Raw genomic sequence first — 56467 nt, 5'->3', positions numbered from 1 at the left:
CCGTCTCGAAGCGGTGCTTGGCGCGCGCCGATTCGGCGCGAAAGAGGCGGTAGTGGCGGTTGAAGCCGTCCATCATGGCCTTGGCGATGCCATAGGCCTGCGGGGAGTCGAGACGCTGCGGAAACATGGCGTGCGTGGTGGGAAGTGCTGACCTGCAAGCATAGCGGCTTGCCCCGCAAGGCTTGCGTACCCAGCCTGTGCCGCAGCCGCATGCGCGGCGCTGCTGCGGCGGCGCGCGTTCAGGTGCGCCGCTTGGCGGCCACGCGCGTGACGGCGGCGCGGTAGCTCGTATCCAGCCCTTGGGGGCCATCGACGGTCATGTGCAGGTTGTGGATCAGGCCGTCCTTGAGGCCATAGCACCAGCCGTGCAACGTGACTTTCTGGCCGCGCGCCCAGGCGTCGAGCAGCACCGTGGTCTGCGCGAGGTGCAGCACCTGGGTGATCGCGTTGAGCTCGCACAGCGCGTCGTAGCGCCACTCGGCGGGGAGCATTTCGAGCATGTCGCGGTGGCGGTCGCGCACGTCCTGCACGTGGCGCAGCCAGTTGTCGGCCAGTCCCACGCGCGTGCTGTCGAGCGCCGCGCGCACGCCGCCGCAGCCGTAGTGCCCCACCACCATGAGGTGCTCCACGCGCAGCTGATCGACCGCGTACTGCACGGTCGAGAGGCAGTTCAGGTCGGTGTGCACCACCACGTTGGCGACGTTGCGGTGCACGAACACCTCGCCTGGCTCCAGCCCCGCGATCTGGTTCGCGGGCACGCGGCTGTCGGAGCAGCCTATCCACATGAACCTGGGCTGCTGCTGCGCGAGCAGGCGCGTGAAAAAGCCCGGCCGCTCGTGCTCCATGCGCGCCGCCCAGGCGCGGTTGTTGGCGAAAAGCTCTTCGATCGAGGCAGTGGTCATGAAGGGTTCCGTCGTGGTGGCAAAGCCCGCGAAGTTAGCAGGTTTCGAAAGAGACCCGTCTGACGCCAAGAAGGCGCGTCAGAAATTTGGCATGGCCCAAATGCGCAGCGCTGCCAGAACCTCGGGGCACGCACCGCGCAGCATTACACCGAGGCCCATTCTTCCTGCTGGTAGCGCTCCAGGCCCGTTTGTGCGAAGCGCCAGAGGTGCAGCCAGCCGTTGTCCACGAGTTGCCGGACCACCGTGTGCTTGTGGATCACCGCCGCGATGGTGGTGCGCGGCGCGTCGATGATCACTGTCAGTCGCAAAGGCTCGTGTCTGTAGTCCTTGCCGTCGTGTATGGACTGGTGCGCAAGGCCGATTCGCAGATCGCCGCCGTTGCCCTCGAAAACCCCGAGATGACCACCCACTACGTTATGCAGCAGCTTGTTCCCGCTGCCCATCCGCAGGGGATCACAGGTGGAAGCATGGTATTGCCAGTTGATCCAATGCGTCACCAGCATGGGTGCCGTCATCAATTGCTCCAAGATGCTGCCGTCTGCGTCCTGGCTGGCATCGTATTCGTGCAAAAAGCAGCGCCCGCCCAATACCACGCCACGGCTGCGCCACCGCGGTGCGATCACAAACGCGGCGTTCCCTGCAAGCCCCCATTCGGGCCGTGTCTGCGCGCCGTCGTTGGCCCGGCGGCGCAGTTGCCGCAGTAAAGCTTCGTAGCCTTGCCGCGGATTCAACTCAAGCGCAGGCGCGCGTTCGCGGCGCACCTGATCGCATGCCTGGGCAAACGCCGTTTGCAGCCGTTGCCACCGTGCCGCCGCAATCGGCGGCAATAGGTCTAGATCGAACCATTCGACTTCATCCGTCGTGGTGTTGTGCAATGCCGCGACGAACACGGTAGCCGCAGGGATATTCAGCCCGTGCGATTGCAGCCCCTGCCGGACTTCAGCATCGTTGAGCATCTGCGCCAGAATGCGCGCGTTAACCTCTCCGCTCTGACCGCAGCAGGCGCCGCAGTCCAATGCTGCCGCATGGGCATTGTTGACAGACTGGCTGCCGTGCCCGACGAGGAGTACCAGCGCCGCCCAGTGCTGCGTCAAGCCCATCGCACGCAATACCCGGGCCGCGGTTGCGACTTTCGCATCGAGGTCCAACCCGAGCAACTGGGGGCGGCAAACCGGACGGTAACGTCCGGGCAGACCGTGGAGATCGTCTCTGGGGCGTTGTCGAGTGCTCGGCAGCAGCCAATTCCCAAGTTTGCCGAGATAGCCCAACCCCACCGCCTCCACGGACAAAAAAGCCGCGCCCGGCCATCGACTGGCCGCAAGCCACTGGTCTTCCAGCGCCAGTCGCGTTTGCCTGGAACGGGCGGCTGCGCTCTGTAGCGCTTCTTGTGCGGGGCCACCGGGCGCATCCGCGCTCACGATGCAGTCCGTCACCTCCATACTCGGTTCGAGCAGACCTGGCAGTTGTGGGCGACGGGCTTCGGTACCCAAAGGGGTATATGCCACGGGCAAGCCAAAAAAGCCCGCAAAGCCGAAAGTTTGAATCCCAGGCCAGACGGCTTCCAAGGTCCGGCGCAGGGGTTCGCTGCGAACATCGATGCAGAAAACCGCTTGAACTTCTACTTCTGAAGGTGGCACGCCACGCACACTCGCCCAGGCCAGACGCTGCGCCAGTTTTTGCTGATAGCCATGCTCCAGGGCCAGTTGCCAGACCTCATCGATCAGCAAGGCGCGCTCCGCCTCCTGCAATACGGCCGGAGCCTGGCGCCATGCCTGCTGCAAAGCCGTAAATGCGCCTTGGGTTGCGTCATCGTCTTTGCACTCCAGAAGCAATACGCCCCAGGCCAGACGGATCGCCAGCAACTCGCGCAAGTGCGCATCCTTGCGGCCAGCCAAACCTGCCTGCCACCCGAGGTAGGCGCACCACGAGGCCCAACCGTTGACGGTCAGCAACACCGCTTCCAAGTAGTCAGCCCACACGGCGGGCGGCAGCCCCAAACGCTCTATCACCCAACGTTCGGCATCTTGCGCCACAGCCGGCAACGCATTGATCGCTTGCACTAGGTGCGGCAAGCCCATGAGCAGACCGATGCCATGGTCGTGCCGCATGTTGTCGCGCCAAAAGGCATACAGACCCTGTTCGCGCTCGGGCTGCCAGTTGGCCAGATGCCGGTCAAAATAGGCTGCGCAAGTCTGGCTCACCTGGTGCGTGATGGCTTGCCTCCAGGACAGCCGCATGTGGCGATGAGGGTCGTTGTCGAGCACATCGATCAACAGCGGCAGCTGCGCCGGCAGGCCCTGCGACTGCAGGGCATAGACACATTGCTCGACCGTGAGGCCTTCGCTCTGCGCTGCGGGAAGTCGCTGCAGCGTCTCATTCAGATCGTGGGGTGAAATGCGGCCGCTGCGCCAAGCGTGCAGTTGGTAGTGCCGCGGGGGAAAAACGTGTATTCCACCGAGCACGGCCATACGCGCTGCGACCCGGCGCAACGGCATGCCTATGCGTCCCCAGTGCGGATTGACCGCTATGGCGCGATCCAGCGGCCATGCCGGGGCAATCCTCCGACAGGCGTCATCGCACGCCCGCTCGATTTCGGCATTCCGCGCCTCCCGCTCAGAGACGGTGCACGTTGCATGGGCCGCCTTTGGCTGCGCATGTATGGTCAAGGTATCGCTCATGAATTTCTCCCAGGTGCGAACAAATCAACCGGTTGTGCGCCGGCATCCTTCGCCGGCGTCCAGCGCGTAGGCCATACCAGCAAGGTCAAGCGGGTGTAGGTTTCGTCCAGATAAAAGCCCGCATAGCTCCAGCGGCGCCAAGCTGCGAGCCAGCGCGGCCGCCTTTGCAGCAGCGCCTGCATCACGTAGAGCGTCGCCATCCCCACCAGCGCGATCCTGCCCAGCAAAGGGTCTGGAAAATCGTGCAGGCCTAAAGGCAGGGAATGCGCGAGCATGGCCGCTGCGGCCAGCCCCACGATGGCCACAAGTCCGAACCACAAGTGCGCGCTGCGCTCGAACCCGTTGGCGGGCAACCAAAGCAACGGCGCCCAAGCCAGCCCCAGCACCCAACTCCACCACCACGGCCAACTGGCAGAGCCCGTCAAATACCGTACCGACAAGACCATCGCTGTGGACAGCAGCGGAGCCAACACCAAACTTGCGCCACTCCATGCCAAGGTTGGGCGCATGTCTTGCCAACGTGTTTCGCGCACGACCGAGGATGCCGACAGGAAAGCGTGCGCCTTGTAGAGCGAATGGCCGATCAAATGCAGCGCCGCCAATGTGTACAGACCCAGCGCACATTCGACCAGCATGAAGCCCATCTGCGCAACGGTGGACCAGGCCAGACGCACCTTGATGCTGATGCGCGTGAGCATCACCATGCCTGCGAGCAGGGCCGTTGCCAGACCGACCGCCAGCAGCACTGCACGCGCTGCGCTGGCTTGCTGCAACAACGGCGCGAAGCGGATCAGCACAAAGCCACCCAGATTGACCACACCGGCATGCAGTAATGCAGAGACGGGTGTGGGGGCCTCCATCACCTGAATCAACCAGCCATGCACCGGCAACGAGGCGGTACGCAACATCACTGCCAGCGCCAGTAACACGGCGCTGGTTTGCAAGGACAAGGAGTGCCCATGCAGCTGCACATGCGTCCACAGTGCCGAGAGAGAACCGCTGCCGACCTGCGCCCAGGCGAGCGCGGCCGCGCCTAGGAGCAGGACGTCAGCGATCCGATCGGCAAAACGCTTTTTGTGCGCAGCGAGCAGGGCGAAAGGTCGGTCCCTGTAAAAACACAAAAGCTGCTCCAGGGCGGCACCAACCATCGCCCACACCCCGATGAGCAACAACCAGTGATCGGCCACGAGGAGCAATTGCACACTGGCCAACACCGCACTCAACGCACCCATGTAATGGCGCTGATTGCCTTCCCCCTGCAAATAGCGTGAAGAAAAGGCGCCAATCACCGTCCCCAAAAGCTGCACCAACAACGCCAGCAACAGGCCCAGGGGGGTCGCATGCAGCACACCCACCCAGTGCATCGGCGGGCCCGCCTCGATCAGGGCCACGCCGGCGGCGGCCAGCCCCATCAACGACAAAACTTGAAACACCCGCCACAAGCGCGGCGCAGACCACGCACCCACACGCGTCAAGGCAGCCATGACGGCCATCGAAGCCATGGGCACGAGAGCAAAAGCATGATGAGAAATTTCAGGAACCGGCACTTGTACGTCCTCAAAAATCGATGAGGAGCGATGTTCCCAGCGTTCAAAAATTATGTAAATTACATTGATTCATACCTTTTGATACTCAAAAAAGAACAATGGAACTCGGGCAACTCAACTTTCATCACCTTTATTACTTTTGGCGCGTCGCCAAGCTCGAACACCTGACCCGAGCTGCCGAGGAACTGCACACTTCGCAATCCGCGGTTTCAACCCAGATTCGCTTGCTCGAGGAACGGCTGGGAGAACCTCTTTTCGCGCGGGTGGGGCGTCGCTTGACCCTGACGGACGCCGGTCGGCTGGTGCTGGCGTATGCCGACGGCATCTTCGGTCTTGGGCAGGAAATGCTCGGACGTCTGCAAGGTCGTTCGGCGGGAGTCGCGCGCCTGAGGGTGGGCAGCGTGGCGACGATGTCGCGCAATTACCAGGAAAACTGGTTACGACCCGTGTTGGCAAACCCGAGCGTGATGCTCACACTGGAGTCCGGCTTGCTCGAAAACCTGCTGCAGCGGTTGCTGCATCATCAACTCGACGTGGTTTTGGCCAATGAAACCGTGCCCTCGGAGCCCGACCGTCTGCTGCACTGCCGCTTCCTGGGCAGCCAGGCGATTTCGCTGGTGGGGCCCGCCGATCGGTGGGCGCCGCAGAGTCTGCGCATTCCCCAAGACCTCGATGGCCTGGACATCGCTCTGCCGGGCCCGCGCCATGCGTTGCGCGGGCAATTCGATGCGCTATGCACCGCGGCAGCAGTAAGCCCCAAACTACGCGCAGAAGTGGACGACATGGCGATGCTGCGGCTGATCGCCCGCGACAGCGGCTGGTTGACCGTACTGCCGGAAGTGGTCGTACAAGACGAGTTGCGTGCCAGGCAACTGGTCGTCGTGGGTCATTCGGACGCGCTGCAAGAGCGCTTTTACGCCATCACCACGCCGCAAAAGCACCGCATCGACGTGCTTGAAGACCTATTGGCGCGCGCCACGACCACGCCCTGATGGGCGCGCGCTGCATTGTGTGCCGCGCGGCAGCGCGGTAATGGCTGGCGCGCCTCACCCCCCGATATGAGGGCCAACAACTGCCCGGATGTGGATTCCGGGCAGATTGAACACTGCCCGCCGCGGTTTTGGGATCAGCAGGTTTCGGCAAACAGCTCGCGCCCGATCAGCATGCGGCGGATTTCGCTCGTGCCCGCGCCGATCTCGTAGAGCTTGGCATCGCGCCACAGGCGGCCGAGCGGGTAGTCGTTGATGTAGCCGTTACCGCCGAAGATCTGCACGCCCTCGCCGGCCATCCAGGTGGCTTTTTCGGCGCACCAGAGGATCACGCTCGCGCAGTCCTTGCGCACCTGGCGCACGTGGTCTGTGCCCAGCAGGTCGAGGTTCTTGGCCACGGTGTAGGCGAACGAGCGCGCGGCCTGCAGCACGGTGTACATGTCGGCCACCTTGCCCTGGATGAGCTGGAATTCGCCGATGCTCTGGCCGAACTGCTTGCGCTCGTGGATGTAGGGGATCACGTTGTCCATCACCGCCTGCATGATGCCGAGCGGGCCGCCCGTGAGCACGGCGCGCTCGTAGTCCAGGCCGCTCATGAGCACCTTGGCGCCGTTGTTCACGCCGCCGAGCACGTTGGCCGCGGGCACTTCGACGTTTTCGAACACGAGCTCGCCCGTGTGGCTGCCGCGCATGCCGAGCTTGTCGAGCTTTTGCGCCACGGAAAAGCCCTTCATGCCCTTTTCGATCAGGAATGCCGTGACGCCGCGCGGCCCGAGTTCGGGCGCGGTCTTGGCATAGACCACGAGCGTGTCGGCGTCGGGGCCGTTGGTGATCCACATCTTGCTGCCGTTGAGCAGGTAGTAGCCGCCCTTGTCTTCGGCGCGCAGCTTCATGCCCATGACGTCCGAGCCCGCGCCGGGCTCGCTCATGGCGAGCGCACCCACGTGCTCGCCCGAGACCAGCTTGGGCAGGTATTTCTGCTTTTGCTCCGCGGTGCCGTTGCGGTGGATCTGGTTCACGCACAGGTTGCTGTGCGCGCCATAGCTCAGGCCTACCGAGGCGCTCGCGCGCGAGATTTCCTCCATGGCCACCATGTGCGCGAGGTAGCCCATCTGCGTGCCGCCGTATTCCTCGGCCACGGTGATGCCGAGCACACCCAGCGCGCCGAGCTTGGGCCACAAGTCCATGGGGAACTGGTCGCTGCGGTCGATCTGCGCGGCGCGCGGCGCGATCTCGGCCTGCGCAAAGCTGCGCACGGCGTGGCGCAGCGCGTCGATGTCTGCGCCGAGCTGGAAGTCGAGGCCGGGGAGGTGGGTGGTGCTCATGGCAAAAGTCCTTGCAAAAATCAAAGGCAAAAAGGGAAACGAGGGATGAGGATCAGTCGCGCACGCCTTCGCGCCCGATCAGCGCCATCAGCGTGCAGCTCATGGTGGCAAAGAGCTTTTCGTGCCCGTTCGCGCTGGCATACGCGCGGCCTTCGCAGACGGTGATGGTGCGGCCGGGCTTGAGCACGCGCCCCTGCATGCGAAAGCGCTCGCCGCGCGCGGGCGCGAGCAGGTTGATCTTGAATTCGACGGTGAGCACGGCGGCTTCTTCGGGCATCAGCGTGTAGCCCGCGTAGCCGCAAGCCGAGTCGAGCGCCGCCGACACCATGCCCGCATGGATGAAGCCGTGCTGCTGCGTGAGCCCCTCGGCCCAGTCGAACTCCATGTCCACCGCGCCCGGCGCGATGTGCGTGAGGCGCGCGCCCAGCGTGCGCATCGCGCCCTGGCGCGCGAAGTTGCTGCGCACGCGCTCGACGAAGTGGGGAATTTGCGGTTGGAACTCGGGGGTGCTCATGGGGGGTCTCCTTGGGGTCAGGGTTTGCTCTTGTTTTGATACCGATTTTTATGTAGTCGAATGTGCTTCCAGCGCTCAATAATCAAGCGCTGGCAGCTCCTGTTTCGATGGCAAATTTTGCGAACTTTCGAGTGGGTTCAGGCGCCGAGCTTGAGCAGCTCGTCGCCCTCGGCCACCTGGTCGCCGGGGGCGTAGAGCAGCTCCTGCACCACGCCGTCCATGGGTGCGGCGATGGTGTGCTCCATCTTCATGGCTTCCATCACCGCGAGCGGCTGGCCCTTGCGCACGCGCTCGCCGGGCTGCACTGCAAACGACACCACCTTGCCCGGCATGGGCGCGCTCAGGCGCCCGCCTTCGCTCGCGTCCTCGCCGGCGTGCGCGAGCAAATCGAGCGCGGTGATCTGCGTTGCGCCGCGTGCGCTGAAGATGTGCGCGACTTCGCCGCGCAGATACACGTTCACGCGCACGCGCTCGCCCGCGAACTGCAGCTCCAGCGTGCCGGACGCATTCTCGAAGGGCGCAAATGCCAGCGTACCGGCCGCGACTTCGGGCAGCTCGGCGGCGGGGTTGCCGCCCCCGCCTGCAGCATCCGCGTCCGCGTCGCTGCCCACCTGCGCACCCTGCACGCGCAGGTGCAAGGCGCCATCGTGCAGATAGCGCAGCTGCGCGCGTGCGGGTCTGCCGCCGAACTCGAACGCAAAGCGCCGCTCGTAAAGCCCGTGCGTGCACCAGCCGTCGCGGCGGCTGAAGGGGTCGGCGTCTTCATGCGCACGCTCGCTGTGCAAGGTGTTTGCCACGGCCGCGGCCACGGCCAGCGGCAGGCCCAGCGGCTCTTGCCCGAACAGCGCGGCGCGCTCGCGCTCGATCAGCGCGGTGTCGAGCTGCGCCTTGGCAAACGCCGTGCTGCGCACCACACGGCGCAAAAACTGCACGTTCGTCGTCAGACCCACGATGTGCGTCTGCGCAAGCGCCGCATCGAGCCGTGCCAGCGCCTGCGCGCGCGTTTCGCCGTGCACGATGAGCTTGGCGACCATGGAGTCGTAAAACGGGCTGATCGCGTCGCCCTCGCGCACGCCCGCGTCCACGCGCACGCCGGCCGCGGGGCCGCGCGCGGGCGCCGGCTCGAACTGCGTGCACGCAGGCAGGCGCAGCACCTGCAGCGCGCCCGTGGCGGGCAGGAAGTCGTTGTCGGGGTTTTCGGCGCAGATGCGCGCCTCGATCGCGTGGCCCTGGATGCGCAGGTCTTCCTGGCGGCAGGGCAGCGGCTCGCCCGCGGCCACGCGCAGCTGCCACTCGACCAAATCTTGCCCCGTGATGGCCTCGGTCACCGGGTGCTCGACCTGCAGGCGCGTGTTCATTTCCATGAAGTAGAACTGCATCTGCTCGGGGTGCGCGTAGCCGCCGGGCTGCTCGACGATGAACTCCACCGTGCCCGCGCCCACGTACTGCACGGCGCGCGCCGCGGCCACGGCAGCCAGGCCCATGCGCGCGCGCAGCTCGGGCGTCATGCCGGGTGCGGGCGCTTCTTCGAGCACCTTCTGGTGGCGGCGCTGCACCGAGCAGTCGCGCTCGAACAGATAGACATAGTTGCCCAGCGTGTCGCCAAACACCTGGATTTCGATGTGGCGCGGGCGCTGCACGTATTTTTCGATCAGCACCGCGTCGTCGCCGAAGCTGCTGCGCGCCTCGCGCTGGCACGAGGCGAGCGCCGCGGCAAAGTCCTCGGCCTTTTGCACCACGCGCATGCCCTTGCCGCCTCCGCCCGCGCTCGCCTTGATGAGCACGGGGTAGCCGATGCGCTCGGCCTCGGCGCGCAGCAGCGCCGGGTCCTGGTCGGCGCCGTGGTAGCCGGGCACGAGCGGCACGCCGGCCTTTTCCATGAGCTGCTTGGAGCCGGCCTTGAGCCCCATGGCCTTGATCGCCGCAGGCGAGGGGCCGATGAACACCAGCCCCGCATCGGCGCAGGCCTGCGCGAAGGCCTCGTTCTCGCTCAAAAAGCCGTAGCCCGGGTGGATGGCCTGCGCGCCCGTGGCCTTGGCCGCCTCGATGATGCGCTCCCAGCGCAGGTAGCTGTCTTTGGGTGCGCTGGCGCCGATGTGCACGGCTTCATCGCACACAGCCACGTGCCGCGCGCGCGCGTCGGCGTCCGAATACACGGCGACGGTCTTCACGCCCATGCGGCGCGCCGTGGCGGCGACGCGGCAAGCGATCTCTCCGCGGTTGGCGATCAGGATTTTTTCAAACATGGTGTCACTTCCAAAATAGTTCTCAAAGCTTCAGTGCCGCCACACGCGCAGGCCGCGCAAGGTTTCGAGCACATCGAAGTCGCCGTCGCGGTGCAGCAGCAAATGGCCGTGGGTGATGCAGTAGCTTGCGAGCAGCACGTCGATGGGGCTGCGGATGGTGTGGCCCAGGGCGCGCAAGGCGCGGTAGTGCGTCGCAGCCTCGAGCGCGTTGTCCAGGCCGCCGAGACTCACCTGCGGCAAGGCCGTCAGCAGCGACTGGGCTTCGCGCATGAGCTTGCCCGGGCGAAATCCACGCATCACCTCGTAGATCACCAGGTCGGCACTGCCCAGCGTAAAAGCCCTGTCCGAAAGCAGGCGCACGAGCTGGCGCGTGGCCGGATTCTGGGCGCCCATGAAAAAGTCGATCCAGACGCTCGAATCGACCAGGATCACGTGGCACCGCCTTGCTTCTGCTCGTCTTTTTTCACATCCGACTGGCTGTCGGCAGAGGTCGAGCTCCAAGGCCCTGGCGGCTCCTGCACGCTGTGGCCTGGTGCGCCTTCGAGCGTTCCGAGTGCCCCAGCGGCCTCGAGTTCTTTGCGGTATTGCGCCCAGCCCTCATCGGAGTCGTCCCAATGCAACTGCCCGCGCAAAGCCAGCAAACCCTCATACACCTTGCGCCGCGCGATCAGGCGCAGCCCTTCTTCCACGGCCTCACGCTTGGTCTTGAAGCCGCCCGCCTCCATGGCACGCGCCATGAGTTCGTCGTCGATGTCGATGTTGGTGCGCATGGTTATCGCTCCTGTGTGTATAAATTATTCAAATCATACACATCACATGCGAAACACGCCAAACTTCGTTTCACCAATCGGCGCATTGCGCGTCGCGGCGAGCCCCAGGGCGAGCACGCGGCGCGTGTCGGCCGGGTCGATGATGCCGTCGTCCCACAGGCGCGCGGTGGCGTAGTAGGGGTGGCCCTGCACTTCGTACTGCTGGCGGATCGGGGCTTTGAAGGCTTCTTCTTCATCTTTGCTCCAGCTGCCGCCCTTGGCCTCGATGCCGTCGCGCTTGACGGTGGCTAGCACGCTCGCGGCCTGCTCGCCGCCCATCACGCTGATGCGCGCGTTCGGCCACATCCACAAAAAGCGTGGGCTGTACGCGCGGCCGCACATGCCATAGTTGCCCGCGCCGAAAGAGCCGCCGATGATGATCGTGAACTTGGGCACGGCCGCCGTGGCCACCGCCGTGACGAGCTTGGCGCCGTGGCGCGCGATGCCTTCGTTTTCGTACTTGCGCCCGACCATGAAGCCCGTGATGTTCTGCAAAAAGATGAGCGGAATCTTGCGCTGGCAGCACAGCTCGATGAAGTGCGCGCCCTTCACCGCGGACTCGGAAAACAAAATGCCGTTGTTCGCGACGATGCCCACGGCCATGCCCTCGATGTGCGCAAAGCCGCACACCAGCGTGGTGCCGAAACGCGCCTTGAACTCGTCGAACACGCTGCCGTCGACGATGCGCGCGATGATCTCGCGCACGTCGAAGGGTTTGCGCGTGTCGGTGGGGATCACGCCGTAGAGTTCTTGTGCATCGAATTTAGGAGCTTGCGGCGCAATGTCGGCGGGCCATGGGGCCTTTTTTTGGTTCAAATTGCGCACCGCGTTGCGCGCCAGTTGCAGCGCGTGCAGGTCGTTTTGCGCGAGGTGGTCGGCCACGCCCGACAGGCGCGTGTGCACGTCGCCGCCCCCTAAGTCTTCGGCGCTCACCACCTCGCCCGTGGCCGCCTTCACGAGAGGCGGGCCGCCCAGGAAGATGGTGCCCTGGTTCTTCACGATGATGGATTCGTCGCTCATCGCGGGCATGTAGGCGCCGCCCGCGGTGCACGAGCCCATGACCACGGCGATCTGCGCGATGCCCTGCGCGCTCATGTTCGCCTGGTTGTAGAAGATGCGGCCGAAGTGGTCGCGGTCGGGGAAGACCTCGTCCTGGTTGGGCAGGTTGGCGCCGCCCGAATCGACCAGGTAGATACAGGGCAGGCGGTTTTGCTGCGCGATTTCTTGCGCGCGCAGGTGCTTTTTCACGGTGAGCGGGTAGTAGGTCCCGCCTTTGACGGTGGCGTCGTTGCACACGATCATGCAGTCGATGCCGCTCACGCGCCCGATGCCCGCGATCAGGCCGGCGCCGGGCGCTTCGTTGTTGTAGACATTGAGCGCCGCGAGCGGCGAGAGCTCCAGAAACGGCGTGCCCGCATCGAGCAGCATCTGCACGCGCTCGCGCGGCAGCAGCTTGCCGCGCGCCACGTGCTTGGCACGCGCGGCCTCGCCGCCGCCCTCGGCGACTTTGGCGACTTGCGCCTGCAAGTCCTGCACCAGCTGGCGCATGGCCGCGGCGTTGGCCTGAAATTCGGCCGAGCGCGGGTTGAGTTGGGTGGAGAGGATGCTCATGGCTGCTTTCTTTATCAGGCGGTGCGGGCCTCTTGCAGCCCGAGCTGCTGCGCCATGGCCTCGCGGATCTTGAACTTCTGGATCTTGCCCGTCACCGTCATCGGAAACTCGGGCACGAAGCGAATGTAACGGGGAATTTTGTAATGCGCGATCTGCCCCTTGCAGAACGCGCGCACCTCGTCCTCGCTGAGCGTCTGACCGGGCTTGAGCACGATCCAGGCACACAGCTCTTCGCCGTATTTGGGGTCGGGCACGCCCACCACCTGCACGTCCTGCACCTGCGGCATGCGGTAGAGGAATTCCTCGATCTCGCGCGGGTAAACGTTCTCGCCGCCGCGGATCACCAGGTCCTTGATGCGCCCGACGATGTTCACGTAGCCCTCGGCGTCCATGGTGGCAAGGTCGCCCGTGTGCATCCAGCCCTCGGCGTCTATGGCTTCGCGGGTTTTCTCGGGGTCGTCCCAGTAGCCGTGCATGACCGAATAGCCGCGCGTGCACAGCTCGCCCGACTGGCCCGGCGGCACGATGGCGCCGGTGTCGGGGTCGATGATCTTCACCTCCAGGTGCGGCTGCGCCTGGCCCACGGTGGCCACGCGCTTTTCCAGCGGCGTATCGACGCTGCTCTGGCAGCTCACGGGGCTGGTCTCGGTCATGCCGTAGGCGATGGTGACTTGCTCCATGTGCATGTCGCGCACCACGCGCTGCATCACCGCCGTGGGGCAGGGCGAGCCCGCCATGATGCCGGTGCGCAGCGTGGAGAGGTCGAACTCGGCAAAGCGTGGGTGGTCGAGCTCGGCGATGAACATGGTCGGCACGCCGTGCAGCACGGTGCATTTTTCGTCCTGCACGGTCTGCAGCACCGTGAGCGGCTCGAAGGCGTCGTTCGGATAGACCACCGTCGCGCCGTGCGTGAATGCGGCGAGGTTGCCCATCACCATGCCGAAGCAGTGGTACAGCGGCACGGGCACGCACAACCGGTCGGCGGGCGTGAGGCGCATGCACTCGCCCACGAAAAAGCCGTTGTTCAAGATGTTGCGGTGCGTCAGCGCCGCGCCCTTCGGAAAGCCCGTGGTGCCGCTCGTGAACTGGATGTTGATCGGCTCCGTCGCGCGCAGCTGCGCGCCAATGGTCGAAACACGCGCATCGCCAGCATCACCGCGCGCAAGCAGCTCTGAAAAACGTAGCATGCCAGGCTCGTGCACGGCTTGTTGGTGCGGCGCGTCTATCCACACCACGGTGTGCAGGTGCGGCAGCTGCTGCGCCTCGAGGCGGCCGGGCTCGCCGTGCGCCCACTCGGGCGCGAGCTCGCGCAGCATGCCCAGGTAGTCGCTGGTCTTGAAGCGCGCCATGGTCACGAGCGCCTTGCAGCCCACCTTGTTGAGCGCGTATTCGAGCTCAGCGGTGCGGTAGGCCGGGTTGATGTTCACGAGGATCATGCCCACCATGGCGGTGGCGAGCTGGGTGAGCGTCCACTCGACGTTGTTGTGCGACCAGATCCCCACGCGGTCACCCGGCTGCAGGCCCAGCCCGAGCAGGGCGCTCGCCAGGCGCCGCGCCTCGGTCTGCAGCTCGCGGTAGGTGTAGCGGCGGCGCTGGTGCACGCTGACCAGCGCTTCGTGATCGGGCTGGCGCGCGGTCACGGCGTCGAACAGCGCGCCTATGGTTTGCTCGATCAAAGGCACGTCGGTCGCGCCGCGCGCGATGCTGGCTGTGAGGGGCGTAGGGGTGGCAGAACTTGCAGGCATGGAATGTCTCCGAAAAAACGCGCGGGCCGCAAACACCAAAAGACCAAAACGAACGACCAACCGGCCCGAACAGGCAAGGCGAGCATAGAACGCCCGCGCGCACCCCATGTGCCACAATGGTTGCAAATCGTGCCATGCCAGCCACGCCATGCGCCCGCCCCACTCCGGCCAGCCCCACGCCCCCGCTGCGACCTCGGTTTCCACCGCCGCCGAGCCCTCCCCGCGCGCCCGCGGTCTAGCAGCCTGTCGGACTTAAGCAGCCCAGCTGGGATAATCTGGGCATTGCCACCCAACCCTGCCGACAGATGAGCCGCTTTCAAAGTATTGACCGCCAGACTGGGTACCTGCTGCCACCCTCGCTGGACGAATGGCTCCCGCAAGACCACCTGGCCAGATTCATCGTCGAAGTGGTCGACCGCCTGGATGTAAGCGCGCTGGAAAAAGCCTATGGCGGGCGAGGCAGTGCAGCCTATCACCCCTGCATGCTGCTGTCCCTGCTGGTCTATGGGTATGCCACCGGCGTGTTTTCGAGCCGCAAGATCGAGCGAGCCACCTATGACTCGGTGGCGTTTCGTTTCATTGCGGCTGGCGCCCACCCAGACCACGACACCCTGGCGAACTTTCGCCGGCGCTTTCTTGGCGAGTTGGCGGGCCTCTTCGTGCAAGTGCTGGAGCTGGCGCAAGAGATGAAACTGCTCAAGCTGGGCACGATCAGCCTGGACGGCACCAAGATCAAAGCCAACGCCTCGCGCCACAGCGCCCTATCCCTGGGGCGCATCGAACAGCTGGAAATCCAGCTCAGGGCAGAAGTCGACTCGCTGCTGCAAATGGCCGAGCAAGCCGATCAATCTGCACTCCCCGATGGCATGAGCCTGCCAGAGGAAATCGCCCGGCGCCAGGATCGGCTCCAGGCCATGGAAGCGGCAAAAGCCAAGATCCAAGAGCGCGCCAAGAAGCGCTTGGACAAAGAACAGGCCGAATACCAAGCCAAGCTGGCGCAGCGTGAACAAAAGGCCAAGGAAACCGGCAAGAAACCCCGGGGCAAACTGCCCAAGGCGCCCAGTGCTGAGCCCCGGGCCCAAGACCAGATCAACCTCACCGATGAGCAATCGCGCATCATGCCGGTGGCCGGCGGCGGATTCGAGCAAGCCTACAACGCCCAGGCTGGCGTCGATACCGCCAGCATGCTCATCGTCGCACCCAGCGTCACGCAGGCCTGCAACGACAAAGAGCAAGTGCAGCCCATGCTCGAGCGCATCGCAGCGCTGGCGCCAGCGCTCGGTCAGGCCAAGCAACTGCTGGCCGATACGGGCTACTACAGCGCCAAGAACGTGCAAGCCTGCCAAGCGAAAAACATCGACCCCTTCATTGCCGTCAAACGGGACGAACACCATCCAACGCCGCTGGCGCGTTTTAGCGAGCCTGCAGCCCTGCCCGAGGACGCAACGCCCGCGCAGGTGATGGCGCACAAGCTCAAGACAAAAGCCGGTCGGGCGCTGTACGCGCTGCGCAAGCAAACCGTTGAGCCGGTGTTTGGCATCATCAAGTCAGTGCTGGGCTTTCGCCAGTTCTCACTGCGCGGTTTGGAGCAAGTCGCGGGCGAGTGGACGCTGGTTTGCCTGGCGTGGAATTTGAAGCGCCTGGCCGTATTGCGTCTTGCGTAGGGAAAAACAAGGGGAAAAGTGCGTTTTTCGCTCAAAAACAGCCATTTCAGCCGATTTCAGCTCGGATTCACCCCGTTCGTCGGCTCAAGTCCGACAGGCTGCTAGGAGCCTGTCGGACTTTGGGCGTCGAAAGCGAGAAGGTGCCCCAGCGAGACCAGTTTTTGCCGGATTCGCCGCCCCATAGCGGGACTATGGGGCAAGAAGACGGTAAAAAATGGGCCGCTGCGGCGCATTCGCAGCCGACGATTCCAAAGTCCGACAGGCTGCTAGCCCAAGCCCCCGTCGCTGCCACGCCCATCGCCTTCGTGCGCGCGATCGCGCTGGCCTACGCGCAGCGCGGCCTGAGCCCCGCCAAAGCGCTCGCGCAGGCACAGATCGCGCCTGAACTGCTGGAGTGCGACGGCGCGCGCATCACCGCCTGGCAGATGGAGCGCATCTCCGAAGCCGCGATGCGCGAGCTCGACGACGAGGCGCTTGGCTGGTTCAGCCGGCGCCTGCCTTGGGGCAGCTACGGCATGCTCGCGCGCGCGAGCAACAGCGCCGCGAGCCTGGACGTGGCGCTGCGCCGCTGGTGCCGCCACCACGGCCTGTTGACCGACGACATCACGCTGGCGCTGCACACGGACGGCGCCGTGGCCACGCTCGGCATCACCGAAAACGGCCGCGAAAGTGGCCGCGGCATCCCCGCCGCGCTGCGCGAGTTCTGCCTGGTCTCGGTGCTGCGCAACATCCACGGCCTTGCCTGCTGGTACATCGATTCGCGCATTCCGCTGCTGGGTGCGCAGTTTGCCTATGCCGCACCGCCGCACGCCGACGCCTACGCCGTGCTCTTTCCGGGCCCCGTGGCGTTCGACGCCGAGCGCACCGCGCTGCACTTCGACGCGCGCTACCTCGCCTTGCCGCTGCGCCGCGACGAGGCCGCGCTGTGCCAGATGCTGCAGCACGCGCTGCCGCTCACCGTGCGGCAATACCGGCGCGACCGCCTGCTGGTGCAGCGCGTGCGCCAGTTGCTTGGCGCGCTCGCCCCTTTGCCGGGCGCTAGCAGCGCCGCACCCGCGGGCCAGCCGGCAGCACCCATGCCCGCGCCGCTGCCCATGCACAGCGCCGAATCACTCGCCGAGCTGCTGCACATCTCGCCACGCACGCTGCACCGCCAGCTCAAGGAAGAAGGCGCGACGCTGCAAGCCCTCAAAGACGAAGTACGCCGCGCCCGCGCGCTGGAACTGCTGCACCGCAGCCGCCGCCCGATCAAGCAAATCGCCGCCGCGGCGGGCTTTGCGAACGAAAAAAGCTTCATCCGCGCCTTCCGCGCCTGGACGGGCCAATCGCCCGCGGAGTTTCGGCGGCGGGGGGAGCAGGCCAATGGGTGAGCGCGGGGGTCATCGTGTGCTTTTGCCGACGAGCAAGGCCAATGATTGGGGAGATTATTGGGTGCAGGGAGAGTGCCGGAACCCTACACGCGCGCTGGCTTGCAACCGCTGGCTGAAAAGCCGCTCATGCTGCCGGCCGCCCTGCCCCGCGCAGCGCGCGCAGGCGCCGGTAGAGCGTGCGCTCGCTGATGCCCAGGCGCGCGGCGAGTTCGGCGCGTGGGCCCGTGTGTTCGGCGATCAGTTGCGCCCAGTCCTGCGCGCTGCGGGGCGCTGGCCGGGTTGCTGGCGGCAGCGCTGGCGGCAGCGCTGGGGCAGGCGCTGCGGGCACAAGCGCTGAGGGCACGGGTGCGGACGTCGGTGCACTGCTGTGCGCAGGCGGCACCAGCCCGCAGGCCAGCGCCTGCTGCACGTGCGCGGCCTCGAGTGCGGCGCCGTCGCACAGCAGGGCGGCGCGCTCGAGCAGGTTGCGCAACTCGCGCACGTTGCCGGGAAAGGGCTGTGCTTGCAGCAGCGCCAGCGCATCCTCGCTGAGCCGCAGCTTGCGCGGGGCGGCCACGCGCTCGAGCAGCGCCTGCGCGAGCAAAGGGATGTCCTCGCGCCGCTCGCGCAGCGGCGGCAGGCGGATGGGGAAGCTGCTCAGGCGATAAAACAGGTCTTCGCGAAAGCGCCCTTCGGCCACCATGCGCGGCAGGTCGCGGTGCGTGGCCGAAACGACGCGGATGTCGGCCTGGCGCAGCTCGGTGCTGCCCACGCGGCGGTAGGTGCCCGATTCGAGCAGGCGCAGCAGCTTGACTTGCATGGCGAGCGGGATGTCGCCCACCTCGTCGAGGAACAGCGTGCCGCCAGTGGCCGCATCGACCAGACCGGGGCGCGCATGCGTGGCGCCGGTGAAGGCGCCACGTTCGTGGCCAAAGAGTTCGGACTCGAACAGCGTCTCGGGCAGGCTGGAGCAATCGACCGGCACCCAGGCGCGCTGCGCACGCGGGCTGGCCTGGTGCAGCGCGCGCGCGACGAGTTCCTTGCCCGTGCCCGTCTCGCCCAGCAGCAGCACCGCCGCCGGTGCGCCCGCCACGCGCGCGAGCAGCGCGAGCATTTGCTGAAACGCGGGCGCGCGGCCTACCAGCCCCTGCTCGGCAGGCTGCGCCTGCGCCATCGGCAACGTGGCCATTTTTTCGACGAAGAGCTGCGGCTGCGCGGCGCTGCCCGAGACGGGGGCGAGCTCGATCTGCACGTATTCCTCCCCGCCTGGCGTATGGTGCAGGTGCAGCACACGCGCGCGCCCTCCGCTCGTGCGCGCCTGCGCGAGCGGGCAGGATTCGCCGGCCAGGTCGCAGGGCTCGGAAAAGTGGTGCGAAACCTCGTAGCACGGGCGCCCCAGCACGCCCGCTGCCGCGCCGAATTTGCGCCGGTATGCGGCATTGGCCGCGCGGATGCGGTAGTGCGCATCGAGCACGATATGCGGCTCGGGCAGTTCTTCGAGAAAGGCCACGAGTTCGGGCGCGGGTGTAGGCGTGGGTTCCATGGCGGGCTTTCTGGATCTGGACTTACGCAAACAAGGGTGCAGCGAGGTGCTTTGCCATGGGGCGAACGCCTTGCCTCACCCCGATGTGCGTAAGCCGTGTGCACAATGGGCGCAAACAGGCGGGCGGTACCGCGGCGGCTGTCAAGACGCAGCCGCAGGAGCCCATGGTCTGCCAATTTTCTGCCAGTTCTCTGTCAAATGGCGGTCAATGTCTGCCAATGTGCCGCCAAAGTTCTGTGATTGGCAGGGCATGGGTGGCATGGCTTGATGTAAGTCATTGAATTCTCGAGAGATAGGCCCTGCCTTGCCGCTGGCATGGCAATTGCCATACAAATTACATGACCCGTGCACTACCATCTTCCCGCGCTGCCGACCGCCGGCTGCTGCGCCAGTTGACCGTGGCGGTGCTGCTCAAGCTGCTGGTGCTCATCGCGCTGTGGTGGTTTTTCGTGCGCGAGCAGCGCGTGGCGGTAGATGCCGCTGCCGTGGCCGCGCAGCAAGTGCCGCCTGGTGTGGCCACCGATGCGGCCACCGATGCCGCCCCCAGCGCAGCGGGCACGATGCTTTCAAAGCCTTCCAAGGAGTGACTCTATGGTTTCCGAACAACTCGTGGATTTATCGCGGCTGCAGTTTGCTGCCACCGCGATGTATCACTTTCTTTTCGTGCCGCTCACGCTGGGCATGGTGTGGCTGCTGGTCATCATGGAGAGCGTCTATGTGATGACCGGCAAGGTGGTGTGGAAGGACATGACGCGCTACTGGGGCAAGCTGTTTGGCATCAACTTTGCGCTGGGCGTGACCACGGGCATCACGCTGGAGTTCCAGTTCGGCACCAACTGGGCGTATTACTCGCACTACGTGGGCGACATCTTCGGCGCGCCGCTGGCGATCGAGGGGCTGATGGCATTCTTCCTCGAATCGACCTTCATCGGCCTGTTCTTCTTCGGTTGGGATCGCCTCTCGCGCACGCAGCACTTGCTCGTGACGGTGCTCATGGCCGTGGGCACCAACCTTTCGGCGCTCTGGATTTTGATAGCCAACGGCTGGATGCAGAACCCCGTGGGCGCCGAGTTCAGCTTCCAGACCATGCGCATGGAGATGACGAGCTTCTGGGACGTGGTGTTCAACCCCGACGCACAGGCCAAGTTCGTGCACACGGTGTCGGCGGGCTACGTCACGGGCGCGATGTTCGTGCTGTCGATCTCGGCCTGGTACTTGCTGCGCGGGCGCGACGTGGAGTTTGCCAAGCGCAGCTTTCGCGTGGCGGCGGCGTTTGGCCTGGCCTCGGTGCTCAGCGTGATCGTGCTCGGCGACGAGTCGGGCTACACCGTGGGCGAAGCGCAGCAGACCAAAATGGCTGCGCTCGAAGCGATGTGGCACACCGAGCCCGCACCCGCGGGCCTGAAGGTGATCGCTGGCATCAACGAGGCCGAGGCGAAGAACGACTGGGAAATCGAAATCCCCTGGCTCATGGGCCTGATCGGCACGCGCTCGGTGAGCAAGCAGATTCCCGGCATCGCCGAGATCAAGGAGCGCAACCGCGCGCGCATCACGCAAGGCATCGTCGCCGTGAACGCGCTCGAAGCGCTGCGCAAAAATGCGCACGACACCGTGGCGCTCAAGGTGTTCGAGGCGCACAAGGCTGACCTGGGCTTTGGCCTGCTGCTGCGCAAATACGTCAGCGACGTGAACCAGGCCACGCCCGAGATCATCGAACGCGCGGTGAACGACACCATTCCGCGCGTCACGCCCATGTTCTGGACCTTCCGCATCATGGTCGGGCTGGGCTTTTTGATGCTCGCGCTGTTTGCCGCGGCCTTCTGGAGCACGCTCAAAGGTGAGTGCATGCGCAAGCGCTGGCTGCTCAAATGGGCCCTGTTCATGCTGCCCGCGCCCTGGATCGCGTGTGAACTCGGCTGGTTCGTGGCCGAGTACGGGCGCCAGCCGTGGACGATTTACGGCGTGCTGCCCACGCACTTGAGCGTGTCCACGCTCAGCGTGCAAAGCCTGTGGGGCTCGCTCGCCGGCTTCGTGGGTTTTTACACCGTGCTGCTTGTGGTCGAGATGTTCCTGATGGTCAAGTACGCGCGCCTGGGGCCGGGCAGCCTGGGCACGGGCCGCTACGCCAACGAGCCCGTCCATGCCTGAGCCGCAGATGACCCTGACGAACCGAGGAGAAAAAACATGATCGACTATCCAACCCTCAAAATCATCTGGTGGCTGCTCGTGGGCGTGCTGCTGCTGGGTTTTGCCATCATGGACGGCCACGACATGGGCGTGGGCACGCTGCTGCCCTTCGTCGGCAAGAACGACCTGGAGCGGCGCGTGGTCATCAACACCATAGGCCCGCACTGGGACGGCAACCAGGTCTGGTTCATCACCGCGGGCGGCGCGATCTTTGCCGCCTGGCCGCTCGTGTACGCCACGGCGTTCAGCGGCTTTTACTGGGCCATGCTCGCCGTGCTGTGGGCGCTGTTTTTCCGCCCCGTGGGCTTCGACTACCGCAGCAAGATCGACCACCCGACCTGGCGCAAAACCTGGGACTGGGGCCTGTTCGTCGGCGGCGCCGTGCCGCCGCTGATCTTCGGCGTGGCCTTTGGCAACTTGCTGCAAGGCGTGCCGTTCCAGTTCGACGCGCAAATGGTGCCGAGCTACAGCGGCAGCTTCTGGCAGCTGCTCAACCCGTTCGCGCTGCTCGCGGGCGTGGTCTCGAGCGCCATGATCACCATGCACGGCGGCACCTACCTCGCGCACCGCACCGAAGGCGACATCCAGGCGCGCGCCATCCGCGGCGCCACGGGCGCGGCCATCGTCATGGTGCTGGCCTTCATTGCGGCAGGGTTCTGGCTGCAGTCGATCGCGGGCTACAAAATCACCTCGCCCATAGACCCCGGCGCCATGCCCGACCCGCTGACCAAAACCGTGGTGCGCGAGGCCGGCGCGTGGATGGCCAACTACGCGCGCCAGCCGCTTTTGTGGCTGCTGCCCGCGCTGGGCGTGGGCGGCGCACTGCTCACCGCCATGCTGCTGCGCGCGCGCCGCACGCTGTGCGCCTTCGTCACCTCAGCGCTCGCGCTGCTGGGCGTGATCGGCACCGCAGGCGCGAGCATGTTCCCCTTCGTGATGCCCTCGAGCAGCATGCCCGCCGCGAGCCTCACGGTGTGGGACAGCGTCTCGAGCCACCTCACGCTGGGCATCATGTTCTGGGCCACCGTGATCTTCATGCCGCTGATCGTGCTCTACACCGGCTGGGCCTACAGCGTCATGCGCGGCAAGGTCACCGCTGCGTACATTCGCGAAAACGAACACGGCGCCTATTGAGCCCCGCCATCTCCACCCAAGGAAGGAAAGAAACATGTGGTACTTTGCCTGGATGCTGGGCGTCGGCTTTGCCGTGCTGCTGGCCATTTTGAACGCCATGTGGGGCGAAAACGAAGAGGCACGCAACGCCTCGCATGCTCCTGATTCAGAAGCTTGAAGCGCTTGCCCCAGCTGCGTTAGATGCCTAAATGACTGAAAATTCTCTGAAAGCCGACGGCGCACCGACGGATGCACATACGGGTGCGAAGGGGGATGCGCAAAAGCGCCCTCTCCAGCCCGAGCCTGCCGGCACGCGCCTGCACTGGCCCTGCCTGCTCGTGGGGCTGGCCATCATGCTCGTGGGCAGCGCTTACCCGTTGCTGTTCACCGACGCCGCGGGCCGCGCCGACCATGGCCTGGCCATGCTGCTGCTGTGGGCCATGAGTGCGGGCCTGGTGCGCGGCGTGGGCTTCGTGCCGCGCGCCTGGCCGTGGCGCGTGCTGTTTTCGGGGCCGGCCTGTACGCTGGCCTTGGGGCTGGCCGCGGCGCTTCGTTTTATGCTCTAGGAGCCTGTCGGACTTTGGAATCGTCGGCTGCGAATGCGCCGCAGCGGCCCATTTTTTACCGTCTTCTTGCCCCATAGTCCCGCTATGGGGCGGCGAATCCGGCAAAAACTGGTCTCGCTGGGGCACATTCTCGCTTTCGACGCCCAAAGCCCGACAGGCTCCTAGCTCCAATTTTTCTACCGCCTCGATACCATGACCCAGCCTCCTTCGATCTGCATTCTTGGCGCGGGCTTTGGCGCGCTCTCCACGGTGCGCGCGCTGCGCCGGCTCGCGCCACAGGCCCGCATTACGCTGGTGGCGCCACGCGCCGAGCTGCATTACCTGCCGGGCAGCATCTGGATTCCGAGCGGGCTGCGCCGGCGCGAGCAGCTGGTGGTGCCGCTGCAGGGCTTTTTTGCGCGCATGGGCGTGCAGCACATGGCCGCCGAGGTGACTGGGCTGCAGGACGGCGGGCGCGTGGTACACACGAGCGCGGGCGACGTGGCCAACGATGCGCTCGTGATCGCGACGGGCGGGCGCTTCATCAAAAAGCTGCCCGGCATAGAGCACGCGATCGTCCCTTGCGAGGGCATGGCCGCGGCCGAGCAGGTGCGCGAGCGCCTGCGTGCGATGCGCGGCGGCACCATCGCCATCGGCTTTGCCGGCAACCCGAACGAGCCCAGCGCGATGCGCGGCGGGCCGATGTTCGAGTACCTGTTCGGCCTCGACACGCTGCTGCGGCGCGAGGGCCGGCGCGGGCAGTTCGAGCTCGTGTTCTTCAACCCCTCGACCGAGCCGGGCGCCCGCCTGGGTGGCAAGGCCGTACCGCGCCTGCTCGCGCTGATGGCTGCGCGCGGCATACGCACGCACCTGGGCCACAAGCTGCGCGGCTTCGAGCCGCAGCAGGTGCTGACCGAGGGTGGCGCGATCGCCGCCGATTTGATCCTGTTCATGCCCGGCATGACAGGCAACGCCTGGTTCGACCAGACCACGCTGCCGCGCTCGCCCGGCGGGCTGATCCAGGCCGACGCGCAGTGCCGCGTGCCCGGCTGGGAGCACTGCTACGTGGTGGGCGACTCGGGCAGCTTTCCCGGCCCCGACTGGATGCCCAAGCAGGCGCACATGGCCGACCTGCAGGCGGCAGCCGCCGCGCAAAACCTGCTCGCGGGCCTGCGCGGCGCGCCGCAGACCGCCACCTTCAAGGTCGAGCTCGCGTGCATCATCGACGCGCTGAACCACGGCACGCTGGTCTGGCGCACGCCCGAGCGCAACATCGTGCTACCGCCGCTGCGCCTCATGCACTGGGCCAAGCGCGCGTTCGAGTGGATGTATTTGCGGCAGTATCGCTGAGGGCAGGCTACAAGCAGTCGGGGCGCTCGCTTGACGCTCGCTTGGCGTCTGTGCGAGGGTTCGTTCACCGCACCGGCCAGTGGTGCCGGGCGGCGGCAATCAGTGCCAACTTGCGCAAGGCCACGGCGCTCTATTTCCGGAGTTCCCCCCGGATCTCGAAGGCCATCCCCTGACCACCACCTTCAGCGTGGCTGAGAATGCCCAAGTTGCCACGCCTTTCAGGCCTTGCCGCAGTGCGCGCCCTCGAAGGGCTTGGCTTCGAAAGACTCCCTGAACCGATCAATCCGCGCCCGAGGAGTAGCCTATGAGTAGCGTTCGCAATGAGACGCCCTTCCACGCCCTGACCGCCGAGCAGGTGCTCGAGCGGCTGCAGACGACCGCGGCGGGTCTCGACGCCGCCGAAGCGGCACGGCGGCGCCAGCAGTACGGCCCCAATCGGCTGCCGGAGCCGCCGCAGCGCCATCCGCTGTTGCGCTTCCTGGCGCATTTCCACAATGTGCTGATCTATGTGCTGCTGGGCGCGGCGGTGGTCACGGCGCTGCTCGCGCACTGGGTGGATACCGGGGTGATCCTGGCCGTGGTGGTGATCAACGCCGTCATCGGCTTCATCCAGGAAGGCCGCGCCGAGCAAGCCATGGCGGCGATCCGCGACATGCTGGCGCCGCGCGCGGCGGTGCTGCGCGATGGCCACCGCCAGAGCCTCGACGCCGCTGAGCTGGTGCCGGGCGACATCGTGCTGGTGGAGGCCGGCGACCGCGTGCCCGCCGACCTGCGCCTGCTCGAAGCACGCGGCCTCAAGGTGGAGGAGGCCATCCTCACCGGCGAGTCCGTGCCGGTGGACAAGAGCGTCGCGCCCTGTCCGGAAGATGCCGCGCTCGGCGACCGCAGCGCGATGCTGTTCAGCGGCACCCTGGTCGTGGCCGGCACCGGTCGCGCGGTGGTGGTGGCCACCGGCGCCAATACCGAGATCGGTCGCATCAGCGGCATGCTGTCCCGCGTCGAGACGCTGACCACGCCGCTGGTGCAGCAGATGGATAGCTTCGCCCGCTGGCTGAGCGCGTTCATCCTGCTGGTGGCGGCCAGTCTGCTGCTGTACGGCTATTTCATCCGGCACCTGCCGTTCGGCGAGCTGTTCATGGTGGCGGTCGGCCTGTCGGTGGCGGCCATCCCCGAGGGTCTGCCGGCGGTGCTCACCATCACGCTCGCCGTGGGGGTGCAGGCGATGGCGCGGCGCAACGCCATCGTGCGCCGGCTGCCGGCCATCGAGACGCTCGGCTCGGTGTCGGTGATCTGTTCGGACAAGACCGGCACCCTGACCCGCAACGAGATGGTCGCCACCGCGCTGGCCGCTGCCGGCGAGGTCTATGCGGTGGAGGGCGACGGCTATGCGCCTGAAGGCACGGTGTGGCTGGGACAAGCCCCGGTGCGGGCAATTGAAGATCCCGTACTGATCGAGGCCGCCCGCGCCACGGCGCTGTGCAATGACGCGGCGCTGTATCAGGCCGGTGACGGCTGGCGCGCCGAGGGCGACCCAATGGAGGCCGCGCTGCTGGCCCTGGCCGGCAAACTGACCGGCGAGGGCCCTCAGCCGTGCGCCGAATGGACCCGCACCGACGCCATTCCCTTCGACAGCGCGCACCGCTACATGGCGGTGCTGGTGCACGACCATGAAGGCCATGCCCGCATCTACGTCAAGGGCGCTCCGGAGGCGGTGCTGGCGCTGTGCGCCGACCAGCTCGGTGCCGGCGCTGAGCCGGTGCCGCTCGATCCCGGCCATTGGCACGCGCAGGTCGAGCAGCTGGCCGGCGCCGGCCAGCGGGTGCTGGCGCTGGCGATGCGCGCCGTGCCGCAGGAACACACCGTGCTCAACACCGCCGACCTCGACGGCCGGCTGACGCTGATCGGCCTGGTCGGGCTGATCGACCCGCCGCGGCCGGAGGCCATCGAGGCGGTGGCCGAGTGCCACGCCGCCGGCATCCGCGTCAAGATGATCACCGGCGACCACGCCGCCACGGCGCGCGCCATCGCCGCCCAGATCGGCTTGCGCAACAGCGAGCGGGTGCTCACCGGCAACGACCTCGAAACCCTGGACGACGCCGCGCTCGCCGACGCCGCCGTCGAGACCGACGTGTTTGCCCGCACCTCGCCGGAACACAAGCTGCGCCTGGTCACCGCGCTGCAGGCGCGCGGACTGACGGTGGCCATGACCGGCGACGGCGTCAACGACGCCCCGGCGCTCAAGCGCGCCGACGCCGGCATTGCCATGGGGCAGAGGGGCAGCGAGGCGGCCAAGGAAGCCGCCGATCTGGTGCTGGCCGACGACAACTTCGCTTCCATCGCCGCCGCCGTGCGCGAAGGCCGCACCGTCTACGACAACATCAAAAAGGTGATCAGCTGGACGCTGCCCACCAACGGCGGCGAGGCGGGCACGCTGCTGCTGGCGCTGCTCGCCGGCTTGGCGCTGCCGATCACACCGCTGCAGATTCTGTGGGTCAACCTGATCACGGCGGTCACCCTGGGCTTGGCGCTGGCCTTCGAACCCACCGAACCCGGCACCATGCGCCGTCCGCCGCGACCGCGCCACGAGCCCCTGCTGACCGGGCAGCTGGTCTGGCAGATCGTGCTGACCACGGCGCTGGTCGTGGCCGCGGTGTTTGGCATCTACAGCTACGCCACCGACCGCGGCCATTCCGAGGCTCTGGCCCAGACCATGGCCCTCAACACCCTGGTGGTGCTGGAAATCTTTTACCTGTTCTTCATCCGCCGCATGCACAGCACTTCGCTGACCTGGGCGGCGGTGCGCGCCACGCCGGTGATGTGGGGCTGCCTGCTCGCGGTGACCGCGGCGCAGTTCGCCATCACCTACCTGGCGCCGTTGCAGGGTGTGTTCGGCACCACCGCGATCCCCTTCTGGGACGGCGTGCTGATCGTCGCGGTCGGGGCGGTGTTCTTCGCCCTCGTCGAAGTGGAAAAGCAGATGCGGCTGGCGCTTAGTGGCCGCAATGACCGCAGAGCTTCCTGAGGATCCAACCGCTCGTTCGAGGGGACGATGACCTCATTCTCACAAACGCTTTTCATGGACTCCGCGCTCACATCGGCACGCAGCGGCAAGCGGTAAATCCACAGCATACGCCCACCTGCCGTGCGCAAACGCGCGCTGGGCTGAACTGCGGGAATGGCGAAGTCCAGGCTCACGAGCCAGCTGCCGGGTGCCATCTCGGCCTGCGCTTTGGCGGCGGCGCGGGCCATGGATTCGGGGCGCTGAAACAGATAAACGAGCTGGTACGCGCCCCAATGGGCTTGCCACATGTCGCCGCGCTGCACGCTCGCCCAGGGGCAGCGGCGCGCGCACAGCGCGTGCAGCAATCGGCTGCGCTCGATACCATGAATGCGCGCCAAAGGGTAGGCTTGCGCGAGCGCCCACAGGCCGTGGCCCAGGCCGCAGCCGGCGTCGAGCACCGCAGCACCGGGTTCGAGCGGCGCGTGCGCGGGCAGGTGCAGCAGCGCCCCTTCCGACGTGGGAAACAGGGGTGCGTCGCGCCAGGCGTGCAGCGGATAGACGAGCAGCAACGCACCCAACGGCAGCAGCCAGGCCCAGGGGGCGAATGCCAATGCTCCACTGAGTGCGAGCGCGAGCGGAAAGCCCACAGCGATGAGCGCGCGCCGCCACCAGTTGTTGCCGAGCACGCTGGCCAGCACGCCGAACGCACACGCTGCAAGCAGCGCGGGCGTGGGCGCCATCCAGCGCTGCAGCTGCGTGAACAGAATCCATGCGCCAAGCCAGCTGAGGAGTGCCGGCAGGGGCCAGGGGAGCAGGCGCGACAGCATGGTGGGGGTTGCGGTGGCGAAACGCGGATGCGCGGCGGCAGCTAGCAGCGGAAGGTTGAGGCGCGGGGCGGAACGCCTGGGGCTCGCGTTGCTCCGCCTCTCAGCCCTGCCCGCCGCGCAGGCGCTCTAGCAAGCCGTCGAGCGCGTCGAGCGAGCCGAAGGAGATCGCGAGTTCGCCCGCGGAACGCTTTTTGAGGCGTATCGTCACCGTGGCCATGAGCAGGTCGGACAGCTCTTGTTCCACGTGCAACCAGTCGCCCGATTTTTGCGGCGCGCGCGTCGCGGCCGGGGTGGCGTCGGCGGCCGTGGCCAGCTTTTTCACGAGCGCCTCGGCTTCGCGCACCGAGAGTTTTTTCGCGGCGATCTGGTGGCCCGCGGTGATTTGCGTGGCGCGGTCGAGCGCGAGCAGCGCGCGCGCGTGGCCCATGTCGATGTCGCCCGCCATGAGCAGGGTTTGCACGGGCTCGGCGAGGTTGAGCAGGCGCAGCAGGTTGCTCGCGGCGCTGCGCGAGCGCCCCACGGCCTGCGCGGCCTGCTCGTGCGTGAGGCCGAATTCGCTCACCAGGCGCGCGAGGCCCTGCGCCTCTTCGAGCGGGTTCAGGTCTTCGCGCTGGATGTTTTCGATCAGCGCCATCACCGCCGCGGCCTCGTCGGGCACGTCGCGCACGAGCACGGGCACGGCGTCCAGCCCCGCGATGCGCGCCGCGCGCACGCGCCGCTCGCCCGCGATGATTTCGTACCAGGGGCCGCTGTAAGAGCCCGTCACCTCGGCCTGCGGCGCGGCGGCGCCCTGCCCTGCGCCGTCAGCCATACCAACATTGGTAGCCGCCATCGCGCCGGCGGCGCTGCGCTGCGCGGCAAGGCGCTCTTGCGCGCGTGCATCGGCCAGCGGGCGCACGAGCACCGGCTGCATCACGCCCTGCGCGCGGATGCTCTCGGCCAGCTCGTAGAGCGCGCCTTCGTCCATGCGCGTGCGCGGCTGGTAGGCGCCGGGCAGCAGCGCGGCCAGCGGCAGGCTCGCGGGCTGGCCGGCGGCTTCTTGGGGCGCTTCCCCGAGCGCGGGGCCGAGCAGCGCCTCGAGGCCGCGGCCCAGTCCTTTGGGTTTTTTCGTGACCATGGTGGAAATAGTTCTTCAGACTGCCAGTAAAGAATCGAGCAAGGCCTTGCCCGCGGGCCAGGCTCCCAGCCCGGATTCAGCGTTGATGTGGCCGCAGGCGCCGTGGTCGATCAGGCGCGCGCCCCAGTCGGCCGCGAGCGCCTGCGCGCGCGCAAAGCTGCAATACGGGTCGTCGCGGCTGGCCACGAGCCAGGTGGTAAAGGGCAAGGGATTGCGCGCCATCGGCACCCAACCCGGCAGCTGCGCGGCCAACTCGGGCTGCTCCATGTCGGGCGGCGCAACGAGCAGCGCCGCCTGCACGCGCGCCGTGTGGCGCGAATGCGCGGCCCACCAGGTCGTGAGGATGCAGCCCAGACTGTGCGCCACGAGCACCACCGGCGCAGACGCATCGAGCACGCATTCTTCGAGCCGCGCCGTCCAGTCGCCGCGCAAGGGGCGCTGCCAGTCATGCTGCTGCACGCGCACGAAGCCATAGCGCCGCTCCCAGTGGCTTTGCCAATGATCGGCCCCCGAGCCTTGCCAGCCCGGCAGCAGCAGGACGTGCGGAGATTGCTTCATCTTCAGTAGCTGCTTGCGCTTGATGGATAAGGGCTGGAGGCCAATTTCGTTCTTATTTTGGTAAGCCCGCAGGGTCACAGGCGCTGCACGCGCGTGACCATTTCGCGCGCAAATTCTACGAACGCCTGGCTACCCTTGGCCGCGGGGTCGAACACCACGCCGGGCTGGCCGTAGCTCGGCGCCTCGGCCAGGCGCACGTTGCGCGGGATCACGGTGTCGAACACCTTGTCGCCGAAATGCCCCTTGAGCTGCTCGCTGACCTGCTGCTGCAAGGTGATGCGCGGGTCGAACATCACGCGCAGCAGGCCGATGATCTGCAAGTCGGGGTTGAGTTTGGCGTGCACCTGTTTGATGGTGTTGACCAGGTCGCTGAGCCCTTCGAGCGCGAAGTATTCGCACTGCATGGGCACGATCACGCCGTGCGCCGCGCACAGGCCGTTGAGCGTGAGCAGGCCCAGTGACGGTGGGCAGTCTATGAGCACGAAGTCGTAGTCTGGCGCCACCTGCGCAAGCGCGGCCTTGAGGCGGCGTTCACGCTGCGCGAGCGCGACGAGCTCGACCTCGGCGCCGGCAAGCTCGCGGTTCGCGCCGAGCACGTCGTAGCCGCCCGCAGGGGCGCGCTGCGCCGCTTCGCGCACGCCTGCGGATTCGAGCAGCACGTCATAGACCGACAGCGTGAGGCCGCGCTTGTCCACGCCCGAACCCATGGTGGCGTTGCCCTGCGGGTCCAGATCGACCAGGAGCACGCGCTGGCCGATCTGAGTCAGGCCGGCGGCCAGGTTCACGGTGGTGGTGGTCTTGCCCACCCCGCCCTTCTGGTTCGCGATGCAAAAAATGTTGGCCATGGGGTCGATCTGCGGCTGCTGAGAAGAAATGCGTGCGGGGGCTGAAGTCTAGCAAGCCACGCCTGGGGCGCCGGCTTGCACCGCCTGCGCACGCTCGCGCAGCCAGACGATGCAGCGCTCGGCATGCAGCCCCGGCACCTGCAGCGGTTCCACGTGAAACACCTCCGCCCAGGGCGGCAGCGCGGCGATTTCGTCGGCCGGGTGCTTGCCCTTCATGGCCAGCCACACGCCGTCCGGCCGCAGCGCCGCGCGCGACCATTGCACGAAGTCTGCCAGGCGCGCAAAAGCGCGTGCACACACCACGTCGTAGCCGCCGCCCTGCTCTGCGCGCAAGGTTTCCACGCGCGCGTGCAAGCCATGCAGGTTCGCAAGCCGCAAGCTCACCGCCACCTGCTGGACGAACGCGGCTTTTTTGGCCACGGTATCGACGCAGGTCACGTTGATTTCGGGGCAGCAGATCGCCACGACCACGCCCGGCAGGCCGCCACCCGAGCCCACGTCGAGCAGGCGCAGGGCGCGGCCTTGCGTGTGCCGGCGCAGCGGCGCGATCACGGCCAAGCTGTCGAGCAGGTGGTGCGTGAGCATTTCTGCAGGGTCGCGCACCGCGGTGAGGTTATAGACCTTGTTCCACTTTTGCAGCAGCTCAAGGTAGTCCAGCAGCTGATCGGCTTGCCCTGCATCGAGTTCGAGTTGCAAGGCTGCCGCGCCCGCCAGCAGCTCTTCGCGCAGGCGCGCGCGTGCCGGGGCGCTCATGCGGCCTGCCCGCTCGGTACGGTCGCCACACCTTCCTCGGCCGCGCGCGGCTCGGCGCCAAAGCCTTTGAAGCCGCCTTTTTTGAGGTGCACGAGCAGCAGCGAAATCGCCGCGGGCGTGATGCCCGTGATGCGCGATGCCATGCCCAGAGTCTCGGGCCGATGGCGCATCAGCGCCTGGCGCGCCTCGAAGCTCAGCGCGGTGACCTGCATGTAGTCGATGTCGGCGGGCAGGCGCAGCTTCTCGAAGTACGCGGCGCGTTCGACCTCGGTTTTTTGCCGGTCTATGTAGCCTGCGTACTTGGCGGCGATTTCGACCTGCTCAATCACAGGTGCGCTCAATTCGCCGAGCGTTTCACGTGAAACCTCGCTGCTCGCGTACTTGCCGCCATCCAGCGACATCAGGGCCTCGTAGCCCACGCCCGGGCGGCGCAGCAGCTCGAACAAGTTGTATTCGCGCTCTATCGCCTTGCCAAGCACGCGCTCGGATTCTTCGGCCGCCAGCACGCGCGGACTCACCCAGGTGGACTTCAGGCGCTCGGTTTCACGGGCAACGGCATCACGCTTGCGGCAAAACGCATCCCAGCGCGCATCATCGACCAAACCCATGCGCCGCCCCACCTCGGTCAGGCGCATGTCGGCGTTGTCTTCGCGCAGCTGCAGGCGGAACTCCGCGCGGCTCGTGAACATGCGGTAGGGCTCGGTCACGCCCTTGGTGATGAGGTCATCGACGAGCACGCCCAGGTAAGCCTCGTCGCGCCCTGGCAGCCAAGGCGCCTCGCCCTTGACCTGCAAGGCCGCGTTGATGCCCGCGAAAAGCCCTTGCGCGGCCGCTTCTTCGTAGCCCGTGGTGCCGTTGATCTGCCCCGCGAAAAACAGGCCGCGGATCTGGCGCGTCTCGAAGTTGCTTTGCAGCGCGCGCGGGTCGAAGTAGTCGTACTCGATCGCGTAGCCGGGGCGCAAGATGTGCGCGTTTTCCAGCCCCGGCATGCTGCGCACCATCGCGAGCTGGATATCGAACGGCAGGCTGGTGCTGATGCCGTTGGGGTAAAACTCGTGCGTGCTCAGCCCCTCTGGCTCGAGGAAGATCTGGTGGCTTTCCTTGTCGGCAAAGCGGTTGATCTTGTCTTCCACACTCGGGCAGTAGCGCGGGCCCACACCCTCGATCTTGCCCGTGAACATGGGGCTGCGGTCGAAGCCGCTGCGGATGATCTCGTGCGTGCGCGCCGTGGTGCGCGTGATCCAGCAGGGCAGCTGGCGCGGGTGCATCTCGGGCCGGCCCATGAAGCTGAACACGGGCACCGGCTTGCCCTCGTTGGCGCCACCCGGCATGCCGTCGCCGGGCTGCTCCTCGCACTGCGAAAAGTCTATGGTGCGCCCGTCGATGCGCGGCGGCGTGCCGGTTTTGAGGCGCCCTTGCGGCAGCTGCAGCTCCTTGAGGCGCGCCGACAGCCGCACGGCGGGCGGGTCGCCCGCACGGCCCGCGGGGTAGTTGTCCAGCCCCACGTGGATACGCCCGTCGAGAAACGTGCCCGCCGTGAGCACCACCGTGCGGCCGCGAAAGCGTATGCCCACCTGCGTCACTGCGCCGACCACGCGATCGCCCTCGAGCATCAGGTCATCCACGGCCTGCTGGAACAGCCACAGATTCGGCTGGTTTTCGAGCCGGTGGCGTATCGCGGCCTTGTAGAGCACGCGGTCAGCCTGCGCGCGCGTGGCACGCACGGCCGGGCCCTTGCTCGCATTGAGGATGCGAAACTGTATGCCCGCCTCGTCGGTGGCCAGGGCCATCGCGCCGCCGAGCGCATCGATCTCTTTCACGAGGTGGCCTTTGCCTATGCCGCCAATGCTGGGGTTGCAGCTCATCTGCCCGAGCGTCTCGATGTTGTGGGTGAGCAGCAGCGTCTGGCAGCCCATGCGCGCCGCAGCCAACGCGGCCTCTGTGCCCGCGTGGCCGCCGCCGACGACGATCACATCAAATTCCTGGGGGTACAACATGCAAACAACTCCGGGGCCAAAGCAGAAAGAAGAACGGCCCGCAATGTGGGAAAGACGGTACGGCGGCAGTCAATGGCTTCAGGTGCCGCTTGCGCAACCGGGCCGCGATTTTCCCACCTTTGCGTGGCGTGCGCAGCATGGGGAGGGGCCTTGGTTTCACGTGAAACGCGGGTGCGTGCGCCCCCAAAGCCTGCCCCACGCACACTGCGGCATTGGTGTAATCTGCACGTTTGCACCCAATCCCACCTCGAGGAGACACGCCATGAACGCCCCGAACTCCATCGCCCACCTCTTGCCCGACGTACGCCAGCGCCCCGTGCCTGAGGCCTTTCTCGAAGCGCTCGCCGCACGCTTCGGCCCCGAGCAGCTCTCCACCGCGCTCGCCGTGCGCGAGCAGCACGGGCGTGATGAATCTCCCTTCGACGTCCCACCGCCCACCGCCGTGGTCTTTGCGCAAAGCACGCAGGACGTGGCCGACACCGTGCGCCTCGCGAGCGAGTACGAGGTGCCCGTGATCCCTTACGGCGCCGGCTCCTCGCTCGAAGGACACCTGCTGGCCGTGCAAGGCGGCATCAGCCTGGACGTGAGCCGCATGAACCAGGTGCTTTCGATCGATGCCGACGACCTCACCGTGACGGTGCAGCCGGGTATCTCGCGCAAGACGCTCAACGAAGCCGTCAAGCACACAGGCCTGTTCTTTCCCATAGACCCGGGCGCCGATGCGAGCATAGGCGGCATGTGCTCCACGCGTGCCAGCGGCACGAATGCCGTGCGCTACGGCACCATGCGCGAAAACGTGCTTGCGCTGCAGGTCGTCACGCCAAGTGGCGAAGTCATACGCACCGGCACGCGCGCCAAAAAAAGCAGCGCCGGCTACGACCTCACGCGCCTGTACGTGGGCAGCGAAGGCACGCTGGGCGTGATCACCGAAGTCACGCTGCGCCTGTACCCCTTGCCCGAGGCGATTTCGGCCGCGATCTGCTCGTTCCCCAGCGTGGAAGCCGCCGTGCGCACGGTGATCCAGACCATCCAGCTGGGCGTGCCGATCGCGCGCGTGGAGTTGATCGACGCGGGCACGGTCGCCTGCTTGAATCGCTACAGCAAGCTCACGTTGCGCGAAGAGCCCTTGCTGCTCATGGAATTCCACGGCACGCCCGCGAGCGTCGAAGAGCAGGCGCAGACCGTGCAAGGCATCGCGCGCGAATTCGGCGGTCAGGACTTCGAATGGGCGGTCACGCCCGAGGAGCGCACACGCCTGTGGTCGGCGCGGCACAACGCCTTGTTCGCCGGCCTGCAGTCGCGCCCCGGCGCGCGCCCGATCAGCACCGACACCTGCGTGCCCATCAGCCGGCTTGCGGACTGCATCCTCGAAACCATCGCCGAGGTCGAAGCCAGTGGCATCCCCTACTTTTTGGTCGGCCACGTGGGCGACGGCAACTTCCACGTCGGCTTTCTGATCGACCCCAACGTGCCGCAGGAGCGCGTGCTCGCCGAAGATCTGAACCACAAGCTCGTGGCGCGCACCCTGCGCATGGGTGGCACCTGCTCGGGCGAACACGGGGTGGGCTTGCACAAAATGGGCTTTTTGCTCGAAGAAACCGGCACCAGCGCGGTCGAGGTCATGCGCAGCATCAAGCGCGCGCTCGACCCGAAGAACATCATGAACCCGGGCAAGATCTTCAGCTTGTGATGCCAAGGCCCGAAAAACTATCATAATGGTAGCTGCTGACGCTTGATATACCAGCACCAAAGGCCAAAAATACTATAAATTCAAGCCTGCTTGCTGCGCGTGTGGGCACCACGCCCGCCAGCAAAAATTCGCCCAACCGCATAACATCCAAGGCCCTCAACCACACAACCAAGGAGTCCCTTCATGAAGCTTTACTACAGCCCCGGCGCCTGCTCGCTGTGTCCGCACATCGCGCTGCAAGAGGCCGGCCTGCCGTTCACGCCCGTGCTCACCAGCCTGCAAAGCCACAAACTGCAGGACGGCACCGATTTCTACACCATCAACCCGCTGGGCTACGTGCCCGTGCTCGAGCTCGACAACGGCGAGCGTCTGCGTGAAGTCGGCGTCATCGTGCAATACATCGCCGACCAGGTGCCCGGCAAAAACCTCGCGCCGGCCAACGGCACCATGGCGCGCTACCACCTGCAGGAGTGGCTGTCCTTCATCTCGAGCGAGCTGCACAAGAGCTTCGGCCCGCTGTTCAAACCCGGTGTGCCCGACGAATACCGCGCGCAGGTGCGCGAGCACCTGCAAAAGCGCCTGGCCTGGGTCAACGGCGAGCTCGCGGGCAAGGACTACCTGCTCGGCGCGCAGTTCAGCGTGGCCGATTGCTACCTGTTCACCGTGCTGAGCTGGACGGGTTATGTCAAGCTCGATATTTCGGGCTTCGCCAACCTGCAGGCCTACCAGGCCCGCGTGGGCGCTCGTCCCGCCGTGCAGGCTGCACTCAAGGCCGAAGGGCTGCTGAAGTAAGCCGCTTCAGGTCATCACTTGCCCGAGTGGCTTCTGGCGCGCCGCGAGCAGCGCGCCGAGCCACAGCGCACAGGCCGAAAACACCAGGCCGCGCGCCAGGCCGCCGGGCCCGTCGGCAATCCAGCCGACCACCGTGGGCCCGACGATCTGCCCCACCGCAAACACGATCGTGAAGGCGCTGATACCCAGCGCCCAGCGCGCCGGCGGCAGGTTGTGGCGCACCAGCGCGGTGGTCGAAGCCACCACCGACAGGAACACCCCCCCAAACAGCAGGCCCGAAGCCAGCACCACGGGCCACCAGGCCGTGAGCGCAGGCAGCACCGTGGCCACGCCCAGCAGCGCGTTGAGCAGCGCGAGCGCCCCGCCGCCCTTGGCACGATCGAGCAGGCCCGCCCAGATGCGCGAAGACAGCAGCACCGCGAGCCCGAGCAAAGCGTAGAACACCGTCACCGCCGCGCCGCTCGCCCCCTGCTCGCGCAGCAGCGCGACGACGAAGGTCATGTAGCCGATGTAGCCCACGCCGAACAAGGTATAACCCGCGAGCGCCGGCGCCAATGCCCGCCAGCGCAGCGGCGGCGCGGCCGACGCGGTGCCGGCTGCCTTGGCGGACGCCGCATCTTGCATGTTGGCGGACGTCTCATGAGGCTGCGCGCCGCTGGCCGCAGCCGCCGTTGCAGATGCGGCAGGCGCTGCGTCCAGGCCGCGCAACACGCGCACGGGCCAGCGCAGTACCGCCGTGGCAAGCGCGCAAACTCCCGCGAGCGCCCACCAGGCCCAGGCCCACGCATGCGGCCCGGGCGCGCGCGCCAGCACCGCAGGCACGAGCAAGGCCGACGCGCTGATACCCCAGCCCGCGCCGCCGTAGTAAAGCCCGAGCAGCAAACCGCTGCGCCGCGCCTGCACGCTGCCCAGCCGCGCCGCAAGCAGCCCGCCCGTCACGAACACCAGCGCACTCGCCACGCCCGCGAGCAGGCGCTGCGCGAGCAAAGGCGCTGGCGCTACGAAAAAACCGCTGAGCGCCATGAACAGCGTGCCCAGAACGCTGCCGGCGAGCAGCAGCGCCCCCGGCGCCAGGCGTCGCAGCAAAAGCGGCGTGGCCAGCGCGCCCAGCAGGTAACCCAGCGCATTCGCGGTGTTCATGGCCCCGGCGAGGGTGTAAGACCAGCCGAGGTCGGCGCGCATGGGCGGCAAGATCAGCGCATAGGCAAAGCGCGTGATGCCCAGCGACACCGCCGCGCCCAGCGACAAGGCCACGGCCAGCCACAGCGCGCTGCGAAACGAAAGACGATCAGAATTTTCGGTCTGCATGGGCGCCATCATGCGCAAAATCGCGCGCGCCTGCAGCCGCGGCCCTTGGCGTCGCGCCCCCACGCTGTGAACGCAGGCTCAGGCCGCCGGTGGCCTGGTGTCGGCAAAGCTCGGGCGCTGCATCAGCTTGTCGAGCAGCTTGCCAAGGTTTGGATACTGCGTGCGCCAGGTGATTTGCGGAAAGCGGAATTCCAGCCAGCCGAGCGCCACGCCTACGGCGATGTCCGACAGGCTCAGGTGAATGCCGCTGCAATAAGGCTTGTCGCCCAGCCCCAGGCTCATGGCCTTGAGCGCCTGCTGCGTCTTGCCAAGCTGGCGGTCTATCCACGCTTGGCAGCGCTCGCTGTCTTTACGGCCGGGCCACGTGGCTTCGAGCCGGGCCAGGATGGCGGCGTCGAGCAGCCCATCGGCGAGCGCCTCCCAGGTCTTCACTTCGGCGCGCTCGCGCCCTTGCGGGGGGATCAGCTTGCCCACGGGCGAAAGCGTGTCGAGGTATTCGACGATCACGCGCGAGTCGAACATGGCCTCATCTCCTTCGAGCAGCAGACACGGCACCTTGCCCAAAGGATTGGCGTTGGCGATGGTGGTGTCCTGCGCCCAAACGTCTTCGAGCACGAACTGGTAGTCGAGCTTTTTCTCGGCGAGGACGATGCGCACTTTGCGCACATAGGGACTGGTGAGCGTGCCAAGGAGTTTCATGGTCTTGCTTGCGCTACGCGCAGGAGTGTCGGTGTGTGAAGCCATTTGCAACCGATTCTATCGAGAGCAGTGCGGCCATGCGCGCGCCCTACAATGGCGCGCCATGAGCCTTTCGACCCTGACCGCCCTCTCGCCGCTCGACGGCCGCTACGCCGCAAAACTCGCCGCCCTGCGCCCCATCATGAGCGAGCATGGTTACATGCAGCGCCGCGTGCAGGTCGAGGTGACGTGGTTCATCGCGTTGTCCGACGCCGGTTTTGCCGAATTCAAGCCGCTGAGCCCGGGTGCGCGCACCTACCTGCTCGGGATCGTGAAAAACTTTTCCGAGGCGGATTCGCGCGCCATCAAAGACATCGAAAAAACCACCAACCACGACGTCAAAGCCGTCGAATACTGGATCAAGTCCAAATTCGAAGCCCGCCCCGAACTCGAAAAGGTTGCCGAGTTCGTGCACTTTGCCTGCACCAGCGAAGACATCAACAACACCGCGCATGCCTTGCAATTGCGCGCCGGGCGCGACCAGGTCATCCTGCCCGAGCTCGACCGCGTCGTCCTCAAGCTGCGCGAGATGGCGCACCAGTACGCCGCCGTGCCCATGCTCAGCCGCACCCACGGCCAGACCGCGAGCCCGACCACGGTGGGCAAGGAGATGGCCAACGTCGTGGTGCGCCTGCAAGCCGCGTGCAGCGCGATCGCCAACGTGAAAATCCTCGGCAAGATGAACGGCGCCGTGGGCAATTACAACGCGCACCTTTCTGCCTGGCCCGACTTCGACTGGGAGGCGTTCAGCCGCAAAGTGATCGAAACCCCCGAGCCGCAGGGCCTGGGTCTGCACTTTCAGCCCTACAGCACGCAGATCGAGTCGCACGACTACATGGCCGAGCTGTTCGATGCCGTGGCGCGCGCCAACACCATTCTCATCGACCTCGCGCGCGACATCTGGGGTTACGTGAGCCTGGGTTACTTCAAGCAGCGCCTGAAGGCGGGTGAGATCGGCTCCAGCACCATGCCGCACAAGGTCAACCCGATCGACTTCGAAAACGCCGAAGGCAACCTGGGCTTGGCCAACGCGCTCTTGCGCCACCTGAGCGAGAAGCTGCCCATCAGCCGCTGGCAGCGCGACCTCACCGACAGCACGGTGCTGCGCAACCTTGGCGTCGCTTTGGGTCATGCGGCGCTGGCCTATCAATCGCTGCGCGCAGGCCTGGACAAGCTGGAGCTCAACGAAGAAGCGCTCGCGCGCGACCTCGACGCCGCCTGGGAGGTGCTGGCCGAGCCCATCCAGACCGTGCTGCGCCGCTTCGGCGTTTCGGGCGCTTATGAAAAGCTCAAGGAAGTCACGCGTGGCAAGACCGTGACGCCCACCGCCATGCAGGACTTGATCCGCAGCCTCGCGATTCCCGAGGCCGAAAAAAACCGCCTGCTCGCCATGACGCCGGCGAGCTACATCGGCAAGGCCGCCGAACTCGCGCGGCGCGTCTGAGCCGCAGGCCGCGCGCCACTTTCTGCGCTCATTCAGGGCGGAAATCGAGCGTGTAATTCTGCGGGCCGCGCTGGGCGACCTTGATGGCACCGACGCGGTTGCCCAGCGCTGCGCAGCGCGCCAGCGACCAGCCGCGCTCGAGCCCATACAGCAGGGCGCTGCGCCAGGCGTCGCCGCAGCCCGTGGGATCGACGACCTGCGTGGGCTGGACGGCCGGCACATGCGTCTTGGCCCCTTCCGCCCAGACCTCACAGCCTTGCGCGCCCAGTGTCACGACCAGACCGCGCACTTTGCGCGAGATTTCTCGAAGCGACCAGCCTGTGCGCTCGCACAGCATCTTGCCCTCGTAATCGTTCACCGTGACCCAGCTGGCTTGCTCGATGAAACGCGCGAGCTCGCGCCCGTCGAACATCGGCAAGCCCTGCCCTGGATCGAAAACGAAAGGAATCTGCGCCGCAGCGAGCTGTTCGGCATGCTCCAGCATGGCCTCGCGGCCGTCAGGCGCAATGATGGCCAGCGCCATATCCGGGTGCGGCGTGACGCGCATGGCGTGCGCTTGCTGCATTGCGCCAGGGTGGAACGCAGTGATCTGGTTGTTGTCGAGGTCGGTCATGATCATGGCCTGCGCCGTGTAGGTATCTTCGGCCACGCCGACATGATCGGTTGGAATGCCCAGCGCTTGCAAACGCTGCAAATAGCCACCGCCGTCGCTGCCGAGCATCGCCATGGGCCATGGGGTGCCGCCCAGCAAGCGCAGGCCATAGGCAATGTTGCCCGCGCAGCCGCCGAAGTCGCGCCGCAGGGTCGGCACCAGAAACGAAACATTGAGAATGTGCAATTGGTCGGGCAGGATCTGCTCGGCAAAACGCCCCGCGAACGTCATGATGGTGTCGAACGCGAGAGAACCACAAATGAGGGCGGCCATGGTTGAAAAGGAGGTTGAAAAAGTCAGGGATAAAAAGCCAAAAGACGATAGCCGACCACGCGCGCTCCACCCGTGGTGACGACGACCGTGACCGAGGTCTGCCACTCGCCATGTGCGGGCAATTCTGCGGGTGCGCCCAGGTCTTGCGGCAACAGCACACGGCGCGCGACGGGCTGATCCTGTGCATCGGTCACGGTGAGCTCCAAAGCCGGCATCGCCAAAGGATGGGCCGCACGATTTTGCAGGGTCACGGCGAGCCGATAACTGTCGCCCCGCCCTTTGATGAAAGATGAACTTTCGATCACCACGTCGGTGATGCTGCGCAAAGGCGCCACACTGCAGTCCAACGCAGCACACAAACCTTGCAGCAGCGGCCGCGCGGCCGGCGCCGTGGCAGCAATGGTGTCGCGCTGCTGCACGATGATCTGCAGCGCGAGCGTACCCAGCAAAACCAAAGAGAGCAGCGCCAACACCGCACGCACCCACGGCCGCCGCCAAAATGCTTTGCGCCGCGCGGCGCGCACGAAGCCCGGCTCATGGTCCGCCGGCCGTTCTTTGGCCGCGGGCCAAGCCTCCTCCAGGTGCGGGGGTGGCAGGGTTTGCGCTGGCACGAGCAATTCTTCGGCAGAGGCGTCGAAAAGCGCAGCCGCTTCGACCTGTGGTGTGGCCTCACTGGTGGGCGCGGCATGCCTTCTGGCCGCCGTTTCGGGTGGGGGTGCGTCGCCAAGGGCGTGTTGCTTGCCCGTCCCTGACCCCGCGGGTTGCACCTCGAGCGCCGCATCACCACCCTCCAACTCCTCGGGCCAGCCAGAATCGCGCAGCTCGGCGAATGGAAGCTCATAGCCCTCCTGCTCCTCCTGCTCCTCCTGTACCCTCTGCGCTGGTACGTGCGAGGCCTCGGACATAGCAGCCGATACCGCAGCCCCGGGAGGGGATGCCGCCTGCGGGGGTGCCTGATGCGGCTTTGCCTCGGTGCGCAGCAAGAACGCTGGCACGCCCCCCTCGTCTCGCGGTGCTGAAGGCGCCTGCGCCAGCGCAGGCGCCGCGGCACCGGGCAGCAAGCCCTCAGGAGCGGGGGCACCCACAGGCGGGTTTGCTGCACCCACATCGCGCTGCGATGCGGTGGGGGCTTGTGGCGGCGGGGGTTGCGCTGTCAGGAGTTGCGAGGCAGCGTCGAAAATCTCATGGCAGCGTCCACAACGCACCCAGCCGTCGGAAACCCGCAGCTGGTCGGCGACGACCCTGAAGCGGGTTCCGCAAAAGGGGCAGCGTGTGATCTGGCTCATCAGCGGCCCATTGTAGGCGCCCTCTTTGCGGGCCCATCCCCGACCGCCGAAGGCTGGCGAGCGGGTCAGCGCGTGCCGGTCATCAAAATCCAACCGTCCTCGTTGTCGGCGACTTCGAGGCGTATCCAGGGCGCGTAGGCTTCTTGCAGCTCTTGCGCCTGGCGCTCGAGGATGCCGGCGAGCACGAGCGCGCCGCCCGGCGCGACGTGAGCGCTCAGCAAAGGCGCCAAGACCTTGAGCGGGCTCGCAAGGATGTTGGCCAACACGGTCTGGTATGGGCCCTGCGCGAGCTCCGGCAAGCCCACGCGCAGCTGCACGCCCATGGCTTGGATGTCGTTGGCGCGCGCATTCTCCAGCGTGGCCTGGACGGCGGCAGGGTCGATATCGACGGCGTCGATCTCGGTGGCGCCGAGCTTTGCCGCGCCCAGCGCCAGGATGCCCGAGCCGCAGCCATAGTCGAGCACACGCCCGAAGGGCGAGGCTGCTGCGTTCGGGCGGGCTCCTTGTCGCGCCATCCAGCGCAGGCACATGCGCGTGGTGGGGTGCGTGCCGGTGCCGAAGGCCAGCCCCGGATCGAGCCGGATGCTGCGCCGCGCCTGCGGCGGCAAGTCGTGCCAGCTTGGCACGATCCAAAAGTCGGGCGTGATCTCCACGGGGGCGAATTGCGTTTGCGTCAGGCGCACCCAGTCCTGGTCCGGCACAGGGGTCAGTTCGAGCACCGCGCAATTGGCAAAGAAATCCTGCATAGGCAAGATCTGGCGTGCCCTTTGCGCTTCTTCTTCGGTAGCAAACAAGGCATGCAGGCGGCTGTGCTGCCAGCCTTCGCGCGGCGGCGGCATGCCCGGCTCGCCAAAGAGCGCCTGCTCGGCCTCGGTTTGCGCATCCGCATCTTCCACCGCCACGCTCTGCGCCCCGAGCGCCTCCAGGGCTTCACTCACGGCTTCGACACGGTCTTCAGGACACAGCAGGTGCAGCTCAAACATAAGAGGAAAACGCGATAGAAAGAAGAGGGAAAGCGTTTCAGCGCTTGTGCTGCTCGAGCCATTCCTCGAGGTAATGGATGCTCGTGCCACCGGCGACGAATTTGGCATCCACGAGCATCTCGCGGTGCAGCGGGATGTTGGTCTGTATGCCCTCGACCACCGTTTCGGCAAGCGCCGTGCGCATGCGCGCGAGCGCCTGTTCGCGAGTATCGCCGTGCGTGATGATTTTGCCGATCATCGAGTCGTAGTTCGGCGGCACGTAGTAGTTGGTATAGACGTGCGAATCGACACGCACGCCCGGCCCGCCGGGCGGATGCCACATCGTGACGCGGCCCGGCGAGGGGGTGAATTTGTACGCGTCTTCGGCATTGATGCGGCACTCGATCGCATGGCCGCGCAACTGGATCTGGCGCTGTGTGAACGGCAGCTTTTCGCCCGCCGCAACGAGGATTTGCGTGCGCACGATGTCTATGCCGGTGATCCATTCGGTGACGGGGTGCTCGACCTGCACGCGCGTGTTCATCTCGATGAAGTAGAACTCGCCGTTTTCGTACAGGAACTCGAACGTACCCGCGCCGCGGTAGCCGATTTTCTTGCACGCGGCCACGCAGCGCTCGCCGATGCGCTCGATGAGCCGGCGCGGAATGTCGGGCGCGGGGGCCTCTTCGATCACCTTTTGGTGGCGCCGCTGCATGGAGCAGTCGCGCTCGCCCAGATAGACGGCATTGCGGTGCTTGTCGGCAAGCACCTGGATTTCGATATGGCGCGGGTTTTGCAGGAATTTTTCCAGGTAAACCGAAGGGTTGCCAAAGGCCGCTGCCGCTTCGGACTTGGTGGTTTGCACGGCGTTGATCAACGCCGCCTCGGTGTGCACCACGCGCATCCCCCGCCCGCCACCACCGCCGGCCGCCTTGATGATCACCGGGTACCCCACGGCGCGCGCAATGCGACGGATCTGCACGGGGTCATCTGGCAATGCCCCTTCCGAGCCCGGCACGCAAGGCACGCCGGCCTTGATCATGGCCTGTTTGGCCGAAACCTTGTCGCCCATGATGCGGATGGACTCGGGACTCGGGCCGATGAATTCGAAGCCGCTCTTTTCGACGCGCTCGGCAAAATCGGCGTTCTCGCTCAAAAAACCGTACCCGGGATGGATGGCCTCGGCGTCGGTCACTTCAGCGGCCGAAATGATGGCCGGCATGTTGAGGTAACTCAGCGGCGAAGGCGCAGGGCCTATGCACACGGCTTCTTCGGCAAGCTTGACGTATTTGGCTTCGCGGTCGGCCTCGGAATAGACCATCACGGCTTTGACGCCGAGCTCCTGGCAGGCGCGCTGGATGCGGAGGGCGATTTCGCCGCGGTTGGCGATCAGTATCTTTTTGAACATGGTTTCTCCCGCGGCTCATCGCCCGCACGCTGCGCGTGCCAGGGCAATTTGCTTCGCCATGCCTGTGGCATGACCCCCGCGGTTGGCGATCAGTATCTTTTTGAACATGGTTTCTCCCGCGGCTCATCGCCCGCACGCTGCGCGTGCCAGGGCAATTTGCTTCGCCATGCCTGTGGCATGACCCCCGCGGTTGGCGATCAGTATCTTTTTGAACATGCGCCGCCTTACTCGATCACGAACAGCGGCTGTCCGTATTCCACGGCCTGCCCGTTTTCGCACAGGATGCGCGTAACGGTGCCGGCTTTGTCGGCTTCGATTTCGTTGAGGATCTTCATCGCCTCGATGATGCACAGCGTGTCGCCTTCTTTGACTTGGCTGCCCACCTCGACGAAGGGCTTGGCGCCGGGGCTGGGCGCACGGTAGAACGTGCCCACCATGGGCGACTTGACCACATGGCCCGGCAAGGCCGTGGGCGCGGGCAGTTCGGCAGCCGCAGCGGCAGGCGCTGCCGCCGGGGCCGCGGGTGCTGCCACCGGCACGTATTGCTGAACCATGGTTGCACCACCTTTGACGATGCGCACCTTGCCTTCTGCCTCCGTGATCTCGAGCTCCGAGACGTTTGATTCAGACACGAGATCGATCAAGGTTTTGAGTTTCCGTAAGTCCATGAATGCTCCGACGGCAGTAAAACGAGAGGGCGCGAATTTACTGCAATTTCGCCCTTTTGCACGGTTTGGAAGATATTTTTCGTGATCGTGCGCAAATTTCGCGCTCAACGCTTGGTGTGAGAGGCTTGTGCGCTGCTTTCGTGCGCTTTCCGTTCGCTATGGCGCGTCTCAGCCGATGCTGGCGGCCCATTGCTGCAAGTCAGCAGGGCTCGCTTGCCCGATTTTACGGTGCCGCACCTTGCCCGAGGCGTCGAAAACCACCGTAAAGGGCAATCCACCCGCCGTATTGCCCAAGGTGCGCGCGAGCTCGATGCCGCCTTGCGACGCCAACCCGATGGGAAAGGCCACGGGCTGGCGCTGCAAGAAGTTGCGTACCGAAGCCGCTTGATCGATCGCCAGCCCGAGCACTTGCCAGCCGGCGCTGCGGTGCGTGCGGTAAAACGCGTCCAGCAGCGGCAATTCGGCGATGCATGGGGGGCACCAGGTGGCCCAGAAGTTGAGCAGCAGGGGACGGCCCGCAAAGCTGCGCATCTCCAACCGGCCACCACTGCCGGGCGTGTCGAAAGCTTGCGTCCAGAGGGCGGCTTCGGCCGTCGCAGACACTTCCGCAAGCCGCAGCTTGCGCCACGCCAGGGCCGCGCCGCCGAGCGTCGCTGCCACCGCAATGCCTGCGAACAGCAGACGGCGGCGCGTAGCCGCTGCAGATGTCATGGGGGGGTCGAGTGGGGGCATAACGTGGGGAACGGCAAAACGAGCGGGGCGGGCGATACGACAAGCCGGGCATTTTCTGCACACGGTATCACTTGCCGATGCAAAAGCGCGAAAAAATCACCCCGAGCAAATCTTCCGATGTGAATTCTCCCGTCAGCGTGCCCAGGGCGTTTTGCGCAAGACGCAACTCTTCGGCGAGCAAGTCCAGCGGCAGGTCCGGAGTGTCCAGCAGCAAAGCCGCTTGGTGCAAATGGTGCTGTACCGTCTGCAGCGCTTGTATATGCCGTGTGCGGGCAAGGTAAACGCCTTCGGCCGCCGTTTGCCAACCTGCGACTTGCAGCAAGGTTTGGCGCAGGCTGTCCAGGCCTTGCCCCGTGCGGGCCGAAAGCACGATGGCCGGCCGCGCCGGGCTTTGTCGAGGCCCTTCGGTCTGCGGCGCGCAGTCGCTTTTGTTCCAGACATCGATGATGGGCACCTGCGGTGGCAAGCGTTGCACCAGGGCACTTTCTATGGCGGCGTCGCCGTCCTGGTATTCGCGCTCCGCGGCGCGCGTGAGGTCGTGCAGAAAAAGTACGGCATCGGCGTCCGCAATGGCTTCCCAGGTGCGCGCGATGCCCATGCGCTCGACTTCGTCGCTGCTTTCACGCAGGCCCGCGGTGTCGATCACGTGCAGCGGCACGCCTTCGATCTGGATGGTCTGCTGCACGCGGTCGCGCGTGGTGCCGGCGATGGGCGTGACGATGGCGAGCTCGGCGCCCGCGAGCGCGTTGAGCAGCGAACTCTTGCCGGCATTGGGCTGCCCTGCGATCACGACTTTGATGCCCTCGCGCAGCAGCGCGCCCTGCTGCGTGCGTTGCATCACTTGCGCCAGTCGTTGCTGCAATCGTTGTAGCTGTCCACGCGCATCCGAGCTGCGCAAGAAGTCGATTTCTTCTTCAGGAAAGTCGAGCGTGGCCTCGACCAGCATGCGCAGCTGGATCAGCGCGTCGCGCAGCAGTTGCACCTCGTGCGAAAACGCCCCGCTCAACGAGCGGCCCGCGCTGCGCGCTGCGGCCTCGGTGCTCGCATCGATCAGGTCGGCCACTGCCTCGGCTTGCGCCAGGTCGATCTTGCCGTTGAGAAAGGCACGCTCGGTGAATTCGCCAGGTTGCGCCACCCGCAGACCCGGCAGCCGCGGCGCGCCCGTCGCGGGATCGGGCTCTGCGGCCGCTTCCAGGCAGCGCGCAAGCAGCAGTTGCAACACCACAGGGCCGCCGTGCGCCTGCAATTCCAGAATGTCTTCGCCGGTGTAGCTGCGCGGCGCGGGAAAGAACAGCGCCAGCCCTTGGTCTATGGGCTCGCCGCGGGCGTCCAGAAAAGGCAGGTAGGCGGCCTCGCGCGGGCGCAGGCTGCGGCCGCACAGCGCCTGCACAAGACTCTCCAACTGCTTGCCAGAGACGCGCACGATCCCCACGGCACCCCGGCCGGGCGCCGTGGCGATGGCGACGATGGGGTCGGCGTGGCGTGCAAGCATGGAGGCAGTGTAGCGACGCGAGCTGGAGGAGCGCGTGCCAGGGAGCGGGAAGGGGCGAGCGCAGAAGAAAAAGGCCGCGCAAAGCGGCCTTCGCAATGCGACGCTCAATTCATCCTTTGAACCTGGGCAGATTCAGGCGCAAGGGCACACCCATGCGGTGGTTGATGAGCCACTGCTGCGCGATCGACAGAAGGTTGTTCGTGAGCCAGTAGAGCACCAGGCCCGACGGGAAGAAGAAGAACATCACGCTGAAGATCAGCGGCATGAACCACATCATCTTGGCCTGCATGGGGTCGGGCGGCGCGGGGTTCAGGGCCGTCTGCAGCAGCGAGCTCGCCGTCATGAGCAGCGGCAGGATGAAGTAGGGGTCGGGCGAGGAAAGGTCCTGGATCCAGCCGATCCAGGGCGCATTGCGCATCTCCACACTCGACAGCAGCACCCAATACAGCGCGATGAACACGGGAATCTGGATCACGATGGGCAGGCAGCCACCCAGCGGGTTGACCTTTTCCTCGCGGTAGATGCGCATCATCTCCATCTGCATCTGCTGCGGATTGTCCTTGAGGCGCTCGCGCATCTCCATGATCCGGGGGTTGATGGCCTTCATCTTGGCCATGCTCGCGTAGGCTTTGGCGTTGAGCCAGTAAAACGCGAGCTTGAGCAGCACCACCAGCGCCACGATGGACCAGCCCCAGTTGCCGAGCAGCTTGTGCAGGTGGTCGAGCAACCAATACAGCGGCTTGGCGAGAATGGTGAGCCAGCCATAGTCCTTGACCAGTTCCAGACCGGGCGCCAGGGCTTCGAGCATTTTCTCGATCTCCGGCCCTGCGAACAGGCGTGCTTCGACGGCTTGGCTTGCGCCCGGGGCGATGGTGCCCAAAGACGTGAGCATGCCGACCGCATAGAGGTTGTCGCTCACCTTGCGCACGAAAAACTCGCGCGGCGTGCCCTCGGGCAACAGCCAGGCAGAAGCGAAGTAGTGCTGCACCATCGCGACGTAGCCATTGGTGGCCGATTTTTCGATCTCGACCTTGCCGGCATCGATGTTCTTGAATTCGATCTTCTGGTATTTCTTGGCCTCGGTGTAGATCGCCGGGCCCGTGAAGGTCGAATAAAACGAGGATTCCCCTGGCGGCTTGTTGCCGTCACGCACGAGCTGCAGATACAGCTGCGGCGCTACCGCAGTGCTTCCGGTGTTGACCACCTCGTGCCTGACCTGCATATCGTAGGCACCGCGCTTGAGCGTCCAGGTCTTGATGAGCTTGACGCCACCCAAATCGGGCGATTCGAAGCGAATACTCAAAGTGTTTTGCCCGTCCTGCAGGGTGCGCGGGCCGGGCATCAGGCGCATGGGCGTTTTGTGCGTGGGCCAGCCGCTGGGGTCCGCCGCACCGATCAGGCCACTTTGCGGCAAATAGACGCGGCTAGGGCTCTGGTCGAAAAGAACGAAATTCCTGGATTTGTCTGCCAAATCGGCATATTTGCGCAATTCGGCGAATACCAGCGTGCCACCTTCACTATCAAATTGCAAGCGATAGACATCGGTTTCGACCGCAACGCGCTCGTGCGGCAGCGCCGGCTTGTCCTGCGCGCCGGGGACGGGCGCGGCATTTGGCGTGACCATGCCAGGCACCGCACCCGGCGCGGAGGCCGTCGATGTGCTCGCGGCATGCTGGGGCGCAGGCGCCGCGACAGGCGTTGCCGAGGGAAAGAAGGTGGCAGGTTTACCGTTGTGAATTTGCCATTTATCCCACAGCAAAACCAAGGAGAAACCAAAAATGACCCAAAGGATGGTGCGGCGGATATCACTCATGAAGACTTCTTCTTTGGCGAAGAGGATGGGGTAGCGGACGACTGCCGCCGTGAAAACCAGCGCATGCCGCGAGGCAGTTCTTGCGGTAGCGGATCATGGCCGCCGTCACACCAGGGCTGACAGCGCGCGAGACGGCGCAGTGTAAGGTAGCTCCCGCCGAGGGCACCGTAACGCTCGAGCGCCTGCAGCGCATAAGCCGAACAGGTCGGCTCGAAACGGCACGCCGAGCCCAGCCAGGGGCTCAGCAGTAATCGATAGGCCTTGACGAGGGCCATCAGCAACCGACGCATCATGGCGCGACCTCGGTCATCTTGCGCACCTGGCCCGCGCCCGTCGGGCAACGCCGGGCGGCCTGCGCAAAAAGTTGCTCCAATTCGGCGCGCACGGCACGGCGCAAGGGCTCGGATGTGGCGCTGACGAATCGTTGCCGATCGAACGTGGAGCGCAAGCGCACGACATAAGCCGCCGACGCCATGCGGTCTTCATAAGCTGCAGCCACTGCATAGATTTGGCGCCGAATGGCATTGCGCGTAACGGCGCGACGGGCCCAACGCTTGGGCACCATCGCGCCAAGCAAAATGCCGCTGGGAGGAAAGGGGCCGTCGAATACCGCGCGTGGATCGTCCTGTGCCGACATTTCTGTGCGCCCCGCATCCGACGCACCAAAATCATCGGTACAGCCCCAGGCATGCAGCACAAAATGCGGCGTGCGCGCCACAATGGCCCCTTTCAAAGCGGCTTGGAATTGGGGGCGGGTTCGGAGCCGCTGCATATGCGCTGGGCTCACCGGGCCCAAGCCCCATGCCTGCCGCGATGGCCCTCGACCTCAGACCGCCAGGCGTTTGCGCCCTTTGGCGCGGCGTGCATTGATGATGGCCCGGCCGCTACGGGTTTTCATGCGCACCAGAAACCCGTGGGTGCGGGCGCGGCGCGTTTTGGACGGTTGGTAAGTACGCTTCATGGTGTGGTTCCCTACAAAAATAGATGAAAAAAGCAATGGAGGCTGCGGGGCCGGGCCGATGCAACGATGAACACGGCGTCGCACCCACGGGTGCGCAGTGCATGGCCCAAACGATGCTTGTCCATGACAAAAGCGCAAGGAGCGTGCACGACCTTCGCACCGATCTCGCGCAAGCGCCAAGCCGGCGTCAAGCCAAAAACCCCATCCAAGCTCGAGAAAACCCGCGATTATCACCTGCTCCAGGCGATCTGGCAATGCAGCGCAGGGCAATGACATGAACGCCCGACGCCGCGAGCCCAAACCAAGCCCCCGGCAGCAACCCGCCCGTAGCAACGAAGCGCAATGGCATTGCGCCGCAGAATTTTTGCTCCTGCCTGGAAGTTTCGTTATAATTATCGGCTCTGGCGCTTTAGCTCAGTCGGTTAGAGCGATGGAATCATAATCCACAGGTCCGCGGTTCGAATCCGTGAAGCGCCACCACTTTTTTTAGCACTCAGCCCGTATCAACATTGCGTTGTACGGGCTTTTTCTTTGCCATCGCGCGTGCTTTGCCCGCCAAAAAGGGGGCCGCAGCGCCCGCTTATCGGGCTTTAGATTTTCGAGTGGCACAAGACAATGACCGACACATCACTATCCACGTCGGTTTTTTGTCGCCACCATGGAATCCAGTCAAGAAAGAAACCTGCCGGCCTCCGAGCGCAAGCTGCAAAAAGCGCGTGAGGATGGTCAGGCAGCGCGCTCTCGCGATCTGGCGCATCTGGCCATTTTGGGGACCGGGGCGGTGGTGTTGCTCGTCGCCGCGCCCGCGCTGATAGGTCATTTGCAGCGCGCCCTCGAGCGCCAGCTCGCGTTCGATGCGGCCACCGTGCTCGCGCCCGCGAGCATGTTCACCCGGCTGCAGGACATGGCCTGGATCGGGCTGCTCGCGAGCGCCCTGTTTGCCGCGCTCACCGGCGGGGCGGCGGTGCTCAGCGCCATCGGCGCGGGCGGCTGGGTGTTCAGCTTCAAGCCGATCACGCCGCAGTTCAATCGCCTCAACCCCCTGACGGGCGTGGGCAACCTGTTCACCAAGCAGCAGCTCGCACAGGTCGCGAAGATGCTGCTGCTGAGCACGGTGCTGATCTTCGTGGCCTGGAAGCACCTTTCCGGCAGCCTGGGCCGTGTGGCGCAACTCGTGTTGCTGCCCGCGCCGGCGGCGCTCGGCTTGGCGGGGCAGTGGCTCACCGAAGGCATGGGCTTGCTTTTGCTCGTGGTGTTTTTGGCCGCGGCCATCGACGTGCCGCTGCAGGCCTACTTCTTCAAGGCGCAGCGCCGCATGTCGCACGAGGAAGTCAAGCAGGAGCACAAAGAGTCCGACGGCAACCCGCAGATCAAGGGCCGCATCCGCCAACGCCAGCGCGAGATTGCCGACCGCGCCAGCGTGGCCGCCGTGCCCAAGGCCGACTTCGTGCTCATGAACCCCACCCACTACGCCGTGGCGCTGCGCTACGACGAGGCCGCCATGGACGCGCCGCAGGTGATCGCGCGCGGCACCGACCTGGTCGCGATGCGCATCCGCGACCTCGCCACGAGCCACGGCATCCCGGTGCTGCAAGCGCCCATGCTGGCGCGCGCGCTGTACGCGCATGCCGAGCTCGAGCAGGGCATTCCGCCCGCACTCTATGCCGCCGTGGCGCAGGTGCTGGCCTACGTCTATCGCCTCAAGGCGGCGCTGCGTGGTGAAGGCAAGATGCCCGACGCGCTCGTGCCGCCCGAGGTGCCGCCCGAGCTCGATCCGCTGCAGCGTGCACATACCGCCGGAGACCGCGCATGAACGCCGCCGTGAAATCCTGGCAGCAATCGCTGCAGCAATGGGTCGGCGGCAATGGCACGATGCTGCAGGGTTTGGTGGCGCCGCTGCTCGTGGTGGCGATCCTGGGCCTGATGGTGTTGCCCATCCCGGCGTGGCTGCTCGACACCTTCTTTACCTTCAACATCGCCGTCGCGCTCATGGTGATGATGGCCGCGGCCTACATGGTGCGGCCGCTGGACTTTGCGTCTTTTCCTTCGGTGCTGTTGCTGACCACGCTGATGCGCCTGTCGCTCAACGTGGCGTCGACGCGCATGGTGCTGCTGCAGGGGCATACCGGCCCCGGCGCGGCAGGGGCGGTGATCGAGGCCTTTGGGCACTTTCTGATCGGCGGCAATTTTGCCGTGGGCCTGATCGTGTTTGCGATTCTGGTGGTGATCAATTTCATCGTCGTGACCAAGGGCGCCGAGCGCATCGCCGAAGTTTCGGCGCGCTTCACGCTCGACGCCATGCCGGGCAAGCAGATGGCCGTGGACGCCGACCTCAGCGCCGGCCTGATCGACGAAAAAGAGGCCAAGCGCCGCCGCGCCGAGGTGGCCGAGGAGGCCAACTTCTTCGGCTCCATGGACGGTGCCTCGAAGTTCGTGCGCGGCGACGCGGTGGCGGGCATTTTGATTTTGCTCATCAACATCGTGGGCGGCTTTGCGGTCGGCGTGCTGCAACATGGCCTTTCGGCCACCGAGGCGGCCAACAGCTACATCCTGCTGGCCATTGGTGACGCGCTCGTCGCGCAGATTCCGGCGCTTTTGATCTCCGTGGCCGCGGCCATGGTGATCTCGCGCGTGGGCAAGGAGGATGAGGTCGGGCAGCAGATCGTGCAGCAACTCTTCACCTCGCCGCGCGTGTTTGCCGTGGCGGCGGCGATCTTGCTGCTGCTGGGCCTGATCCCGGGCATGCCCAACCTGGTGTTCCTTGGCATGGGCAGCCTGCTGGGCTACGCCGCTTGGGCCATGCACCGCAAGCAGCAAGAACCACCCCCGACCGAGCCGGCACCGCCAGCGCCCGTGAGCGACGGCGAAGCCACCTGGGACGACCTGCAGCCCGTCGATCTGCTCGGCCTGGAGCTGGGCTACCGCCTGATCACACTCGTGGACAAGAACCGCCAGGGCGACCTGCTCACGCGCATCAAGGGCGTGCGGCGCAAGTTTGCGCAGGAGGTGGGCTTTTTGCCGCCTGCGGTGCACGTGCGCGACAACCTCGAGCTCAAGCCCAACGGCTACCGCATCACGCTGCGCGGCGTGGTGGTGGGCGAGGGCGAGGCCTTCCCCGGGATGTACCTGGCGATCAACCCGGGTGGCATCAGCACGCCGCTGATCGGCACGCCCACCACCGACCCGGCCTTCGGCCTGCCCGCGCACTGGATCGACGAGCGCCAGAAGGAAGCGGCGCAAATGGCCGGTTTTACCGTCGTTGATTCGGAAACCGTGATCGCCACGCATTTGTCACACTTGATGCAAGTGCACGCCGCCAAGCTCCTGAGCCGTACCGAGACGCAGCAGCTCGTGGAGCACGTGGCCAAGCTGGCGCCCAAGCTCATCGAGGAAGTGGTCCCCAAAATGGTTTCCATCACGACGTTCCAGAAGGTCTTGCAGCTGCTGCTGGAAGAGTCGGTGCACATCCGCGACATCCGCAGCATCATCGAGACGCTGGCCGAATACGCGGGCAGCATCAGCGATCCGGTGGAACTCGCGCGGCGCGTGCGCATCGCGCTGGCACCCGCGATCGTGCAGCAGATCTTCGGCCCGACGCGCGAGCTGCCCGTGATCGCCATCGAGCCCGGCCTCGAGCGTCTGCTCGTGCAAGCCCTGGGGGGTGCGTCCGGCCCGGCACTCGACCCCGGCGTGGCCGACCTGCTGATGCAAAAGGCCGCCGAGGCCGCGCAAAAGCAGGAAGAGATGGGCTTGCCCGCGTGTCTGCTCGTGCCCGACCAGATCCGCATGGCCGTGGCACGCCTCGTGCGCCGTGCCGCACCCCGCCTGCACGTCCTGGCGCACAGCGAAATTCCTGAAACCCACACGATTCGCATCGGCCCTATCCTGCAAGGAGCCAACCCATGAACATCCAACGCTTTTTGGCCCCCACGGCACGCGAGGCTCTGGCCAAGGCCCGCATGGCTTTCGGCGAAGGAACCATCATTCTCTCGAACCGCGCCACCGAGCATGGCGTCGAAGTGGTCGCCACCGGTGAAGACGCCTTGGCGGCGCTCGACGGCGCGGCAGCGGCAGCGCACCAGTCCGCGCATGGAAATGCTTCCGCGTCGCGCGGCCCAGCCGTGCAGCGCAGCGCCGGCAAGGCCGCGCACTCCGACGCGCAGTCCGTGCGCGCCCAGGTCGAGCAAGATACCGAACAGCTCGCCATGAGCACGCTATCGTTCCAGGACTACGTGCGTGAGCGCATGCTGCGCCGGCGCCATGAAGCCTTGCACGGCGAGGCCCCCGCACCGCAAGCCGCGCGCACCCAGGCCACGAAGCCTGCGCCGGCAGCATCACCCGCCGCTGCGGCGGTGGCCCGGCACAATCCGCTGCGCAGCATTCCCATGGACTTACCGCCCGAGCCCGCGCCGCGCCGTCGCACCGAGGCCCCGGCGGTGGCCGCTGCCGAGGCGAGCCAGCACCAGCTGATGAGCGAATTGCAGTCCATGAAGGCGCTGATCGAAGACCGCTTCAACACCCTGGCCTGGCTGGGGCAGGCGCGGCAAAACCCGATCCAGTCCAACCTCATGCTCAAACTCATCCGCGCCGGCTATTCGGCTGCATTGGCGCGCGCGGTGCTCGAACGCCTGCCCGAAGACTATGGCGCTGGCGATGCCTTGCGCTGGCTCATGGAGGTGCTGCAACGCAACCTCAAAACCGACGAACAGGGGCCGGCGCTGTACGAAGAAGGCGGCATCTATGCCCTCGTGGGGGCGACGGGCGTAGGCAAGACCACCACCACGGCCAAGCTCGCGGCCCTGTGCGCGCGCCTGTACGGCCCCGCGAGCGTGGGGTTGATCACGCTGGACACCTACCGGGTCGGCGCCCACGAGCAGCTGCGCACTTACGGCCGCATGCTGGGCATCGTCGCCCACCTCGCGCACGACCGCGCGGCGCTGCAGGATCTGCTCGGGCTCTTGAGCGGCAAGAAGATGGTGTTGATCGACACCACCGGCATCGCGCCGCGCGATCCGCGCAAGCGTGACATGCTCGACGTGCTCGACCTGCCCAACGTGCAAAGGCTGCTGGTGCTCAATGCCGGCGGCCATGGCGACACGCTCGACGACGTGCTCACGGGCTTCAAGACCACGGGCTCGCAGCAGGCCATCCTCTCCAAGGTCGATGAGGCCGTGAAGCTCGGGCCCGCGCTCGACGCGCTGATCCGCCACCAGATGGTGCTGCGCGGCGTGACCAATGGCCAGCGTGTGCCCGAGGACTGGGAAAACGCCGATGCGCACAAGCTCATCAATTTGTCCATGCGTGCCCCCGTGAAATCGGCCTTCGACCCCAAAGAGTCGGAGTTGAACTTTTTCTTCACCCCTGCGCGCGAGCACCTGGCATTCCAGGGAGGGCTGGTCGATGCTTGAAGCCTGTTTCCACCAAGGCGCCGGCCTGCACCGCTTCATGCCGCAGACCCCATTGCGCGTGCTGGGTGTCGCAAGCCCCGAGTACGGTGCACGCGAGGCGCTGGAAGCGCTTTGGCATGTCTGCGGCGCCTTGCAAAAGCTGGCCGGCCCGGTGCTCGTACTCGATGGCACGGCGGGCGAATCCCAGGACGTGCCAGGTCTGCTGCACTTGCTGCAGCAAGCACCGTGGCAAGACCGCCTGGCGCCGAGCACGCACAGCAGTGCCGCGCTCGCCGTGCTGCCTGCGGCGCGCGGGCTGCCGCGCCTGCTGCGTCTGGCACAGCAGGCCGGGGCACCGCCCCTACAAGGCTTGCTGCCGTATTTCAGAGCCTATGGCGTCGTGGTGTTGCTTGCGCCGGCCGAGTGGCTCGCTGTCTTGCTGGCCCAAACGGTGACCATGCCGCTGGTGTTCATGCCGCCCGGCGAGGCGGCCATGCTCGCGGCCTATCACAGCGCCAAGCAATTCGCTGTGCACGCGGGTTTGACGAGCCGGGTGGTGGCGCTGCTCGAGCGCGGCGCTGCGGCACAGCGCGCCCAGGCGCAGACGGCTTTGGACAATCTGCAGCGCTGCGCCGCGCAATACCTGGGCGGGCTCGTGCGCACGGCGATCATCGAGCCGCACAACCCCCAAGACGTGCAGCGCCTGGCCTTGCAATTGCTCGAAAATGCAGGAACCATCGAGGCCGTCCACGGCAGCGCGTCCGCGCCTCAGACCGCCCCGCGATACACCGGCGCATTTCGTTCGGAGGCATTGAATTGATGTACACCGCCAAAGGCCAGCTCGACCGCGACGCCTTGCTGCGCCAGCACCTGCCGCTGGTGCGGCGCATTGCGCACCACATGATCGCCAAGCTGCCGCCGAACGTCGAGCTCGACGACTTGATCCAGGTTGGCATGATGGGTCTTGCGGATGCGCTCTCGCGCTACGAAGCGGCGCAAGGCGTGCAGTTCGAGACCTTTGCCGCGCAGCGCATTCGCGGTGCCATGCTCGACGAGCTGCGCGAGTCCGACTGGATGTCACGCAGCGCACGCAAAAGCCAGAAAGACATCGAAAACGCCGTGCACCGGCTGGAGCAAAGGCTCGGGCGCAGCCCCAAGGAGTCGGAGATCGCAGCGGAGATGGGTTTGTCGCTGGCCGACTACCAAAGCCTGCTGGGCAAGGTGCGTGGCACGCAGCTCATCTACCTCGAAGACATGGGCCATGGCAGCGAAGAAGAAGACGCCTTTCTCGACCGCCACGTGGCCAACGAAGCGGCCGACCCGCAGCACATTTTGCGCGACCAGCGCTTGCGCAAAGCGCTGGTGCAAGCCATCGAAAACCTGCCCGAGCGCGAGCAGTACGTGATGAGCATGTATTACGAGCACGACATGAACCTCAAAGAGATCGCTGCCGTGCTCGGCGTGACCGAGTCGCGCGTGTGCCAGCTGCACAGCCAGGCCATCGCGCGCCTGCGCTCCAAGATGCGCCAGCATTGAACCCAGATTGTCCATTAGTTTGACTGTGTCAATAAAATCCCAATCTATCGGATAATTCAAGTCTTCCTCCTGAACGAGACGAACCCCAAGAAATGGAGAGCGAACTCGAC

General features: G+C 65.9%; 49 protein-coding genes, 1 tRNA gene and 2 pseudogenes (1 of these 52 cut by a window edge). 20 read left to right on the top strand and 32 right to left on the bottom strand.

Annotation, left to right across the window (positions count from 1 at the left end; genetic code table 11):
- From aceK to DFR45_RS12495, 4 genes are all read right to left on the bottom strand, one after another.
- Positions 1-127, bottom strand: the beginning of a protein-coding gene (aceK, locus tag DFR45_RS12510) for a bifunctional isocitrate dehydrogenase kinase/phosphatase (protein WP_114484082.1). The gene continues 1685 nt to the left of window position 1, outside the view; only the first 127 of its 1812 coding nucleotides appear in the window; its start codon is at positions 125-127; its stop codon lies beyond the left edge, outside the window.
- A 112-nt stretch (positions 128-239) separates the two neighbouring features.
- Positions 240-902: a carbonate dehydratase gene (gene can, locus DFR45_RS12505; RefSeq protein ID WP_114484081.1), complete on the bottom strand. Its 663-nt coding sequence runs from the start codon at positions 900-902 to the stop codon at positions 240-242.
- 143 nt (positions 903-1045) lie between these two features.
- A complete protein-coding gene (locus DFR45_RS12500; protein WP_114484080.1) occupies positions 1046-3580 on the bottom strand; it encodes a YbcC family protein in 2535 nt (844 codons plus the stop codon).
- A complete protein-coding gene (locus DFR45_RS12495; protein WP_277752690.1) occupies positions 3577-5127 on the bottom strand; it encodes an NADH-quinone oxidoreductase subunit L in 1551 nt (516 codons plus the stop codon). Before DFR45_RS12495 ends, DFR45_RS12500 begins: the two co-directional genes overlap by 4 nt.
- 98 nt (positions 5128-5225) lie before the next feature.
- Between DFR45_RS12495 and DFR45_RS12490 the strand changes: the two genes are divergently transcribed.
- Positions 5226-6119, top strand: coding sequence for a LysR family transcriptional regulator (locus DFR45_RS12490; RefSeq protein WP_114484078.1), 894 nt, complete (start codon positions 5226-5228; stop codon positions 6117-6119).
- 134 nt (positions 6120-6253) lie between these two features.
- On the opposite strand, the gene DFR45_RS12485 is transcribed toward DFR45_RS12490, so the two are convergent.
- The 7 genes from DFR45_RS12485 to DFR45_RS12455 form a co-directional block, all read right to left on the bottom strand.
- Positions 6254-7441, bottom strand: a complete 1188-nt coding sequence (locus DFR45_RS12485) for an isovaleryl-CoA dehydrogenase (RefSeq protein ID WP_114484077.1) — start codon at positions 7439-7441, stop codon at positions 6254-6256.
- 52 nt (positions 7442-7493) lie between these two features.
- On the bottom strand, positions 7494-7955 hold the full coding sequence (locus tag DFR45_RS12480) for a PaaI family thioesterase (protein ID WP_114484076.1): 462 nt from the start codon (positions 7953-7955) through the stop codon (positions 7494-7496).
- A 137-nt stretch (positions 7956-8092) separates the two neighbouring features.
- A complete protein-coding gene (locus tag DFR45_RS12475; protein ID WP_114484075.1) occupies positions 8093-10201 on the bottom strand; it encodes an acetyl-CoA carboxylase biotin carboxylase subunit in 2109 nt (702 codons plus the stop codon).
- 30 nt (positions 10202-10231) lie between these two features.
- Positions 10232-10633, bottom strand: a complete 402-nt coding sequence (gene vapC, locus DFR45_RS12470; RefSeq protein ID WP_114484074.1) for a type II toxin-antitoxin system VapC family toxin — start codon at positions 10631-10633, stop codon at positions 10232-10234.
- Positions 10630-10971: a type II toxin-antitoxin system VapB family antitoxin gene (locus DFR45_RS12465; RefSeq protein ID WP_114484073.1), complete on the bottom strand. Its 342-nt coding sequence runs from the start codon at positions 10969-10971 to the stop codon at positions 10630-10632. The genes vapC and DFR45_RS12465 overlap by 4 nt, the downstream gene beginning before the upstream one ends.
- Positions 10972-11013: 42 nt before the next feature.
- Entirely contained in the window at positions 11014-12621 is a 1608-nt protein-coding gene (locus tag DFR45_RS12460; RefSeq protein ID WP_114484072.1) for a carboxyl transferase domain-containing protein, read from the bottom strand.
- Positions 12622-12635: 14 nt separating this feature from the next.
- Positions 12636-14366: an AMP-binding protein gene (locus DFR45_RS12455; RefSeq protein ID WP_114484071.1), complete on the bottom strand. Its 1731-nt coding sequence runs from the start codon at positions 14364-14366 to the stop codon at positions 12636-12638.
- A 305-nt stretch (positions 14367-14671) separates the two neighbouring features.
- Between DFR45_RS12455 and DFR45_RS12450 the strand changes: the two genes are divergently transcribed.
- Together DFR45_RS12450 and DFR45_RS12445 are read left to right on the top strand one after the other, a co-directional pair.
- The gene (locus DFR45_RS12450; RefSeq protein ID WP_114484070.1) at positions 14672-16030 is read left to right on the top strand and encodes an IS1182 family transposase; all 1359 of its coding nucleotides are present in this window, start codon (positions 14672-14674) and stop codon (positions 16028-16030) included.
- A 191-nt stretch (positions 16031-16221) separates the two neighbouring features.
- Positions 16222-17400: an AraC family transcriptional regulator gene (locus tag DFR45_RS12445; protein ID WP_114484069.1), complete on the top strand. Its 1179-nt coding sequence runs from the start codon at positions 16222-16224 to the stop codon at positions 17398-17400.
- Between the two features lie 124 nt (positions 17401-17524).
- Here the strand turns inward: DFR45_RS12445 and DFR45_RS12440 are convergent, their stop codons facing one another.
- Positions 17525-18922, bottom strand: coding sequence for a sigma-54 interaction domain-containing protein (locus DFR45_RS12440; RefSeq protein WP_114484068.1), 1398 nt, complete (start codon positions 18920-18922; stop codon positions 17525-17527).
- 338 nt (positions 18923-19260) lie between these two features.
- Here DFR45_RS12440 and cydP point away from each other — a divergent pair, with 338 nt between their 5' ends.
- The 7 genes from cydP to DFR45_RS12405 all read left to right on the top strand — a co-directional run bounded on the left by cydP (position 19261) and on the right by DFR45_RS12405 (position 27139).
- A complete protein-coding gene (gene cydP / locus DFR45_RS12435; protein WP_114484067.1) occupies positions 19261-19509 on the top strand; it encodes a cytochrome oxidase putative small subunit CydP in 249 nt (82 codons plus the stop codon).
- Positions 19510-19513: 4 nt separating this feature from the next.
- Entirely contained in the window at positions 19514-21070 is a 1557-nt protein-coding gene (locus DFR45_RS12430; RefSeq protein WP_114484066.1) for a cytochrome ubiquinol oxidase subunit I, read from the top strand.
- Between the two features lie 36 nt (positions 21071-21106).
- Positions 21107-22243 carry a cytochrome d ubiquinol oxidase subunit II gene (gene cydB, locus DFR45_RS12425; RefSeq protein WP_114484065.1) on the top strand — a complete coding sequence of 379 codons (1137 nt, stop codon included), beginning with the start codon at positions 21107-21109 and terminating at the stop codon, positions 22241-22243.
- 34 nt (positions 22244-22277) lie between these two features.
- Positions 22278-22400, top strand: coding sequence for a cytochrome bd-I oxidase subunit CydX (cydX, locus tag DFR45_RS12420; protein ID WP_114484064.1), 123 nt, complete (start codon positions 22278-22280; stop codon positions 22398-22400).
- Positions 22401-22431: 31 nt separating this feature from the next.
- Complete coding sequence (locus tag DFR45_RS12415) at positions 22432-22788, top strand: cyd operon YbgE family protein (protein ID WP_114484063.1); 357 nt, start codon at positions 22432-22434, stop codon at positions 22786-22788.
- 192 nt (positions 22789-22980) lie between these two features.
- A complete protein-coding gene (locus tag DFR45_RS12410; protein ID WP_114484062.1) occupies positions 22981-24117 on the top strand; it encodes an NAD(P)/FAD-dependent oxidoreductase in 1137 nt (378 codons plus the stop codon).
- Positions 24118-24421: 304 nt separating this feature from the next.
- Positions 24422-27139: a cation-transporting P-type ATPase gene (locus DFR45_RS12405; protein WP_114484061.1), complete on the top strand. Its 2718-nt coding sequence runs from the start codon at positions 24422-24424 to the stop codon at positions 27137-27139.
- A 62-nt stretch (positions 27140-27201) separates the two neighbouring features.
- Here DFR45_RS12405 and DFR45_RS12400 read toward each other — a convergent pair.
- The 6 genes and pseudogenes from DFR45_RS12400 to mnmG all read right to left on the bottom strand — a co-directional run.
- A pseudogene (locus DFR45_RS12400) lies at positions 27202-27945 on the bottom strand (class I SAM-dependent methyltransferase); the annotation flags it as partial.
- 100 nt (positions 27946-28045) lie between these two features.
- Positions 28046-29062 (bottom strand): ParB/RepB/Spo0J family partition protein, encoded by a 1017-nt coding sequence (locus tag DFR45_RS12395; protein ID WP_114484060.1) that lies wholly within the window; start codon positions 29060-29062, stop codon positions 28046-28048.
- A 15-nt stretch (positions 29063-29077) separates the two neighbouring features.
- Positions 29078-29620: an RBBP9/YdeN family alpha/beta hydrolase gene (locus DFR45_RS12390; protein WP_114484104.1), complete on the bottom strand. Its 543-nt coding sequence runs from the start codon at positions 29618-29620 to the stop codon at positions 29078-29080.
- Between the two features lie 74 nt (positions 29621-29694).
- Complete coding sequence (locus tag DFR45_RS12385; RefSeq protein ID WP_114484059.1) at positions 29695-30465, bottom strand: ParA family protein; 771 nt, start codon at positions 30463-30465, stop codon at positions 29695-29697.
- 48 nt (positions 30466-30513) lie between these two features.
- Positions 30514-31218 (bottom strand): 16S rRNA (guanine(527)-N(7))-methyltransferase RsmG, encoded by a 705-nt coding sequence (rsmG, locus tag DFR45_RS12380; RefSeq protein ID WP_114484058.1) that lies wholly within the window; start codon positions 31216-31218, stop codon positions 30514-30516.
- Positions 31215-33215, bottom strand: coding sequence for a tRNA uridine-5-carboxymethylaminomethyl(34) synthesis enzyme MnmG (mnmG, locus tag DFR45_RS12375; protein WP_114484057.1), 2001 nt, complete (start codon positions 33213-33215; stop codon positions 31215-31217). Before mnmG ends, rsmG begins: the two co-directional genes overlap by 4 nt.
- A gap of 262 nt (positions 33216-33477) precedes the next feature.
- Here mnmG and DFR45_RS12370 point away from each other — a divergent pair, with 262 nt between their 5' ends.
- Together DFR45_RS12370 and gstA are read left to right on the top strand one after the other, a co-directional pair.
- A complete protein-coding gene (locus DFR45_RS12370; protein ID WP_114484056.1) occupies positions 33478-34905 on the top strand; it encodes an FAD-binding oxidoreductase in 1428 nt (475 codons plus the stop codon).
- Positions 34906-35088: 183 nt separating this feature from the next.
- Positions 35089-35697 carry a glutathione transferase GstA gene (gene gstA, locus DFR45_RS12365; RefSeq protein ID WP_114484055.1) on the top strand — a complete coding sequence of 203 codons (609 nt, stop codon included), beginning with the start codon at positions 35089-35091 and terminating at the stop codon, positions 35695-35697.
- Positions 35698-35703: 6 nt separating this feature from the next.
- On the opposite strand, the gene DFR45_RS12360 is transcribed toward gstA, so the two are convergent.
- A complete protein-coding gene (locus tag DFR45_RS12360; protein WP_114484103.1) occupies positions 35704-37005 on the bottom strand; it encodes a YbfB/YjiJ family MFS transporter in 1302 nt (433 codons plus the stop codon).
- Between the two features lie 78 nt (positions 37006-37083).
- Positions 37084-37704: a glutathione S-transferase family protein gene (locus DFR45_RS12355; protein ID WP_114484054.1), complete on the bottom strand. Its 621-nt coding sequence runs from the start codon at positions 37702-37704 to the stop codon at positions 37084-37086.
- 103 nt (positions 37705-37807) lie between these two features.
- On the opposite strand from DFR45_RS12355, the gene purB reads away from it, so the two are divergent.
- Entirely contained in the window at positions 37808-39187 is a 1380-nt protein-coding gene (gene purB, locus DFR45_RS12350) for an adenylosuccinate lyase (RefSeq protein ID WP_114484053.1), read from the top strand.
- 28 nt (positions 39188-39215) lie between these two features.
- On the opposite strand, the gene DFR45_RS12345 is transcribed toward purB, so the two are convergent.
- The 12 genes and pseudogenes from DFR45_RS12345 to rpmH all read right to left on the bottom strand — a co-directional run bounded on the left by DFR45_RS12345 (position 39216) and on the right by rpmH (position 49434).
- Complete coding sequence (locus DFR45_RS12345) at positions 39216-40112, bottom strand: carbohydrate kinase family protein (protein WP_114484052.1); 897 nt, start codon at positions 40110-40112, stop codon at positions 39216-39218.
- Positions 40113-40135: 23 nt separating this feature from the next.
- On the bottom strand, positions 40136-41017 hold the full coding sequence (locus tag DFR45_RS12340; protein ID WP_241659450.1) for a DUF3426 domain-containing protein: 882 nt from the start codon (positions 41015-41017) through the stop codon (positions 40136-40138).
- 315 nt (positions 41018-41332) lie between these two features.
- Positions 41333-41398: pseudogene (locus DFR45_RS14825) on the bottom strand (MJ0042-type zinc finger domain-containing protein); the annotation flags it as partial.
- A 65-nt stretch (positions 41399-41463) separates the two neighbouring features.
- Positions 41464-42381: a 50S ribosomal protein L11 methyltransferase gene (gene prmA, locus DFR45_RS12335; protein ID WP_114484050.1), complete on the bottom strand. Its 918-nt coding sequence runs from the start codon at positions 42379-42381 to the stop codon at positions 41464-41466.
- 37 nt (positions 42382-42418) lie between these two features.
- A complete protein-coding gene (gene accC / locus DFR45_RS12330; protein ID WP_114484049.1) occupies positions 42419-43768 on the bottom strand; it encodes an acetyl-CoA carboxylase biotin carboxylase subunit in 1350 nt (449 codons plus the stop codon).
- 224 nt (positions 43769-43992) lie between these two features.
- The gene (gene accB, locus DFR45_RS12325; RefSeq protein WP_114484048.1) at positions 43993-44436 is read right to left on the bottom strand and encodes an acetyl-CoA carboxylase biotin carboxyl carrier protein; all 444 of its coding nucleotides are present in this window, start codon (positions 44434-44436) and stop codon (positions 43993-43995) included.
- Between the two features lie 168 nt (positions 44437-44604).
- On the bottom strand, positions 44605-45147 hold the full coding sequence (locus tag DFR45_RS12320; protein WP_241659446.1) for a TlpA family protein disulfide reductase: 543 nt from the start codon (positions 45145-45147) through the stop codon (positions 44605-44607).
- An 88-nt stretch (positions 45148-45235) separates the two neighbouring features.
- Positions 45236-46660 (bottom strand): tRNA uridine-5-carboxymethylaminomethyl(34) synthesis GTPase MnmE, encoded by a 1425-nt coding sequence (mnmE, locus tag DFR45_RS12315; protein WP_114484046.1) that lies wholly within the window; start codon positions 46658-46660, stop codon positions 45236-45238.
- Between the two features lie 109 nt (positions 46661-46769).
- On the bottom strand, positions 46770-48473 hold the full coding sequence (gene yidC / locus DFR45_RS12310; protein ID WP_114484045.1) for a membrane protein insertase YidC: 1704 nt from the start codon (positions 48471-48473) through the stop codon (positions 46770-46772).
- The gene (gene yidD / locus DFR45_RS12305; protein ID WP_114484044.1) at positions 48470-48766 is read right to left on the bottom strand and encodes a membrane protein insertion efficiency factor YidD; all 297 of its coding nucleotides are present in this window, start codon (positions 48764-48766) and stop codon (positions 48470-48472) included. Before yidD ends, yidC begins: the two co-directional genes overlap by 4 nt.
- Complete coding sequence (locus tag DFR45_RS12300; protein ID WP_114484043.1) at positions 48763-49245, bottom strand: ribonuclease P protein component; 483 nt, start codon at positions 49243-49245, stop codon at positions 48763-48765. The genes yidD and DFR45_RS12300 overlap by 4 nt, the downstream gene beginning before the upstream one ends.
- Before the next feature lie 54 nt (positions 49246-49299).
- Positions 49300-49434: a 50S ribosomal protein L34 gene (gene rpmH, locus DFR45_RS12295; protein ID WP_114484042.1), complete on the bottom strand. Its 135-nt coding sequence runs from the start codon at positions 49432-49434 to the stop codon at positions 49300-49302.
- A gap of 123 nt (positions 49435-49557) precedes the next feature.
- Here rpmH and DFR45_RS14560 point away from each other — a divergent pair, with 123 nt between their 5' ends.
- The 7 genes from DFR45_RS14560 (at position 49558) to DFR45_RS12265 (ending at position 56357) form a co-directional block, all read left to right on the top strand.
- Positions 49558-49707, top strand: a complete 150-nt coding sequence (locus DFR45_RS14560) for a hypothetical protein (protein WP_170132855.1) — start codon at positions 49558-49560, stop codon at positions 49705-49707.
- Positions 49708-49837: 130 nt separating this feature from the next.
- A tRNA-Met gene (locus DFR45_RS12290) sits at positions 49838-49914 on the top strand.
- 178 nt (positions 49915-50092) lie between these two features.
- Complete coding sequence (locus tag DFR45_RS12285) at positions 50093-51247, top strand: EscU/YscU/HrcU family type III secretion system export apparatus switch protein (protein WP_114484041.1); 1155 nt, start codon at positions 50093-50095, stop codon at positions 51245-51247.
- Entirely contained in the window at positions 51244-53340 is a 2097-nt protein-coding gene (gene flhA / locus DFR45_RS12280; protein ID WP_114484040.1) for a flagellar biosynthesis protein FlhA, read from the top strand. Before DFR45_RS12285 ends, flhA begins: the two co-directional genes overlap by 4 nt.
- On the top strand, positions 53337-54842 hold the full coding sequence (flhF, locus tag DFR45_RS12275) for a flagellar biosynthesis GTPase FlhF (protein ID WP_114484039.1): 1506 nt from the start codon (positions 53337-53339) through the stop codon (positions 54840-54842). Before flhA ends, flhF begins: the two co-directional genes overlap by 4 nt.
- Positions 54835-55641, top strand: a complete 807-nt coding sequence (locus tag DFR45_RS12270; protein ID WP_114484038.1) for a hypothetical protein — start codon at positions 54835-54837, stop codon at positions 55639-55641. Before flhF ends, DFR45_RS12270 begins: the two co-directional genes overlap by 8 nt.
- The gene (locus DFR45_RS12265; RefSeq protein ID WP_114484037.1) at positions 55641-56357 is read left to right on the top strand and encodes an RNA polymerase sigma factor FliA; all 717 of its coding nucleotides are present in this window, start codon (positions 55641-55643) and stop codon (positions 56355-56357) included. The genes DFR45_RS12270 and DFR45_RS12265 overlap by 1 nt, the downstream gene beginning before the upstream one ends.
- Positions 56358-56467 lie beyond the last annotated feature (110 nt).

This window comes from Extensimonas vulgaris, from assembly GCF_003337425.1.
GTDB lineage: Bacteria > Pseudomonadota > Gammaproteobacteria > Burkholderiales > Burkholderiaceae_C > Extensimonas > Extensimonas vulgaris.
Note: the sequence above shows the minus strand (reverse complement) of the source record. Positions and strands in the feature narration are given on the sequence as shown.

Excerpts from the sequence above, each read along its gene's own strand:
- can (WP_114484081.1), bottom strand. The coding sequence starts at position 902 with ATGACCACTGCCTCGATCGAAGAGCTTTTCGCCAACAACCGCGCCTGG.
- DFR45_RS12500 (WP_114484080.1), bottom strand. The coding sequence starts at position 3,580 with ATGAGCGATACCTTGACCATACATGCGCAGCCAAAGGCGGCCCATGCA.
- DFR45_RS12490 (WP_114484078.1), top strand. The coding sequence starts at position 5,226 with ATGGAACTCGGGCAACTCAACTTTCATCACCTTTATTACTTTTGGCGC.
- DFR45_RS12485 (WP_114484077.1), bottom strand. The coding sequence starts at position 7,441 with ATGAGCACCACCCACCTCCCCGGCCTCGACTTCCAGCTCGGCGCAGAC.
- DFR45_RS12480 (WP_114484076.1), bottom strand. The coding sequence starts at position 7,955 with ATGAGCACCCCCGAGTTCCAACCGCAAATTCCCCACTTCGTCGAGCGC.
- DFR45_RS12475 (WP_114484075.1), bottom strand. The coding sequence starts at position 10,201 with ATGTTTGAAAAAATCCTGATCGCCAACCGCGGAGAGATCGCTTGCCGC.
- DFR45_RS12465 (WP_114484073.1), bottom strand. The coding sequence starts at position 10,971 with ATGCGCACCAACATCGACATCGACGACGAACTCATGGCGCGTGCCATG.
- DFR45_RS12460 (WP_114484072.1), bottom strand. The coding sequence starts at position 12,621 with ATGAGCATCCTCTCCACCCAACTCAACCCGCGCTCGGCCGAATTTCAG.
- DFR45_RS12455 (WP_114484071.1), bottom strand. The coding sequence starts at position 14,366 with ATGCCTGCAAGTTCTGCCACCCCTACGCCCCTCACAGCCAGCATCGCG.
- DFR45_RS12450 (WP_114484070.1), top strand. The coding sequence starts at position 14,672 with ATGAGCCGCTTTCAAAGTATTGACCGCCAGACTGGGTACCTGCTGCCA.
- DFR45_RS12445 (WP_114484069.1), top strand. The coding sequence starts at position 16,222 with ATGGGGCAAGAAGACGGTAAAAAATGGGCCGCTGCGGCGCATTCGCAG.
- DFR45_RS12440 (WP_114484068.1), bottom strand. The coding sequence starts at position 18,922 with ATGGAACCCACGCCTACACCCGCGCCCGAACTCGTGGCCTTTCTCGAA.
- cydP (WP_114484067.1), top strand. The coding sequence starts at position 19,261 with ATGACCCGTGCACTACCATCTTCCCGCGCTGCCGACCGCCGGCTGCTG.
- DFR45_RS12430 (WP_114484066.1), top strand. The coding sequence starts at position 19,514 with ATGGTTTCCGAACAACTCGTGGATTTATCGCGGCTGCAGTTTGCTGCC.
- cydB (WP_114484065.1), top strand. The coding sequence starts at position 21,107 with ATGATCGACTATCCAACCCTCAAAATCATCTGGTGGCTGCTCGTGGGC.
- cydX (WP_114484064.1), top strand. The coding sequence starts at position 22,278 with ATGTGGTACTTTGCCTGGATGCTGGGCGTCGGCTTTGCCGTGCTGCTG.
- DFR45_RS12415 (WP_114484063.1), top strand. The coding sequence starts at position 22,432 with ATGACTGAAAATTCTCTGAAAGCCGACGGCGCACCGACGGATGCACAT.
- DFR45_RS12410 (WP_114484062.1), top strand. The coding sequence starts at position 22,981 with ATGACCCAGCCTCCTTCGATCTGCATTCTTGGCGCGGGCTTTGGCGCG.
- DFR45_RS12405 (WP_114484061.1), top strand. The coding sequence starts at position 24,422 with ATGAGTAGCGTTCGCAATGAGACGCCCTTCCACGCCCTGACCGCCGAG.
- DFR45_RS12395 (WP_114484060.1), bottom strand. The coding sequence starts at position 29,062 with ATGGTCACGAAAAAACCCAAAGGACTGGGCCGCGGCCTCGAGGCGCTG.
- DFR45_RS12390 (WP_114484104.1), bottom strand. The coding sequence starts at position 29,620 with ATGAAGCAATCTCCGCACGTCCTGCTGCTGCCGGGCTGGCAAGGCTCG.
- DFR45_RS12385 (WP_114484059.1), bottom strand. The coding sequence starts at position 30,465 with ATGGCCAACATTTTTTGCATCGCGAACCAGAAGGGCGGGGTGGGCAAG.
- rsmG (WP_114484058.1), bottom strand. The coding sequence starts at position 31,218 with ATGAGCGCCCCGGCACGCGCGCGCCTGCGCGAAGAGCTGCTGGCGGGC.
- mnmG (WP_114484057.1), bottom strand. The coding sequence starts at position 33,215 with ATGTTGTACCCCCAGGAATTTGATGTGATCGTCGTCGGCGGCGGCCAC.
- DFR45_RS12370 (WP_114484056.1), top strand. The coding sequence starts at position 33,478 with ATGAACGCCCCGAACTCCATCGCCCACCTCTTGCCCGACGTACGCCAG.
- gstA (WP_114484055.1), top strand. The coding sequence starts at position 35,089 with ATGAAGCTTTACTACAGCCCCGGCGCCTGCTCGCTGTGTCCGCACATC.
- DFR45_RS12360 (WP_114484103.1), bottom strand. The coding sequence starts at position 37,005 with ATGCAGACCGAAAATTCTGATCGTCTTTCGTTTCGCAGCGCGCTGTGG.
- DFR45_RS12355 (WP_114484054.1), bottom strand. The coding sequence starts at position 37,704 with ATGAAACTCCTTGGCACGCTCACCAGTCCCTATGTGCGCAAAGTGCGC.
- purB (WP_114484053.1), top strand. The coding sequence starts at position 37,808 with ATGAGCCTTTCGACCCTGACCGCCCTCTCGCCGCTCGACGGCCGCTAC.
- DFR45_RS12345 (WP_114484052.1), bottom strand. The coding sequence starts at position 40,112 with ATGGCCGCCCTCATTTGTGGTTCTCTCGCGTTCGACACCATCATGACG.
- DFR45_RS12340 (WP_241659450.1), bottom strand. The coding sequence starts at position 41,017 with ATGTCCGAGGCCTCGCACGTACCAGCGCAGAGGGTACAGGAGGAGCAG.
- prmA (WP_114484050.1), bottom strand. The coding sequence starts at position 42,381 with ATGTTTGAGCTGCACCTGCTGTGTCCTGAAGACCGTGTCGAAGCCGTG.
- accC (WP_114484049.1), bottom strand. The coding sequence starts at position 43,768 with ATGTTCAAAAAGATACTGATCGCCAACCGCGGCGAAATCGCCCTCCGC.
- accB (WP_114484048.1), bottom strand. The coding sequence starts at position 44,436 with ATGGACTTACGGAAACTCAAAACCTTGATCGATCTCGTGTCTGAATCA.
- DFR45_RS12320 (WP_241659446.1), bottom strand. The coding sequence starts at position 45,147 with ATGACATCTGCAGCGGCTACGCGCCGCCGTCTGCTGTTCGCAGGCATT.
- mnmE (WP_114484046.1), bottom strand. The coding sequence starts at position 46,660 with ATGCTTGCACGCCACGCCGACCCCATCGTCGCCATCGCCACGGCGCCC.
- yidC (WP_114484045.1), bottom strand. The coding sequence starts at position 48,473 with ATGAGTGATATCCGCCGCACCATCCTTTGGGTCATTTTTGGTTTCTCC.
- yidD (WP_114484044.1), bottom strand. The coding sequence starts at position 48,766 with ATGATGCGTCGGTTGCTGATGGCCCTCGTCAAGGCCTATCGATTACTG.
- DFR45_RS12300 (WP_114484043.1), bottom strand. The coding sequence starts at position 49,245 with ATGCAGCGGCTCCGAACCCGCCCCCAATTCCAAGCCGCTTTGAAAGGG.
- rpmH (WP_114484042.1), bottom strand. The coding sequence starts at position 49,434 with ATGAAGCGTACTTACCAACCGTCCAAAACGCGCCGCGCCCGCACCCAC.
- DFR45_RS14560 (WP_170132855.1), top strand. The coding sequence starts at position 49,558 with ATGACAAAAGCGCAAGGAGCGTGCACGACCTTCGCACCGATCTCGCGC.
- DFR45_RS12285 (WP_114484041.1), top strand. The coding sequence starts at position 50,093 with ATGGAATCCAGTCAAGAAAGAAACCTGCCGGCCTCCGAGCGCAAGCTG.
- flhA (WP_114484040.1), top strand. The coding sequence starts at position 51,244 with ATGAACGCCGCCGTGAAATCCTGGCAGCAATCGCTGCAGCAATGGGTC.
- flhF (WP_114484039.1), top strand. The coding sequence starts at position 53,337 with ATGAACATCCAACGCTTTTTGGCCCCCACGGCACGCGAGGCTCTGGCC.
- DFR45_RS12270 (WP_114484038.1), top strand. The coding sequence starts at position 54,835 with ATGCTTGAAGCCTGTTTCCACCAAGGCGCCGGCCTGCACCGCTTCATG.
- DFR45_RS12265 (WP_114484037.1), top strand. The coding sequence starts at position 55,641 with ATGTACACCGCCAAAGGCCAGCTCGACCGCGACGCCTTGCTGCGCCAG.